General features: G+C 62.1%; 53 protein-coding genes, 1 other RNA gene and 1 pseudogene (2 of these 55 cut by a window edge). 45 read left to right on the top strand and 10 right to left on the bottom strand.

What is annotated here, in order from left to right:
• A protein-coding gene (locus tag ADJ70_RS02930; protein ID WP_050343345.1) for a Crp/Fnr family transcriptional regulator crosses the window boundary here: on the bottom strand, window positions 1-79 show its 5' end (the start). 623 nt of this gene lie to the left of the window's left edge; only the first 79 of its 702 coding nucleotides appear in the window; it begins with the start codon at window positions 77-79; its stop codon lies beyond the left edge, outside the window.
• Between the two features lie 328 nt (window positions 80-407).
• Between ADJ70_RS02930 and hydE the strand changes: the two genes are divergently transcribed.
• The 34 genes from hydE (at window position 408) to ADJ70_RS03100 (ending at window position 37,904) form a co-directional block, all read left to right on the top strand.
• Window positions 408-1,529 (top strand): [FeFe] hydrogenase H-cluster radical SAM maturase HydE, encoded by a 1,122-nt coding sequence (hydE, locus tag ADJ70_RS02935; RefSeq protein ID WP_050343347.1) that lies wholly within the window; start codon window positions 408-410, stop codon window positions 1,527-1,529.
• A 53-nt stretch (window positions 1,530-1,582) separates the two neighbouring features.
• Window positions 1,583-3,049: a [FeFe] hydrogenase H-cluster radical SAM maturase HydG gene (gene hydG, locus ADJ70_RS02940; RefSeq protein WP_050343348.1), complete on the top strand. Its 1,467-nt coding sequence runs from the start codon at window positions 1,583-1,585 to the stop codon at window positions 3,047-3,049.
• Between the two features lie 9 nt (window positions 3,050-3,058).
• Complete coding sequence (gene hydF, locus ADJ70_RS02945; RefSeq protein WP_050343350.1) at window positions 3,059-4,297, top strand: [FeFe] hydrogenase H-cluster maturation GTPase HydF; 1,239 nt, start codon at window positions 3,059-3,061, stop codon at window positions 4,295-4,297.
• A gap of 234 nt (window positions 4,298-4,531) precedes the next feature.
• On the top strand, window positions 4,532-5,095 hold the full coding sequence (gene efp, locus ADJ70_RS02950; protein WP_050343352.1) for an elongation factor P: 564 nt from the start codon (window positions 4,532-4,534) through the stop codon (window positions 5,093-5,095).
• 152 nt (window positions 5,096-5,247) lie between these two features.
• Window positions 5,248-5,610: an Asp23/Gls24 family envelope stress response protein gene (locus ADJ70_RS02955; RefSeq protein WP_050343353.1), complete on the top strand. Its 363-nt coding sequence runs from the start codon at window positions 5,248-5,250 to the stop codon at window positions 5,608-5,610.
• 5 nt (window positions 5,611-5,615) lie between these two features.
• Complete coding sequence (locus tag ADJ70_RS15610) at window positions 5,616-6,584, top strand: transcription antitermination factor NusB (protein ID WP_172674431.1); 969 nt, start codon at window positions 5,616-5,618, stop codon at window positions 6,582-6,584.
• 1 nt (window position 6,585) lies between these two features.
• The gene (locus tag ADJ70_RS15260) at window positions 6,586-6,900 is read left to right on the top strand and encodes an exodeoxyribonuclease VII small subunit (protein WP_050343356.1); all 315 of its coding nucleotides are present in this window, start codon (window positions 6,586-6,588) and stop codon (window positions 6,898-6,900) included.
• Between the two features lies 1 nt (window position 6,901).
• A complete protein-coding gene (locus ADJ70_RS02970; RefSeq protein ID WP_083443767.1) occupies window positions 6,902-7,798 on the top strand; it encodes a TlyA family RNA methyltransferase in 897 nt (298 codons plus the stop codon).
• A gap of 167 nt (window positions 7,799-7,965) precedes the next feature.
• Window positions 7,966-8,817, top strand: a complete 852-nt coding sequence (locus ADJ70_RS02975) for an NAD(+)/NADH kinase (RefSeq protein WP_050343358.1) — start codon at window positions 7,966-7,968, stop codon at window positions 8,815-8,817.
• Complete coding sequence (locus ADJ70_RS02980) at window positions 8,814-10,436, top strand: DNA repair protein RecN (protein ID WP_050343360.1); 1,623 nt, start codon at window positions 8,814-8,816, stop codon at window positions 10,434-10,436. The genes ADJ70_RS02975 and ADJ70_RS02980 overlap by 4 nt, the downstream gene beginning before the upstream one ends.
• A gap of 57 nt (window positions 10,437-10,493) precedes the next feature.
• The gene (locus tag ADJ70_RS02985) at window positions 10,494-12,158 is read left to right on the top strand and encodes a CTP synthase (RefSeq protein WP_050343362.1); all 1,665 of its coding nucleotides are present in this window, start codon (window positions 10,494-10,496) and stop codon (window positions 12,156-12,158) included.
• Window positions 12,124-13,119 (top strand): site-specific tyrosine recombinase, encoded by a 996-nt coding sequence (locus ADJ70_RS02990; protein ID WP_050343363.1) that lies wholly within the window; start codon window positions 12,124-12,126, stop codon window positions 13,117-13,119. The genes ADJ70_RS02985 and ADJ70_RS02990 overlap by 35 nt, the downstream gene beginning before the upstream one ends.
• A gap of 359 nt (window positions 13,120-13,478) precedes the next feature.
• Window positions 13,479-13,910, top strand: a complete 432-nt coding sequence (locus ADJ70_RS02995; RefSeq protein ID WP_050343366.1) for a division/cell wall cluster transcriptional repressor MraZ — start codon at window positions 13,479-13,481, stop codon at window positions 13,908-13,910.
• Window positions 13,911-13,921: 11 nt separating this feature from the next.
• A complete protein-coding gene (rsmH, locus tag ADJ70_RS03000; RefSeq protein WP_083443768.1) occupies window positions 13,922-14,884 on the top strand; it encodes a 16S rRNA (cytosine(1402)-N(4))-methyltransferase RsmH in 963 nt (320 codons plus the stop codon).
• A 135-nt stretch (window positions 14,885-15,019) separates the two neighbouring features.
• Complete coding sequence (locus ADJ70_RS03005; protein WP_050343370.1) at window positions 15,020-15,448, top strand: hypothetical protein; 429 nt, start codon at window positions 15,020-15,022, stop codon at window positions 15,446-15,448.
• Window positions 15,449-15,520: 72 nt separating this feature from the next.
• On the top strand, window positions 15,521-17,263 hold the full coding sequence (locus ADJ70_RS03010) for a penicillin-binding protein 2 (protein ID WP_083443769.1): 1,743 nt from the start codon (window positions 15,521-15,523) through the stop codon (window positions 17,261-17,263).
• Between the two features lie 21 nt (window positions 17,264-17,284).
• A complete protein-coding gene (murF, locus tag ADJ70_RS03015) occupies window positions 17,285-18,733 on the top strand; it encodes a UDP-N-acetylmuramoyl-tripeptide--D-alanyl-D-alanine ligase (protein WP_050343372.1) in 1,449 nt (482 codons plus the stop codon).
• Window positions 18,733-19,764, top strand: coding sequence for a phospho-N-acetylmuramoyl-pentapeptide-transferase (gene mraY, locus ADJ70_RS03020; RefSeq protein WP_050343374.1), 1,032 nt, complete (start codon window positions 18,733-18,735; stop codon window positions 19,762-19,764). The genes murF and mraY overlap by 1 nt, the downstream gene beginning before the upstream one ends.
• Before the next feature lie 10 nt (window positions 19,765-19,774).
• A complete protein-coding gene (gene murD / locus ADJ70_RS03025) occupies window positions 19,775-21,214 on the top strand; it encodes a UDP-N-acetylmuramoyl-L-alanine--D-glutamate ligase (protein ID WP_083443770.1) in 1,440 nt (479 codons plus the stop codon).
• Entirely contained in the window at window positions 21,211-22,734 is a 1,524-nt protein-coding gene (gene ftsW, locus ADJ70_RS03030) for a putative lipid II flippase FtsW (protein ID WP_050343375.1), read from the top strand. The genes murD and ftsW overlap by 4 nt, the downstream gene beginning before the upstream one ends.
• A gap of 5 nt (window positions 22,735-22,739) precedes the next feature.
• Complete coding sequence (murG, locus tag ADJ70_RS03035) at window positions 22,740-23,870, top strand: undecaprenyldiphospho-muramoylpentapeptide beta-N-acetylglucosaminyltransferase (RefSeq protein ID WP_050343377.1); 1,131 nt, start codon at window positions 22,740-22,742, stop codon at window positions 23,868-23,870.
• Window positions 23,871-23,993: 123 nt separating this feature from the next.
• Window positions 23,994-25,412 (top strand): UDP-N-acetylmuramate--L-alanine ligase, encoded by a 1,419-nt coding sequence (murC, locus tag ADJ70_RS03040; protein WP_050344720.1) that lies wholly within the window; start codon window positions 23,994-23,996, stop codon window positions 25,410-25,412.
• Between the two features lies 1 nt (window position 25,413).
• On the top strand, window positions 25,414-26,328 hold the full coding sequence (gene murB / locus ADJ70_RS03045; protein ID WP_050344722.1) for a UDP-N-acetylmuramate dehydrogenase: 915 nt from the start codon (window positions 25,414-25,416) through the stop codon (window positions 26,326-26,328).
• Between the two features lie 195 nt (window positions 26,329-26,523).
• Window positions 26,524-27,429, top strand: a complete 906-nt coding sequence (locus ADJ70_RS03050) for a cell division protein FtsQ/DivIB (RefSeq protein WP_050343378.1) — start codon at window positions 26,524-26,526, stop codon at window positions 27,427-27,429.
• 454 nt (window positions 27,430-27,883) lie between these two features.
• On the top strand, window positions 27,884-29,014 hold the full coding sequence (gene ftsZ, locus ADJ70_RS03055; RefSeq protein ID WP_050344724.1) for a cell division protein FtsZ: 1,131 nt from the start codon (window positions 27,884-27,886) through the stop codon (window positions 29,012-29,014).
• A 76-nt stretch (window positions 29,015-29,090) separates the two neighbouring features.
• Window positions 29,091-29,840 (top strand): polyphenol oxidase family protein, encoded by a 750-nt coding sequence (locus ADJ70_RS03060; RefSeq protein ID WP_253273219.1) that lies wholly within the window; start codon window positions 29,091-29,093, stop codon window positions 29,838-29,840.
• Window positions 29,837-30,568 (top strand): YggS family pyridoxal phosphate-dependent enzyme, encoded by a 732-nt coding sequence (locus tag ADJ70_RS03065; RefSeq protein ID WP_050343382.1) that lies wholly within the window; start codon window positions 29,837-29,839, stop codon window positions 30,566-30,568. Before ADJ70_RS03060 ends, ADJ70_RS03065 begins: the two co-directional genes overlap by 4 nt.
• A gap of 60 nt (window positions 30,569-30,628) precedes the next feature.
• Window positions 30,629-31,402 carry a cell division protein SepF gene (locus tag ADJ70_RS03070; protein WP_050343384.1) on the top strand — a complete coding sequence of 258 codons (774 nt, stop codon included), beginning with the start codon at window positions 30,629-30,631 and terminating at the stop codon, window positions 31,400-31,402.
• Window positions 31,403-31,406: 4 nt separating this feature from the next.
• A complete protein-coding gene (gene proC, locus ADJ70_RS03075) occupies window positions 31,407-32,228 on the top strand; it encodes a pyrroline-5-carboxylate reductase (RefSeq protein ID WP_050343386.1) in 822 nt (273 codons plus the stop codon).
• 6 nt (window positions 32,229-32,234) lie between these two features.
• Window positions 32,235-32,483, top strand: coding sequence for a YggT family protein (locus ADJ70_RS03080; RefSeq protein ID WP_050343387.1), 249 nt, complete (start codon window positions 32,235-32,237; stop codon window positions 32,481-32,483).
• A 65-nt stretch (window positions 32,484-32,548) separates the two neighbouring features.
• Window positions 32,549-33,265: a DivIVA domain-containing protein gene (locus ADJ70_RS03085; protein WP_050343389.1), complete on the top strand. Its 717-nt coding sequence runs from the start codon at window positions 32,549-32,551 to the stop codon at window positions 33,263-33,265.
• Window positions 33,266-34,286: 1,021 nt separating this feature from the next.
• A complete protein-coding gene (locus ADJ70_RS03090) occupies window positions 34,287-35,903 on the top strand; it encodes a transposase (protein ID WP_050340583.1) in 1,617 nt (538 codons plus the stop codon).
• A 174-nt stretch (window positions 35,904-36,077) separates the two neighbouring features.
• Window positions 36,078-36,509: a hypothetical protein gene (locus ADJ70_RS03095; protein WP_050343392.1), complete on the top strand. Its 432-nt coding sequence runs from the start codon at window positions 36,078-36,080 to the stop codon at window positions 36,507-36,509.
• An 807-nt stretch (window positions 36,510-37,316) separates the two neighbouring features.
• Window positions 37,317-37,904: a hypothetical protein gene (locus ADJ70_RS03100; protein WP_157051374.1), complete on the top strand. Its 588-nt coding sequence runs from the start codon at window positions 37,317-37,319 to the stop codon at window positions 37,902-37,904.
• Between the two features lie 15 nt (window positions 37,905-37,919).
• On the opposite strand, the gene ADJ70_RS03105 is transcribed toward ADJ70_RS03100, so the two are convergent.
• Entirely contained in the window at window positions 37,920-38,888 is a 969-nt protein-coding gene (locus ADJ70_RS03105) for a TIGR03915 family putative DNA repair protein (protein WP_083443772.1), read from the bottom strand.
• Window positions 38,824-40,209: a putative DNA modification/repair radical SAM protein gene (locus ADJ70_RS03110; RefSeq protein WP_050343398.1), complete on the bottom strand. Its 1,386-nt coding sequence runs from the start codon at window positions 40,207-40,209 to the stop codon at window positions 38,824-38,826. Before ADJ70_RS03110 ends, ADJ70_RS03105 begins: the two co-directional genes overlap by 65 nt.
• Before the next feature lie 340 nt (window positions 40,210-40,549).
• Here ADJ70_RS03110 and ADJ70_RS03115 point away from each other — a divergent pair, with 340 nt between their 5' ends.
• The gene (locus ADJ70_RS03115; RefSeq protein ID WP_172674432.1) at window positions 40,550-42,094 is read left to right on the top strand and encodes a helix-turn-helix transcriptional regulator; all 1,545 of its coding nucleotides are present in this window, start codon (window positions 40,550-40,552) and stop codon (window positions 42,092-42,094) included.
• A 120-nt stretch (window positions 42,095-42,214) separates the two neighbouring features.
• Here the strand turns inward: ADJ70_RS03115 and rnpB are convergent.
• An RNA gene (gene rnpB / locus ADJ70_RS03120) (RNase P RNA component class A) lies at window positions 42,215-42,585 on the bottom strand.
• Window positions 42,586-42,686: 101 nt separating this feature from the next.
• Here rnpB and ADJ70_RS03125 point away from each other — a divergent pair.
• Window positions 42,687-43,328, top strand: a complete 642-nt coding sequence (locus tag ADJ70_RS03125) for a YigZ family protein (protein ID WP_050343402.1) — start codon at window positions 42,687-42,689, stop codon at window positions 43,326-43,328.
• On the top strand, window positions 43,328-44,179 hold the full coding sequence (locus ADJ70_RS03130; protein WP_050343404.1) for an HAD family hydrolase: 852 nt from the start codon (window positions 43,328-43,330) through the stop codon (window positions 44,177-44,179). Before ADJ70_RS03125 ends, ADJ70_RS03130 begins: the two co-directional genes overlap by 1 nt.
• Before the next feature lie 423 nt (window positions 44,180-44,602).
• Here the strand turns inward: ADJ70_RS03130 and ADJ70_RS03135 are convergent, their stop codons facing one another.
• Entirely contained in the window at window positions 44,603-45,211 is a 609-nt protein-coding gene (locus ADJ70_RS03135) for an HAD family phosphatase (RefSeq protein WP_050343406.1), read from the bottom strand.
• A 95-nt stretch (window positions 45,212-45,306) separates the two neighbouring features.
• On the opposite strand from ADJ70_RS03135, the gene ADJ70_RS03140 reads away from it, so the two are divergent.
• Complete coding sequence (locus ADJ70_RS03140) at window positions 45,307-45,672, top strand: VOC family protein (RefSeq protein WP_050343408.1); 366 nt, start codon at window positions 45,307-45,309, stop codon at window positions 45,670-45,672.
• Between the two features lie 41 nt (window positions 45,673-45,713).
• On the opposite strand, the gene ADJ70_RS03145 is transcribed toward ADJ70_RS03140, so the two are convergent.
• Window positions 45,714-47,213 (bottom strand): aminopeptidase C, encoded by a 1,500-nt coding sequence (locus tag ADJ70_RS03145; RefSeq protein WP_050343410.1) that lies wholly within the window; start codon window positions 47,211-47,213, stop codon window positions 45,714-45,716.
• A 140-nt stretch (window positions 47,214-47,353) separates the two neighbouring features.
• Here ADJ70_RS03145 and ADJ70_RS14465 point away from each other — a divergent pair, with 140 nt between their 5' ends.
• From ADJ70_RS14465 to ADJ70_RS15480, 5 genes are all read left to right on the top strand, one after another.
• Window positions 47,354-47,524, top strand: a complete 171-nt coding sequence (locus ADJ70_RS14465) for a hypothetical protein (protein WP_157051376.1) — start codon at window positions 47,354-47,356, stop codon at window positions 47,522-47,524.
• 62 nt (window positions 47,525-47,586) lie between these two features.
• Entirely contained in the window at window positions 47,587-48,102 is a 516-nt protein-coding gene (locus ADJ70_RS03150; RefSeq protein WP_157051377.1) for a hypothetical protein, read from the top strand.
• Complete coding sequence (locus ADJ70_RS03155) at window positions 48,102-49,178, top strand: ABC transporter permease (RefSeq protein ID WP_050343413.1); 1,077 nt, start codon at window positions 48,102-48,104, stop codon at window positions 49,176-49,178. Before ADJ70_RS03150 ends, ADJ70_RS03155 begins: the two co-directional genes overlap by 1 nt.
• Before the next feature lie 4 nt (window positions 49,179-49,182).
• Window positions 49,183-49,824: an ABC transporter ATP-binding protein gene (locus tag ADJ70_RS03160; protein WP_050343415.1), complete on the top strand. Its 642-nt coding sequence runs from the start codon at window positions 49,183-49,185 to the stop codon at window positions 49,822-49,824.
• Between the two features lie 320 nt (window positions 49,825-50,144).
• Entirely contained in the window at window positions 50,145-50,276 is a 132-nt protein-coding gene (locus ADJ70_RS15480; RefSeq protein WP_256381302.1) for a hypothetical protein, read from the top strand.
• A gap of 253 nt (window positions 50,277-50,529) precedes the next feature.
• Here ADJ70_RS15480 and ADJ70_RS15265 read toward each other — a convergent pair.
• The 3 genes and pseudogenes from ADJ70_RS15265 to ADJ70_RS13975 all read right to left on the bottom strand — a co-directional run.
• Window positions 50,530-50,823: pseudogene (locus ADJ70_RS15265) on the bottom strand (C1 family peptidase); the annotation flags it as partial.
• Window positions 50,824-50,920: 97 nt separating this feature from the next.
• A complete protein-coding gene (locus ADJ70_RS03170; protein WP_050343418.1) occupies window positions 50,921-52,522 on the bottom strand; it encodes a hypothetical protein in 1,602 nt (533 codons plus the stop codon).
• Window positions 52,515-53,396: an ATP-binding cassette domain-containing protein gene (locus ADJ70_RS13975; RefSeq protein WP_050343420.1), complete on the bottom strand. Its 882-nt coding sequence runs from the start codon at window positions 53,394-53,396 to the stop codon at window positions 52,515-52,517. The genes ADJ70_RS03170 and ADJ70_RS13975 overlap by 8 nt, the downstream gene beginning before the upstream one ends.
• A 962-nt stretch (window positions 53,397-54,358) precedes the next feature.
• On the opposite strand from ADJ70_RS13975, the gene ADJ70_RS15615 reads away from it, so the two are divergent.
• The gene (locus tag ADJ70_RS15615; RefSeq protein WP_083443774.1) at window positions 54,359-54,901 is read left to right on the top strand and encodes a tyrosine-type recombinase/integrase; all 543 of its coding nucleotides are present in this window, start codon (window positions 54,359-54,361) and stop codon (window positions 54,899-54,901) included.
• Window positions 54,902-55,058: 157 nt separating this feature from the next.
• On the opposite strand, the gene ADJ70_RS03180 is transcribed toward ADJ70_RS15615, so the two are convergent.
• A complete protein-coding gene (locus tag ADJ70_RS03180; RefSeq protein WP_050343422.1) occupies window positions 55,059-56,408 on the bottom strand; it encodes an aminopeptidase C in 1,350 nt (449 codons plus the stop codon).
• 212 nt (window positions 56,409-56,620) lie between these two features.
• On the opposite strand from ADJ70_RS03180, the gene ADJ70_RS03185 reads away from it, so the two are divergent.
• Window positions 56,621-57,248: the 5' portion of a CCA tRNA nucleotidyltransferase gene (locus ADJ70_RS03185; RefSeq protein WP_050343423.1), read on the top strand. 827 nt of this gene lie beyond the right edge of the window; the window shows 628 of its 1,455 coding nt (coding positions 1-628); the start codon lies at window positions 56,621-56,623; the stop codon falls past the right edge of the window.

A 57,248-nucleotide genomic window follows, 5' to 3' on the forward strand; every position in this document is an offset into this window, starting at 1 on the left:
GAAGCTTGGAAAGCAGGGGGACGTGACGTATGCAGCTCGCGCCTGTGTGCCTACAGTCGAAATCGTCTTGCCGTCTCATCTCGTGCCGACCATCCCGTCATCAGGCCCGGGGACGGGGCGCCCATCTCCCGGTGCTTGCCCACCACGTATATGCTAGATATGTTAGCCGTTTCTGATCATGTTAGCTGTCTCTTATCGAGAATTCACTGGCCAGCATCCTCCTGTCCCAATGAGCATAAGCTGCGGCCGTCGCCCGAGATCCGCCGTGTCGATCCATAGCGTGTGTCAAGGTCCTCTTGGGGGCACAGTTGTTTGTGAGCCCGGCTTACCTGACTCTGCGCTAAGATGGGGCTGCGATCCAACACCGAGCGTTTTGCGCAGGTTGTAGTTGACGCGAAGGAGCATATATGGTAAACGCTGCTGCCCTCAGCCTCGTAGACCAGCTGGCCGAGAGGCACTCCCTGTCGCTGGGAGACTACCAGAGGCTCATCGAGGCATTCTCTCCGGACCTTGCAGCCCACGCTGCCGCACGCGCCGACGTCCAGCGTCGCAGGTATTTTGGTAACGCCGTCTTCGTCCGTGGGCTCATCGAGATATCCAACTACTGTAGGAACGACTGCTACTACTGCGGCATTCGTCGCAGTGACAGTGGGATTCGGCGCTACCGCCTGACGCCCACCCAGATCCTCAGCTGTTGTGACAGGGGGTACGAACTGGGCTTCAGGACCTTCGTCTTGCAGGGAGGGGAGGATGCGTTGTTCGATGACGCGCGGCTCGTCTCGCTTATCTTGCGGGTTAAGCGCTCCCACCCTGACTGTGCCGTCACGCTCTCGCTGGGCGAGCGCTCGTACGAGAGCTACCGAAGGCTCTTTGATGCGGGGGCCGATCGCTATCTTTTGCGCCACGAGACGGCGACGCCTGCCCACTACGCCCGTCTCCATCCGCGCAGTCTCTCGCTTGAGCACCGCCTCAGCTGCCTGCGCAACCTCAAGGATATCGGCTTTGTCGTGGGGGCCGGCTTTATGGTGGGCTCGCCCTACCAGGGCCGTGCCGAGCTCGCCGCAGACCTCAAGCTCATCGAGACGCTTCACCCACAGATGTGTGGCATTGGGCCGTTCGTGCCGCATCACGCGACGCCGTTTCGCGACTTCCCACGAGGCTCGGCAGAGCTGAGCTGCTACCTCCTGTCGCTGTTGCGCCTCATCAAGCCCGACCTCCTGCTGCCCGCGACGACAGCGCTTGCCTCCATCGATCCCAGAGGGTGTGAGAGGGGTATCCTTGCGGGTGCGAATGTCATCATGCCCAATCTCTCGCCCAAGGAGGTGCGTGGTGACTATGCGCTCTATGACCACAAGGCCTCCACGGGCGTCGAGGCAGCGGAGGGGCTGCACGAGCTCTCGAGGCGCATGGAGGCGATCGGTTTTCGCGTGGTCGTTGACAGGGGAGATCCACCCCCACCCCTGTGCCCATCCCGCGTTGGCGCTCGGCATGCCCATGGCGCTCCCGCGCAGGCCAAGCCGGTCACATAGTCACATAGATACCAGTCAGGAGAGGAATACCAGGTAAGGAGAGGAAGCACCACATGACAGAGAAAGCACAGAGCTGCGCGTACGACCCAAGCTCGTCTCGCGCCGATGAGTTCATCAACCACCAGGAGATCTTAGATACGCTTGCCTTCGCGGATGAGCATAAGCATGACCTGAGGCTCATTGACAAGATCCTTGACAAGGCACAGCCCAACCTCAACCCCGCGCGCGACCACTGCAGCGTGCTCTCGCATCGCGATGCGGCCGTGCTCCTTGCCTGTGACATCCCAGAGGTCAATGAGAGGATCAAGGGACTCGCCCGTCAGATCAAGCTTGCCTACTACGGCAACCGCATCGTGCTCTTTGCCCCGCTCTACCTCTCGAACTACTGCGTCAACGGGTGCCTGTATTGCCCCTACCACGCCAAGAACCGTGACATAGCTCGCCGCAAGCTCTCCCAGGACGAGATTCGCGAGCAGGTCATCGCCCTGCAGGACATGGGTCACAAGCGCCTCGCCATCGAATCGGGGGAGGATCCCGTCATGAGCCCCATCGAGTACATACTCGAGAGCATGAAGACGATCTACTCCGTCAAGCACAGAAATGGTGCCATCAGGCGCGTCAACGTGAACATCGCGGCGACCACGGTCGATGAGTACCGCATGCTCAAGGAGGCCGAGATAGGCACCTACATCCTCTTCCAAGAGACCTACCATAAGGAGTCCTATCTCGCGCTCCATCCCACTGGGCCCAAGCACGATTACGATTGGCACACGGAGGCCATGGACCGTGCCATGGAGGGCGGCATAGACGACGTGGGCCTGGGTGTCCTCTTTGGGCTGGAGAAGTACCGCTATGAGTTCGTGGGGCTGCTCATGCACGCCGAGCACCTAGAGGCTGTCTGGGGCGTGGGTCCCCACACCATCAGCGTGCCGCGCGTGAAGCCTGCCATGGACATCGATCCCGCATCATTTGATGACGGGCTCTCGGACGACATGTTCGAGAAGATCATCGCGCTCATACGCATCGCGGTTCCCTACACCGGCATGATCATCTCGACGCGCGAGAGCCAGGCCGTGCGCGAGAAGGCCCTGCAGTACGGTATCAGTCAGATCTCGGGCGGCAGTCGCACGAGTGTGGGCGGCTACGAGGAAGAGGAGCGCCCCCATGACACCGAGCAGTTCGACGTCTCTGACCAGCGAACGCTCGATGAGGTCATTCATTGGCTCATGGAGTGCGGCCACATCCCCTCGTTCTGCACGGCTTGCTATCGAGCCGGGCGTACGGGCGATCGCTTCATGAGCTTCTGCAAGAGCGGTCAGATCCTCAACTACTGCCAGCCTAACGCGCTCATGACGCTCGACGAGTACCTCATGGACTACGCCTCGCCCACGACGCGCTCGCTCGGTCGCAGCCTGATCGCACGTGAGCTCACGCGAATCCCCGACGCCAGGGTGCGACGAGTCACCAGGGAGCACCTGAGTGCCATCGAGAGCTCGAACGCCCGAGACTTCAGGTTCTAGGTGGCGCCTATGAGCCTCAATGACACGCCCTCGTCCGAGCGTACGCGCATAGGCTTCTTTGGCCTGCGCAACGCTGGCAAGTCCAGCTTGGTGAACGCCGTCTGCGCACAGGAGGTCTCTGTGGTGTCGCGCATCAGCGGTACGACGACGGACCCCGTTCGTAAGTCGATGGAACTCTTGCCCTTGGGTCCCGTGGTGATCGTGGACACGCCGGGCATCGATGATGCGGGGGAGCTGGGGAAGCGGCGTGTGGAGCGTGCCCGCGCGGAGCTCGAGAACTGCGACATCGCGGTGCTGGTGGTGGACGCTACGCGCGGCTGGAGTCCCGCCGATCGCGCCCTCGCCGCCCTCGCCGAGACGTGCAAGGTGGTGCGGCTCACCGTCTGGAGCAAGGCAGATCTCCTCGATGGTGAGACGCGTCGGCGCCTGGCGGGCGAGCCTGGGGCGCTTCTCGTGAGCGCGCGTGACGGCAGCGGTGTGAACGCGCTCAAGGAGCGCCTGGCACGCCTTGTCAGGCCTCAGCCGCCGCGTCCGGTTGTGGCAGACCTCGTTGGTACCGGTGAGCTTGTCATCCTGGTGATACCCATCGACGGCTCCGCGCCCAAGGGTCGGCTCATTTTGCCTCAGCAGCTCGTCTTGCGCGAGCTGCTGGAGGCGCACGCAGTGGGCGTGTGCACCCGTCCTGAGGAGCTTTCGGCCACAATGGGGCGCCTGGGAGGGCGTCCTCGCCTCGTGATCTGTGACTCGCAGGTCTTTGCCGAGGTTGCGCGTGCGGTTCCGAGGGACGTCACGCTCACGTCATTCTCTATCCTCATGGCTCGCCATAAGGGCGAGCTTGCGGCCTATGCGCGTGGTGCAAAGCGACTGGCACGACTTGCGGGATCATCCCGGGTTCTTATCAGCGAGGGTTGCACCCATCACCGCCAGTGCCAGGACATCGGTACGGTGAAGCTGCCCCTGTGGATAGAGGGCTACATTGGCGCGCGTCCGCACTTCGAGTTCACGTCGGGCGCAGAGTTTCCCCATGACCCATCCGGCTTCGACCTCGTGGTGCACTGCGGTGCCTGCATGCTTGGTCAAAGGGAGATGGCGCGTCGCATACGTGCCTGCGAGGGGGCAGGCGTGCCCATCATCAACTACGGTCTGGCCATCGCCCAGATGAGGGGCATCCTGACCCGCAGCCTTGAGGCCTTCCCTGGCGTAGGCGCGCTCTTTCAGGCTGAGGGCGAGGGGGGCGACACGTCATAGGCATGTGGCTGGCGACCTTGGCGCGCTCGGGGATGGCGATGGGGTGGTACAGCGGTCCTCTGATGGGCTGCGCCGCGCGAGGCAGCCCGTCTGTGTCGCAGGCCTGATGGATGCCCCCTGTCGTTGCGCCAGAAGAGGGCGACAGCACAGGGGGCGTTGGGCTATACTTTCTCCCCATGGCATACGCGCGTCGCTCGCACCGTGGCGTGAACAGATCGAGAAGGAGAGCTTCTTGTGGCAACTATCAGCACCGCAGACTTCAGGAACGGCATGGGTCTCAAGATCAACGGCAAGTACTACACCATCGTCGAGTTTCAGCATGTGAAGCCAGGCAAGGGAGGTGCCTTCGTCCGTTACAAGATCAAGGACCTGCAGAGTGGCCGTACCATTGACCAAACCTGCAACGCTGGCAGCAAGTTCGAGAACGTACAGCTCATTACCCGAGAGATGCAGTATCTCTACAACGACGGTACGTCCTACTATTTCATGGATAACGAGACCTTTGACCAGATTCCCGTCTCTGAGGGCTTTATCGGGGAAAACGCCCAGTGGCTCAAGGAGAATGACAACTGCCAGCTGCTCTACGCCGACACCGAGCTCCTTGGCGTGAACCCGCCCATGTTCATAGAGGCTGAGATCACGAGCACCGATCCTGGCTTCAAGGGTGACACCGTCCAGGGAGGCACGAAGCCCGCGACCATCGAGACCGGCGCCACCATCCAGGTTCCCATGTATCTCAATCAGGGGGAGAAGGTCAAGGTCGATACCCGTACGGGCAAGTTCGTCTCGCGAGTCTAGCGGACTCTTGCGGCGAGAGCCCAAGACCCTGTATGGAGTGAAGGGCGTATATCCGGTCGTGCCCGCTCTGCGCACCCTCCTGCGGTTATACTGGTGTGGGGCAGCATACCGTCTCGGGCTTCTCGTGTGCCCGTCGTGTCGAAAGGATCCACATGAGCGCAACTGAACTCTTCATATCTGGGATTGGTATCTCGAGGGGCGTTCTCTCGACCATCGTCGCCCATGCCGTCGAGAAGGTCGAGGGTGTCGTTCGCGTGGGCGGCAACGACATCGCGTCAAGCCTCGTGTCGGCGTTCACGAGCAGGAGCGTGACGCCTGATGCCGCCGTCGAGTCAAGTGTCGAGGATGGTGAGCTGCGCATCGTCGTGCACCTCGCGGTGTTCTACGGGTACCCTTTCACCAAGCTCGCGGCGGACGTGCGCAATGCCGTTGTTGTTGCCATTCATGAGCAGGTGGGCGTCGAAGTGTCAGCGGTGGACGTGTGCATCGATAGCCTTATGTTTCCCAAGGAGTAGCGCCTGTGTCGAGAACTTCCTTTCGTGGCCGGACGCTGGCGCGGAGCCAGGCCGTGCAGATGCTGTATCAGGCAGAGTTCACGGGCAGGAGCGTGCGAGAGGTACTTTCGGGCGAGTATGTGATCTCGGGCGTGTTTCCGGGCGAATACGCGATAAGCGGGGTGATCGCCGGGAGGGAGAACTCTGCCGAAGACCCCGACGACGGGAGGATCTGGGTCTGGGAGCAGTGGCCGCAAAGCAGCTCTTGTAGAGGATCCAAGGGTGACGCAGGTGACTATGTGCGTGTGAGGCTGCGGCGCGGCAAGGACAAGGGAACGCTCATCGTGCGTCCGAAGAGCTTCAGGATCTTGGTCTGGGACAGCCTGCGTGATGGCTACGTCATGGCGCTCTTTCGAAAGGGAGAACCCTTGATCCTCGACGTGGGGCCACGGGAGTGCGGCATCAGCGATGATCACTCGGGCAGGTACTTGATTGACAATGCCGCAGGTCTCGTAGATGGCTATGCCAAGGAGCTGGCCCTTGGAACCGGCGAGATCGTCGGTTGCCTTGACCATATCCTGAACGCCTCATCCCCCAACTGGGGCGTCTCTCGCATGCCCTCGCTCGATCGCAACCTGCTCAGGCTTGCGCTCTTCGAGATGCTCGAGGTGGATACCGTGGACATCTCAGTGGCCATCGACGAGTGCGTGGAATTGGCGAAGTCGTATGGTACAGACGAGTCATCGCGCTTCGTGAACGGTCTGCTCGGCACGATCGCCTCGCAGATCAAGGCGGGCATCGACGTCCTCGGCCTCGCGCGGGAGGAACTTGATCGAAAGGCGGCGGAGGCTGTCGAGGGCGACGAGGGCGCTGGACCGAGAGGGGACGAGCCCGCAGGGGACGCCAGCGACGATGCGATCTCGCTTGTCGGCGCACCTCTGAGCGTCCTTGCGTCGGCCTCGCCTGACAGCTTAGGTAGTCAGGGAGGCAGCTAGGGTGACAAAGCGGCAGGGCTCCTCCTGCGGGAGCTTCGAGCAGATAACCGATAGGCTCGATGAGATCATCGGCATCGTCAAGGACAAGAACACCTCCCTCGAGCGCTCGCTCGACCTCTTCGACGAGGCCATCGTCCTTGGCTCTCAGGCCGTCGACATGGTCGACATGACCAACTTCACCGCCGAGGAGAAGGCAAAGCTTCGTGACGGAAGCTCACGACCAAAGCGGTCGAAAAAGTCTGCTGGTGGCGCCAGAGACGTACAGGCTCCAGAAACCTCTGGCACCGTGGATGGCGAAGTCTCCCGGGAGAGCTGACATGCCCAAGGGAAGGCGCCTCGACGAGGAGCTGGTTGCCCGCGGCTTCTTTGCGACGAGGGAAGAGGCCCTGCGCTCCATCATGGCGGGTGAGGTCTCGACCGCAGGAAGGCGGCTCGAGTCTGCGGGTGAGCGTGTGGCCGCAGATACCGTGATCCACCTCAGGGGTAGGTCGGCCTACGTGAGCCGTGGCGGCCTCAAGCTCGAGCGTGGCCTCGAGGCCCTTGGTGTGGGCCCTACGGGTAAGGCCTGCCTTGACGTGGGCTGCTCCACGGGAGGCTTCACGGACTGCCTCCTTAGGCATGGCGCTGCCTCGGTCCTGGCGGTTGACGTGGGCTATGCGCAGTTTGACTGGTCACTGCGGCAGGACCCGCGCGTTGAGCTCCTGGAGCGTACCAACATTGTCGACGTACCCTCGCCCAAGCGCGCAGGCACCATTGACCTTGCCGTCTGCGACGTCTCCTTTACCTCGATACGGACGATCCTGCCTGCGGTCATGGAACTGCTTATGGAGGAGGGCTTACTTCTTGCCCTTGTGAAGCCTCAGTTCGAGGCTGGCCGCTCTGAGGTCGGAAAGGGTGGCATCGTAAGTGATCCTGTCGTTCAGCTGCGCGCCCTCAAGAAGGTTGCCGGGGCCTTTTGCGAGGCTGGCCTCGTCCCCGTGGCCGCCTGCCCAAGCCCTATCTGCGGCCATAAGGGCAATCGCGAATTTCTTCTTTTGGGTGCAAGGACGTCGTCGCAGGGGGCGCATGTCCCTCAATGTGGTCGTCCCCACCAGGAGGCGAGCGCTCCTGTGGCGCTTGACCTCAAGGCGCTCGTATATGACGATGCCTGCGTCCGTGTGGTGGACGTGCACGCGTGCCCCGCAGAGTCTGGGGTAGGAGAAAAGGGGGGCTAACTGGGCGGGTAGTCGTATAGGCTCGTACCTCGCACCTTGTGGGGACACGAGGGCGCCACGCTCCCACAAGACGAGGCTCTCGTGGCATGCGCGCCACCTCGCCTGGTGATACACTGCATCTGTCCGGTCCAGCCGCCGCACGAGCGGCCACGCAAGAAGGCGGTGCCATGAAGGTCCTGCTCGTTCCCAACTACTCGCGCCCCGATGCCGTCGATGACGCAAGCCGTCTGGCGGACTGGCTCAATGGTAGGGGCGTCGAGCTGCAGTGGGCTCCCGACATGAAGCTTCATCCGAACGAAGGCGTCGACACAGATGGAGTCGACCTCGTTGTCTCGCTGGGTGGTGATGGGACGCTCCTCAGGGCCGCGCGCATCGTCGAATACTCCGAGATTCCCATGCTTGGCCTCTCCTATGGGCATTTGGGCTTTCTCACCTGCGGTGGCCCGGATGACCTCTTCGAGATCGTGCAGGCCGCGCTTGTGGGCCAGATGCATGCCTCGCATCGGGCGACCCTTGACATAGAGGTCTGCTTCTCCAAACCGGACGGCTCCGAGCTGGTCGAGCGACGCTTCGCCCTCAATGACCTGGCACTCACCCGTGGTGTGAAGGGTGACATGATAGCCTTTGACGTCGCGGTGTCGGGCCATCACATCGATCGGCTGCGCGGTGACGGCTTTGTGGTCTCGACGGCAACGGGCTCGACCGGTTACGCCCTGGCTGCGGGTGGCCCCATCGTGACACCTGAGTTCGATGGCATGATCTGCGTCCCCGTGGCCCCGCACTCCATCAGGGCGAGGGCGTTCCTCACGTCCCCGACAGATGTCGTGGAGATCACGATGAGTCACGAGCGCCGCTCCGAGCGTCTGTTCTTTTCTGATGGCCAGCCGATGGGAGTGGGGCTTGTCGGCGAGCGGGCCCGGATCAGGCGGGGGCCAGGCGACATCATCCTACTCGACCGCAGCGTCAAGAGCTTCTACCGAAGCGTCTCACGCGTCTTCTATGGGGACAGCCGCACATGATCGACGAACTTTCCGTACATGACGTCGCCCTCATCCATGAGGCGACGCTTGAGCCCGCAGATGGCCTCACGGTGCTCACGGGTGAGACCGGTGCCGGTAAGACGGCGCTCCTCTCGGCCATTAAGCTCCTCATGGGGGAGAGGGCAGACGCAGGTGCCGTGCGTGAGGGCTCGGAGGGGCTCCTCGTCGAGGGACGGGTGTATCTCAAGGGAGGGGACCCGGATGGGACCGTCGTGAGTCGCAGCGTGGGAGCCGACGGTCGCGGCCGCGTGCGCATCGACGGTCGCGTCGCATCGGTGAGGGAGCTGGCCGAAGGGGTGGGCGCCTCCATCGATCTCTGTGGTCAGCACGAGCACCAGAGGCTCATGAGGAAAGAGACCCACGTCGAGCTCCTCGATGCCTGGGCGCAGGCTGAGGTCAGCTTGGCCCGTGACGCCTACGAGAAAGCCTTCGCGGAGGCGCGCCGTGCCGAGGCCGAGCTCAGGCAGAGGCGCGAGATGAGCGAGGCGGCAGACTCACAGGTTGACGAGGCAGCGTTTATCCTCTCACGCATCGACGAGGTCGCACCCCAGGAGGGCGAGTACGAGGAGCTTGAGGATGCCCTGCCCACGGCGGAGCACGCCGAGACGCTCCTGCGCACGGCCTCGGGCGTTCATGAGGCGCTGAGCGGGGACGATGGTGTGATCGACACGATCTCGGGGCTTGTCCGGGAGTTGCGCGAGGCCGCCGTCCTCGACCGGCGTCTGGAGAGACGAGCTGACGCGCTCGAGAGTTCGCTCATCGACATCGAGGACACGGCAGGCGAGCTCAGGCGCTATCAGGACGGCATAGACCTCGACGAGGGGTCGCTCGCACGGATGCAGGAGCGCATGAGCCAGCTGCAGGGACTCCTGCATAGTTACGGACCACGCATGCAAGAGGTCTTCGAGAGGCGTCAGAGGGCCGCAGAACTCGTTGATTCCGCGCGCAACGGTACGGAGCACGTGCGTGCCGCCGCAGAGGCGCTTGCGGCTGCCGAGAGTAGGCTTGAGGCGGCTGCAGACAGGCTCGACCGCGCGCGCGGAGAGGCTGCCCCTCGCCTTGCCGGAGCCATCAATGAGCAGATGCGCTTCCTCGAGATGGGCACGGCAGAGGTTGAGGTCAGTATTGTCCGGCGACCCCGCAGCGAGTGGACGCAGGAGGGTCCCAGCACGGTTGAGCTCATGTACCGTCCCGCTGCGGGGCTCTCGGCCAGGCCGCTTCGCAAGATCGCCTCGGGGGGCGAGGTCAGTCGTGTGATGCTTGCCTGTAAGGTGGTCCTGGGCAAGGCGGATGGTATCGAGACACTCGTTTTCGACGAGGTCGATGCTGGTGTGGGCGGATCGACGGCGCTTGCCTTGGCGCAGGTGCTCGCGCGGCTCGCCGCCACGCATCAGGTCATCGTCGTCACCCACCTGGCTCAGGTCGCCGTTGCGGGCGGATGCCACTACCTCGTCTTGAAGAGTGGGGGAAAGCTGCCCGAGACTACGCTCAGACGCATTGACGGCGAGGCTCGTGTGCGCGAGGTCGCCCGCATGCTCTCTGGAGATGAGAGCGATGTGTCGATTGCCCATGCCAGGCAGATGCTCGCCGATGCGTAAGGCTATCATAGAGACCCGTAGAAGTGACGGTTTGGCTCTTACGGGAGGGCAAGGCTCATGACCAAGCATATCTTCGTTACCGGTGGGGTCGTCTCCTCTCTGGGCAAAGGCATTACGGCGGCCTCACTGGGGCGCCTTCTCAAGTCTCGCGGCTACAAGGTCATGATGCAGAAGGCCGACCCGTACCTTAACGTCGATCCCGGCACCATGAGCCCCTTTCAGCATGGCGAGGTGTTCGTGACCGAGGACGGCAAGGAGACCGATCTCGACCTTGGTCACTACGAGCGCTTCATCGACGAGAATCTCACGCGTGAGTCCAACTTTACGACGGGCCTCATCTATCAGTCACTGATCAGCCGGGAGCGTGCCGGTGACTTTTTGGGTGGCACGGTCCAGGTCATCCCGCATGTCACCAACGAGATCAAGAGTCGCTTTTTGCGCATCGAGGAGCAGACTCAGGCCGATGTCGTGATCACTGAGCTCGGCGGTACCATAGGCGATATCGAGGGCCAGTCCTTCGTGGAGGCCATTCGGCAGTTTCGCAAGGATAAGGGATCCGGCAATACCCTCGTGATACATGTGAGTCTCGTGCCCTACATCGCCGCCGCCCATGAGGTCAAGACCAAGCCGACGCAGCACTCCGTGAAGGAGCTGCGCTCCATGGGCATCTACCCAGACCTCATCGTCTGCCGCTCTGACCACGAGGTGGAGGCGGAGATACGCGCCAAGATAGCCCATTTCTGCGACGTGGACGAGGACTGCGTCTTCGAGAACTCGGACTGTCCCTCTATCTACGATGTGCCCGCACACCTTGCTGACCAGGGCTTCGACACAAAGGTGCTCTCAAAGCTTGGTCTTGAGCGGCGCGAGAGCGACCTCGCCGACTGGACTGACTTCACGGACTGCATGCACGTGGCGAATGCCCGAGACGATACCGTCCGGATCAAGGTTGTCGGCAAGTACGTCAAGCTGCCCGACGCCTACCTCTCCGTCATCGAGGCGCTACGCCACTCCGGCGTCCACTATGGGCGCCACGTCAGCATCGAGCTCGTCGATGGGGAGGAGCTCGACGCGTCCACCATCGATGAGGTTCTCGCAGGTGCCGATGGCATCCTCGTGCCTGGAGGCTTCGGCCAGCGCGGTGTCGAGGGCAAGATCCTCTCGGCTGAGCGCGCGCGCACCAGAAGGATCCCCTTTCTGGGCGTGTGTCTGGGACTCCAGATTGCCGTCTCGGAGTTTGCCCGTCATGTCTGCGGCCTCACGGGTGCCAACTCCACCGAGTTTGACCCCGAGTGCGCCTATCCGGTCATCGACCTCATGCCTGACCAAGAGGACGTCACCGACAAGGGAGGTACCATGCGCCTGGGTGCCTACCCGTGCAAGGTCGTGGGCCCGCTCGCCCGGGAGGCCTATGGCGAGGAGCTCATCTACGAGCGCCATCGTCATCGCTATGAGGTCAATAATGCCTTTCGCACGCAGCTGACCGGGGAGGACGGGGGGCTTATCATCGGTGGCCTCTCGCCGGACGACCGCCTCGTCGAGATGATCGAGCTTCCCGAGGGCGAGCATCCATGGTTCGTCGCGAGCCAGGCCCACCCTGAGTTCAAGAGTCGTCCCACCAAGCCCGCCCCGCTCTTTCGCGAGTTCGTGCGTGCCGCGATCGCGCATCACGAGGGCTTGGGGCGCCATGAGATCATGCCGGTTGATCCGGCTGCCCGCTGAGGTGAGGCTGCGCCGTGCGCTCGAGGAGTACCTGAGCTTCCTCTCCGTCGAGAGAGGAAGCTCCAAAAACACCGTAGACGCCTATGCGCGCGACCTCAGGCACTATCTTGGGTTCCTTGAGGGGAGGGCCATCAGCGAGCCCGATGGCGTGAGCCGTCCTGACATCGAGGCGTACCTTGCCTCGCTCGGGGAGTCAGGACATGCCCCCTCCTCCATCCGGCGAGTCGTCTCGGCCATCAGGGGTTTTCACCGCTTCATGCTGCTTGAGCGGCTCTGTGACTCCCACCCCGCAGCAAACCTCGTCCTGCCCAAGAGATCCGAGCGCCTACCTGACGTCATCTCGCGTAAGGAAGCCTTTGAGCTTCTCGACGCACCCTTTGCCCAGGGCAAGGAACCTCGTCCGCAAGCGCGCAAAGACGGGGTTCTTGACTACAGGGGCGTTGCCTGCTTTTACAGAGACAAGGCGATACTTGAGCTGCTCTATGGCTGTGGGCTGCGAGTCTCGGAGCTTTGCGGGCTTGACCTGCGTGATGTGTGTTTGGATGAGGAGATGCTGCGTGTCGTCGGCAAGGGTTCGAAGGAGCGTCTCGTCCCGATTCTGGGTACGGCGAAAGACGCCCTTACCAATTACCTCGATGCGTGGCGTGCCACCCTCGCCGCGCGGGGTAGCCACGGGCCTGCCGTCTTCCTTAGTGTGCGGGGCAGCCGCATCACGCGCCAGGCGGTCCATGCACTCGTCGAACGCTACGGAAGGTACGTCGGCATCAAAGGGCTGCATCCCCACAGCCTGAGACACAGCTTCGCGACCCATCTTTTGGAGGGTGGTGCCGACCTGCGTCTCGTACAGGAACTCCTAGGCCATGCGAGCGTCGTGACCACTCAGCTCTATACCCATGTGGACCGTACTCACATTCGCATGGTCTACCTCGAGGCGCACCCACGCGCACATCCGGGCAGGTAATCACGTACTGTCACACTTTGTTTGGGACGGTCTCCCACCGTTGGGGAGGTAGTGCACTCCTGCGGCCGACATGCTGCGTAGTCAACAAAATACCTATGTCTACCAGCGCATTCATGGCTACTACATATCTAGCACTACTAGATAGTCTCAAATGCATCCTCGATGTTTGTGTTGAAAAACACAGGTTCCCACAAGATGTGGTATCCATAAGGACCCTTTTTTCGTCCGCATGTGCCCCGTGTTACCGTTTGTGTCGCAAAGTGTAGAGGGATGTTGCGAAGTGTCTTCTTTGACCTTATAGTGGGAGTCACGTTTTCAAGAGGGATGGTCTTCCTGCCAAAGAAGAGAGGAGGGAGGGGATGTACCTGACAGGCACCTATGGTCGTAGCCTAGATGCCAAGTCTCGTATCACCCTCCCCGCGACCTTCCGCAAGCAGTTTGACGTCCAGGTTTGCCTGGTTCCTGTTGGGAACGCGCTCTACGGTTTCACTCCCGAGAGTCACCAAGCGTGGATTGCGAGCTTCTTCCCCAACGGGTTTAACCCCCGCAATCGGAAGGACGACAAGCTACGTCGGGCACTCGCCTCGAGGACTGTCACGGTCGACATCGACTCGGCCGGCCGTGTCGCCCTCGGCAAGATCAGGGCCGAGGATATCGCGAGGTGTGGGATCGAGCGTGAGGTGGCAATCGTCGGTAATATCGACCACTTTGAGATCTGGGACTCATCGAGCTTGAGTGAGCAGATGGACGAGCTTGACCAGGATCTCGACGAGTTGATGTTCTCCGAGTAGGGTAGGGCGTCTTGACAGAAGAATATCGGCACGTACCAGTGATGATCGACGAGGTCATCAGGGAGCTTGATCCCAAGCCGGGCGAGGTCGTCTGTGACTGCACCGTAGGTGGGGCAGGTCATTCGATCGAGCTTGCTAAGCGGGTCTCGCCTGATGGCCTATCCATAGGCATAGATCAGGATGACATGGCCCTCAATGCCGCGACCGCTCGCTTCAGGCGAGAGGCCCCCGAGGCACAGGTCAAGCTTCTCAAGGGCAATTTCGCTTCGCTCGACTCGCTCCTCGTCGACGCGGAGGTGCCAGGTGTCGACTGCGTTTTGTTCGACCTTGGCGTCTCCTCACCACAACTCGACATCCCCCAAAGGGGCTTCTCATACCATGAGGACGCCCCGCTGGATATGCGCATGGACCCGGGGATACATACCACAACCGCAGCAGAGGTTATTAACACCAAAAATGAAGCCGACCTCACCCGGATCCTGCGCATATACAGTGACGAGAGCTTTGCCCCGCGCATCGCGCGGGCAATCGTCCGAGAGAGGGAGCGCTGTCCCATCGAGACGACCCTCCAGCTTGCACAAATCGTCAAGGATGCCGTTCCTGCAGCAGCTCGTCGTCAGGGCCATCCCGCCCGCAAGACCTTCCAGGCCCTGCGAATCGAGGTGAACCACGAGTTTGACGCCCTCGAGAGGGGACTTCGCGCGGCGATCCGCTGGGCGAACACTGGCGGCAGGATCTGCGTCATCTCCTATCACTCGCGTGAGGACAGGATCGTGAAGCATGTCTTTGTGGAGATGAGCCAAGCTTGCATCTGTCCGCCGGAACTTCCGGTGTGCGTCTGTGGTTACGTTCCGATACTTAAGGTCAGGACAAAGAAGCCTCTCGTCGCGTCTGATGAGGAGGTCGCGGCCAACCCACGGTCGCGGAGCGCCCGCATGCGCGTGGCCGTCAAGCAAGACGTCACGAACGTGTAGGGTGGTACATGATGCTCCCGGGCTTCGGCCCGCCGCATACCAACGCAGCACCAACGCAACGCAAACGTAGTCTAAACGCAGTACCAACACACCACCACGTACCCCGCAGGGTGCGGCAGCACGAAGGAGCATACGATGGCATACATGGGGTCGGCCGCATATCGCCTCGATCAGCTTGAGACGCAACATCGGCAGGAGGCGCGCGGCTCATTCCGTGTGGTCGAAGGCGGAGGCCTTGATTCACACGTACGAGAAGGGGTCTCGGGGCAGTTTCTCTCGAGGCTCAAGATCTTCGTGGTGTGCGTCATGGCCTTCGTCGCCATCGGTGGGGTTCGCGTGGGTATTTCGGCGGCGACCGTCTCGAGCATGCGCGGCAATATCGCGCTCGAGACCGCCATCTCGAGTGCCCAGAGCCTCAACGCTGACCTTCAGGTTACCAAGTCACAGCTCTCGGCATCGTCGCGCATCAATGACATCGTCACCCAGAACTACGGCATGGTCGACTCAACGAATGCGGAGATCCAGGGGTCTGCAGAGAATGCGCAGTCAGGCTATGGGAGGTAGTGGCTGCGCCGCTTGGCGTAGACTCATCTTGTGAGACGCGAAGACACATACTCAGGCCCCAGCGGGGCGCGGATGCGAGGGGTCCTTTTCGGAGGGGCTCCTCGTTGGCATAGGGATGAGCGTAGCTCTGCGACCCTCGACTCGGCGCGCCTCAATTCCGGCCTGCACTCCCTTGCCATCGTTATCGTCGCCATCACTGCCCTCGTCTGTGCCCGCCTGCTTTGGCTGCAAGTCTTCGATGTCGCGAACCTCAAGGGCAAGGCGGCCTTGAAGCGCCTCAACGTCATCACCATCGAGGCAAAGCGTGGCACCATCTATGACCGTAACGGCAACGTGCTCGCCATGAGCATCGACTGCACGACGATCTACTGCAACCCCCACGAGATCTCGGACAAGGGAACAGCCGCTCGGATTCTCTCCGCTGATCTTGGCGGGGAGGCTTCCTCGTACCTCACGGCGCTTTCGCAGGACACGACCTTCTCCTACGTCAAGATGAAGGTGAACACGGACAAGGCCGACAAGGTCAAGGGTGACCTCGCGAAGAGCGGCATCAAGGGCATCTACTACCTGAGTGACAGTAAGCGCGAGTATCCCTACGGTGACGTCGGTGGTCAGGTGCTTGGCGTCGTCGGCTCTGATGGCGATGGCCTCTCGGGTCTCGAGCACTACTATAACGACGTGCTTGCGGGATCAAACGGCTCGATGACGTTCGAGACGGGCAGCGACGGCACGCCGATTGCGGGCGGCATCAGTGAGACGACCGCCACGAAGAATGGCACCGACATTGTCATATCGCTCGATGTGGACATCCAGAAGGTGGCTGAGGACGCCATCAGGCAAGGTATCGTGAGCTATAAGGCTGAGTCGGGCTCTGTCGTGGTCACCAACCCCAAGACGGGGGAGATCCTCGCGCTGTGCTCGACACCGCTCTTTCGGATCACCGACCTCTCGACCGTCGAGGAGGGGGCGCTGAGCCTCAAGGCCGTCTCGTCATCCTATGAGCCGGGATCGATCTTCAAGCTGCTCACGATGTCCGTGGGCATCGAGGCCGGCCTCATCAGGCCTGACTCGACCTACAGCGTGCCTGCGAAGGTTCGCGTTGGCGGGGACCTCGTGGGTGACGACGACGGCCGAGACTACACGATGAACATGAGCATCAGGGAGATGCTGCGTCGCTCCTCAAACGCTGGGACTGCGCTCGTCACGCAGGACGTCATCGGCGCGAAGAATTTCGCGCAGGGCATAGACCGGTTCGGCATCGGGCAGGTGACGGGCATCGACTACCCGGGCGAGGTGCCAGGCATCGTGAAGACGCACAGCCAGTACGACGGTGCGAGTCTTGGTTCTATGGCCTTCGGTCAGTCTCTCGCCTTCCCGATGATACAGATGGTGAAGGCCGTGGGCGCCATCGCCAACAAGGGCGTGCTCGAGACCCCGCACTTCCTCATCAGCAAGGGTGGCCAGAACGTCAGCTGGGACAGCCCCGGCAGGGCCATCTCGGAGGATACCGCCGAAGAGGTCACGGACATGATGCGCACCGTCGTCCAGGAGGGGACTGCCGTCAAGGCCCAGGTCAAGGGCTATGACATCGCAGGGAAGACCGGCACGGGCGAGCAGGCTGACGAATCGGGCGGCTATGCGAGCAACAAGTACGTCTCGTCGCTCATCGGATTTGCGCCCGCCGGTGACGCGGAGCTCCTCGTCTATGTCGGCCTCAATGGAACGCCATACCTTGCGTCGGGCTCTGCGGCGCCACTCTTCTCGACTATCATGGGACCGTCCCTCATCAACATGAGGGTCAAGCCGAGCGCGTAGGTCTGCAAAGGAGAACGCCAGATGCTCGAAACCACCGTTCAGGATGTCGTGGACGCCACAGGGGCAGCGTTGCTCTGCGGTCGTATGGACGCCGCCGTGCGTGGGGTCTCTATCGACTCGCGTGAGGTGGCTGCAGGTGGGCTCTTTGTCTGCTTCGTCGGCGAGCGCGTCGACGGTAATGACTACGCGCTTGGGGCGCTCGAGGCGGGCGCGGCGGCCATCGCGCTCACGCGCGAGCCGGCCGAGGAGCTTGTGGAGCGAGCGAAGGTGGCGGGCCGTGCCCTGTTCCGCGTCAAGGATGATGATCCCGAACAGTTCATGCTGCGTCTTGCCGGCGCCTGGCGCGCGAAGAACGCGGCGTGGACCGTCGTCGGCGTCACAGGCTCTGTGGGCAAGACGACGACCAAGGACATGCTGGCTGCGGCCCTGGCAGAACGCTATCGGGTCCATGCGACCAAGGGCAACCTCAACAACCTCATAGGCCTGCCCCTCACGCTGCTTACGGCCTCTCCTACAGACGAGGTGCTCGTCTGCGAGATGGGCATGAACCATCCAGGTGAGCTTGCGCGCCTCTCGGCCTGTGCGAGGCCAACCGTCGCCCTCATCACCAACGTGGGCACGAGCCATGTCGGCATGCTCGGCTCAAGGGAGAACATCGCGCGGGCCAAGGCAGAGATACTCTCGGCCATGAGGCCGACGTCGGAAGACCAGGGAGGCGTCCACTCCTTTCTTGCCATGACCTCTGACAACGACTTCGCTCGCCTCATTGAGGATGAATTCGCAAGACCGGCGGGTATTGAGGTCATCTATGTGGGTGGCTCGACGTCTGCGCAGCTGCATGCCGAGGACATCCATCTTGATGGGGAGGGCTTCGCGCGGCTCACCCTGTCATTTACCGACGGGCTGCGCCTCGACGCCAAGCTGGGCGTGCCTGGACTTCACGTCGTCCCTGATGTTCTTCTCGTCATGGCCGTTGCCGAGCGCCTCGGCGTCGATCGCCATGCCGCCGTCATGGCGATCGAGAGAATGCCTCAGACCCATATGCGCCTCGAGGTCGTGAAGAGGCAGGGTCGCCCTCGCGTCATAGACGATTCCTATAACGCCAGCCCCGATTCCATGGCATCCGCCCTTGATGTGCTCTCTTCCATGAGCTGCGTCGGCAGGCGCGTTGCGATCCTCGGAGAGATGGGCGAGCTGGGGGACGAGGCCCGCCGACTTCATGGCTACGTGGGTGCCTATGCCGCCGCGAAACGACCCGACCTCTTAGTGGTCGTGGGAAACGAGTGGGCGAGCGAGATGGCGGAGGCGGCCCTCACGATGGGTCTCTCCGAGGATAGGATCGAGCGCGCCCTTGATGTGGACGAGGCAAGTCGCGTCATCGTCCCCGCCCTTACCGAAGATGACCTCGTGCTTGTCAAGGCCTCCCGTGCCGTAGGTCTCGATGCCCTCGTCAGGGAGGTGCTCGGCTGATGTTTGGCAACCCAAGCTACCCCACGTACCAGGTCTTCATCGCGGCAGCCCTCGCCGCGCTCCTTACGGGACTCTTGATGCCCGCCTTCATCAGGCTGATGCGCTACGAGGGCCTGGGGCAGCAGATCCGTGCGGACGGCCCCCAGCGCCACCTGCAGAAGCAGGGCACGCCCACCATGGGTGGGGTCATCATACTTTTAGGTGTCGTCATCACCTGCGCGCTGCAGGCGCGCTGGACGGCAGAACTCATCCTCGCGATGCTCGCGATGCTCGCGACGGGGTCTCTCGGCCTCCTCGATGACATCGAGTCGGTTGCCCACAAGCGCTCGTTGGGCCTCACGCCCCCCCAGAAGATGGCGGGTCTCATTGCGATCTCGGTCGCATTCTGCCTGGCGGCGGTCAACGTCTGCGACATCGCCCCGTGGGTCGACTTCCCCGGGGGATTCTCTCTCAATCTGGGCGTGCTCACCTCTGTCATCGAGGTGGGCGGGACACGGATTCACATCCCCTGGATCTACCTCATCTTCGTGTTCCTGCTCATGGCGGGCCTGTCCAATGCCGTTAACCTCACGGATGGACTTGACGGTCTTGCGGGGGGCTGCACGCTTGTTGTAATGCTTGCTATGGGCATGGTCGCCTTCAGTATCGGTTCCAAGGACCTTGCCGTCTTTGCTGCGGCCATCGCGGGTGCGTGTGTGGGCTTCCTCTGGCACAACTGCTACCCCGCGTCGATCTTCATGGGGGACACCGGCTCGCTCGCCTTGGGCGGGGCGTTCGCAGCCTTGGCTGTGCTCACCAAATCGGAGCTCGTCTCGCTGATCATGGGCGGTCTCTTCATCTGCGAGGCACTCTCGGTCATCATTCAGGTCGTGAGCTTCAAGGCGACGGGTAGGCGCGTCTTTCTGATGGCGCCCATCCACCATCACTTCGAGAGGCTGGGCTGGAGCGAGACGAAGGTCGTGATCCGCTTTTGGATCATCTCGGCTGCCTTCGCCTCCCTGGGTTTTGCGCTCTACTTTCAGCTTGGGTAGGAGGCTCATCGTGACTGATGCGACGATTGCAAGACGCCAGCTTGGAGACACGCTCGTCCTCGGCGTCGGCAGGACGGGCAGGGACGTGGCCCTCTACCTGCAGGGGCTGCGTGCCAAAGACAGGGTGTCGTCCGTCACGGTCTACGGCGGCGTCGCGTCCTTTGAGGGCCAGGTCACCCGTGAGCTTGAGGCAGCGGGCATTCGTGTCATCTTAGGTACAGATGAGATCGAGGACGAGGAGCGCTACGACCTTGCCGTCGTCTCGCCGGGCATTCCTGAGGACTCGCCCTTCTTCCAGTCCGCACGGGCGCATGCGGTCGAGACAGTGAGTGAGCCTGAGCTTGCGTGGCGCGAGAGCCCTGAGCGCTGGGTGGCCATCACCGGGACCAACGGCAAGACGACCACGACCACCCTTGCCTGTCAGCTCCTTAAGAGGGAATGTGGTGCCGCTGTCGCCGCAGGCAACATAGGCACGCCCACGATCAGGGCAGTCTCTGAGCGGGACGCCGGCGGCTGGATTGTGGCCGAGCTCTCGAGCTTTCAGCTCGAGACGACCCAGAGGCTTCACCCGCGCGTCGCCTGTCTGCTCAACATAGCGCCCGACCATCTGGAGTGGCACAAGACCATGGGAGCCTACGCTGCCGCAAAGGAGAAGCTGTTCCAGAACCTTGGCGTGGGCGACCTGGCAATCGTGTCTGACAGAGACAGATGGTGTGTGCCCATCCGTGAGCGCCTCCTGGCGAGAGGGCTTCGCACCCTGACGCTTGACGTGGCCGCTGACTGCGGTGGTGCCTGCGCGGCGTTCGTGCGGGACGATCGCCTCGTCGTGCGCCTTGATGGGATCGAGCACATCCTTTTGCCAGCAGGAGAGATGGGCGTGAAGGGTGCCCACAACATCGAGGATGCGCTGGCTGCCTCCTCGATCGCGCTCGAGCTTGGCGTGAGCGAACCCGTCGTGAACGACACCCTTCGCGACTTCAGGCCCCTTGAGCACCGCATCGAGCCCTGTGGTGAGGTGGCGGGCGTCAGCTTTGTGAATGACTCCAAGGCGACCAACCCCGACTCGGTCTCTAAGGCGCTCAGCTCCTTTCCCATGGGTCACGTCATCGTCCTTCTGGGTGGCTATGACAAGGGCCTCGACCTCGCACCGCTCGCCCGTGACGTGGCCGCTCGCTGTAAGGTCGCCGTGTGCTTTGGTGACGCTGGAAAGAGGATGGCCCAGGAGGTGGAGGGCGCAGCCACAGCCGAGCGGTCCGCTCGCGTCGTTCGCCGCGAGCACCTCCGTGATGCCTTCGCCGCGGCAGTCGAGCTCGCTGCTCCCAAGGACATCGTGCTCCTCTCGCCCGCCTGCTCCTCCTTCGACGAGTTCAAGGACATGGGGGAGCGCGGCAGGCTCTTCAAGTCGCTCGTGGCAAGGCTCTCGCCAACGGACGTGGGGGGCACACGATGATGGCGCACGTGAAGTCGAGCCGCAGCCTCCTCAGCCAACGCCTCCGGGAGAGGGGGGAGCGCGATAAGACGCGAGACGATCATATGATCTGGGGCGTTCCCGTTCGCCTCATAAAGCCGCGGCTCATCCTTCTCGCAGCGATCTTCGCGCTCGTCTCCTTTGGCTTTCTGATGGTCTACTCGAGCTCCTCGGTCACGGCGCTCACCTCGAACGGGGATGCACTGTACTACCTCAAGCGTCAGCTCGCCTTCTCTGTCGTCGGTGTCATCTTCGCCGTCGTCATCGTGAGGCTGGGCTATAGGACCATCATCGATAGGTGTCTGAAGCCAGCCTGGGTGGTTACGCTCGTGCTGCTGCTCGTCATATGGCTACCTATCGCGAGCAGGGACACCAATGGCGCATACAGATGGATCGCCTTGGGGCCCTTCACGCTCCAGCCCTCCGAGTTCGCGAAGATCACGGTCATCCTTACAGGCGCGAACCTCATGGAGCGCTACTTTCGCTCGGATGAGCTCGACTGGCAGGAGTTCAAGAGGCTGTTCGCACTCGGGGTCCTCGCTCCGCTTGCCCTGATACTGCTTCAGCCGGACAAGGGCACTGTCATGGTGCTCGCGCTGACACTGCTCATCATGGCCTACTTCGCAGGCTGTCCGGCAAAGGTCGTGATCTCCCTGCTCGTCTTGGGGCTTGTCGCATTCTTTGTCCTCTCCTTTGCCCAACCCTACTCGAGGGCCCGCCTGCTCGCCATGCTCGACCCCTGGAAATACCAGGAGAAGGAGAGCTACCAACTCGTGCAGGGCTTCTATGCCTTCAGCTCGGGCGGCGTCTTTGGCCTTGGCATCGGTATGAGTCGTCAGAAGTACAGCTACCTGCCCATGGCGCACAACGATTTCATCTTCGCTGTCATAGGGGAGGAGTGCGGCCTTATCGGCACCATCGGCGTGATCGTGGGCTTCCTCGTGGTGCTCTGGGCAGGGTTCAAAATCGCCAGGTACGCTCCCGACGCCGCAGGCCAGCTCGTCGCCCTCGGCTGTTCCTCCATGCTCGCCATCCAAATGCTCCTCAATGTCTGTGGCGTCATTGGGATATTTCCTCTCTCGGGCAAGCCCATACCGTTCATCTCCTACGGAGGCTCCTCGATCATGTCGAGCATTATGCTGGTCGGCCTGATCTTTTCGGTATCATGCGAGTCGGGACTTTCCCTGACGGAGCTTGACGGGGCGCGTCAGAACCTGCGGGTGCGCGACGACGATGAGCTCTCGACTTCTGAGTCTGGCCAGGTGGGGGAGGTGACGGTGCGCTCGGCACGGTTGGCGAGACCTCACTCGACGTTGAGGCTCGTCGGCGGTGGGCGTGCGGACCACAAGGCCCCATCCCCAGATCCTCCTGGGCGCGTAAGGGTGGACTCCTCGGGCAGGAGGCGCATCGACCTGGGCCCGAGCGCCTCTGAGCGACTGCGGTCTAGGCATTCAAGGTCAAAGGCGCGTAGAGCGAGGGATGATCGAAGAGGAAGGAGCTGATCGCCGTGCCCGACACGATGCACGTCGCCATCGCGGCTGGGGGGACAGCCGGCCACATCAACCCAGCCCTTGCCCTTGCCGAGGAGCTGAGAAGGCGTGGGCACGAGCTTACGTTCTTCGGTCAACCCACTCGTCTTGAGGCGACGCTCGTGCCGCAGGCGGGCTTTTCCTTTGTGCCCATCGAGGTGACCGGCTTCGATCGCTCCCGACCTTGGACGCTTGCCACAGCGCTTTGGCGCATGCACAGGGCGCAGAGGAGGATCAATGACTACTTCGACGCCCACGGCACCCCCAATGTGGCGGTTGGCTTTGGCGCCTACGTCGAGATGCCACTGCTCAGATGCTGCCACGCCAAGGGGGTCGCCTGCATACTTCACGAGCAGAACTCGGTGCCCGGACTTGCGAACAGGTTGCTGGCGCGCAAGGTCGACTGCGTGTGCGTCTCGCTGCCGATTGCCATCGACGCCTTCAAGAGTCGCGTCAGCGCGCAGACCCAGATCGTCGTGACGGGCAACCCGGTTCGACAGAGCGTCATTGGCGCGAGTCGCGAGGCTGGTCGCGCCAACAATGACATTCCCGATGACGCCATGCTGCTGCTCGTCTTTGGTGGTTCGCTCGGGGCCCGGCACCTGAATGACGGCCTTGTCGCGCTTAAGGACGAGCTCCTCTCTCATACGGGGCTGTACGTGCTTCACTCAACGGGCAAGAAGGACTTTGATCGCGTGGTGGCTGAGTTGCGCTTGAGCGAAGAGGAGCGATGCCGCTGGAGGGTAGTGCCCTACATCGACGCCATGGGAGAGGCGCTTGCCGCCGCCGACCTTGTGCTCTCTCGTGCCGGCGCATCCTCGATCGCCGAGATCGCCGCACTTGCCGTGCCCGCCCTTCTCGTCCCGTACCCCTTCGCGACAGCCGACCACCAGACGGTCAACGCGCGCTATCTCGTAGATGCCGGCGCGGCCGTCCTGCTTCCGGACGACCAGATAGATACGCCTGCGTTCCTTGAGAGCCTTCGTAGCCTCATCGATGATGGTGAGAGGCGAACATCCATGCGTCAGGCGGCGAAGAGCCTCGCCCAGGATCGCGCAGCCATGGCGCTTGCGGATCAAGTCGAGGGCGCCGAGGCGCTTGGTACCTAGACGGGCGCCTTTGCGCTAGAGTGGTAGGGGGCATGTCGGACGTTGGGTAAACATGCGCACGCACAACAACGTACACGCAGGTGACCAGGTCGGTCGCCGTCAGGGCGAGAGGATCTCATGACCATGACAGACGACAACGCAAGCAGCTTCACGAGCGCCCACTTCATTGGTATAGGGGGTGCGGGCATGAGTGGGATCGCACACGTGCTCCACGAACGTGGGTGCAGGGTAACGGGTTCCGACCTCAAGGCCTCGAGCTACGTTCGTGACCTTGTGGACGCGGGCGTCGAGGTCCATATCGGCCACAGAGCCTCGACCATAGACGAGACGGTACCCGACCTTGTCGTGACCTCGTCGGCCGTTCCGGAGGACAATCCTGAGGTCGTGCGTGCTCGGGAGCTCAACATTCCCGTCTGGCCCCGTGCCAAGATGCTGTGGGCGCTCTCGAGGGGGTCTTTGACCATTGCCGTGGCGGGCACGCACGGCAAGACCACTACCTCGTCCATGATCGCGACCATGCTCGACCATCTCGGATGCGACCCCTCCTTCCTCATAGGTGGGATTGTCGAGGAGTATGGTACCAATGGCAGAAACGGAACGGGGGAGTACTTCGTCTGCGAGGCCGACGAGTCGGACGGCTCCTTTCTCTACCTCGATCCCGATGTGGTCGTCGTGACCAACATCGAGGCCGACCATCTCGATCACTACGGCTCGCTCGAGAACATCGAGAGGACCTTCTGCCAGTTCATGGACCTTGTCGGAGAGGATGGCTGCATCATCGTCAACGGTGACGTCCCCCACTACATCGAGCTTGCCCGCTCGACCGGACGCCGCTTCGTATCGTATGGATTTAGCGAGTCCTGCGACTACGTCTGCACGGCCAAGAGCGACCCCCATAGCCTGAGGAGCCGGCTTTGGGTCAAGACACCGCACTCAACTGCGGTCGAGGTGACCATCAAGGCGAACCCCGGCAGGCACAACATGGCCAATGCCACCGCCGCCATCGCGGCGGCAGACGTGTGTGGTCTTGACGTCGTGAAGGCCGCCGAGGCGCTCTCGCTCTTCCAGGGTGCCCACCGTCGCTTCACGCATGTGGGCGACATAGACGGCATCACGGTCGTTGATGACTATGGCCATCATCCGACCGAGATCAAGGCGACGCTCGCCGCAGCCAAAGGGCTTGGTTTTGCTCGCGTCGTCTGCGTGTTCCAGCCCCATCGCTACAGCAGGACTCAGGCGCTCGCCTCAACGTTTGCTCGCGCCTTCGGTGACGCCGACGTGCTCGTCGTGACCGAGGTCTTTCCCGCAGGGGAGACGCCGATCCCCGGGGTTTCCGGAAAGGTCGTTGCCAACAACGTCATCGACGCGGGCGGCGTGGGCGAGGTCCGCTTTGCTCCCACGCCCAAGAAGGTCGTCTCGACGCTCCTTGGCATCTGCCGGGAGGGCGACCTCCTGATAACCTTGGGTGCCGGCGACGTGACGGCTATAGGACCCGCCTTCATTGAGGCCGTCCGCGAGCGCGATGAGGGTGGGGACGCCTAAGGTGAGTCTCTTCAACGCATACATGTCACTTTCGGGCGCCTATGACGCCGAGGTGATCAGGGAGGAAAAGCTCTCGCACAGGACGACGTATCGCATCGGTGGCCCTGCTGACCTCTTCGTCTGTGTCCACAGCTACCCCGCACTCAAGAGGACGCTTGAGGTGCTCGCTCGTGAGGACATCGAGTGGGTCATCTTGGGCAAGGGCTCGAACGTGCTCGTCTCGGATGCGGGCTATCGTGGCTGTGTCATAGAGCTGGGCAGGGAGTTCTCTAGACTCGCCTTTTTCGAGGACGGCCGGGTGACGGTGGGGGCAGGTGTGCTCCTCCCCAAGCTCGTGAGGGAGACGCTTTCCCACTCGCTTTCGGGCATCGAGTTCTGCATGGGGATTCCCGGGACTGTCGGCGGGGCCATCTCCATGGACGCGGGTTCCCGCCACCACTGGATCGGACATTACGTGCAGAGTGTGGTCATCGCGAACGCCGCCGGGAGCCTGAGGCGTCTTTCGGCAGACGAGATTGAGTGGGGCTACCGCTGGTGCTCGATAGATCCCGCCGCGATCATCCTTGAGGTTGACCTTCTCCTCAAGCCAGGGAGCAAGGATGCGATAGCTGCCGAGATGAATCGACGTACGTCCCAGCGCAGAAGGGCGCAACCGCTCGGCTTGCCGTCCTGTGGCTCTGTCTTCAGAAATCCCCCCGATGGCTCTGCAGCCAAGATGATCGAGCGCTGCGGCCTCAAGGGCCGCAGCGTCGGGGGCGCGCAGATCAGCAAGATGCACGCAAACTTCATTGTCAATGCTGGCGGTGCCACGGCCGCAGACGTCGTGGCACTCATGCGCGAGGTCCATGAAGCCGTTCAAGAACGTTTTGGGGTAGACCTGAGCTGCGAGGTAAAGTTCCTGGGGTTTGGGGCCTAGGGGAGGATGGCGGTGCGGGAGAGGGGTGCGAGGCGAGCGACGGCGCGCAACAGAGTATCCCCAGCGCAAGCGGAGATGCGCCACGATGGTAGTCGGCGCGGTGCGGGAGGGACTCAGAACCCGAGGGATCGCCTGCGCCCCTCTACGCGAGACGGCAAGCCAGCCGCTTCGACCTTGAGGGCGGGAGGTGTCGCCATGGAGGCACGCCGCTCCCCTTCGCGTCCGATGGCACCGGATCATCGTAAGACCCAAGCCGAGGTCTTTGAGCGTCAGCGTCCCATCAGGCGTGCCATAGTCGCAGGCATCATCGTCGCAACCTTGGCGCTTCTCGGACTTCTCACCCTGCTCGTGCTCTCCTACACGCCCCTCTTCACCATCACAGGCATCGACGCTGAGGCCACCGACCACATGAGTGCGGATGACATCGTCAAGCTCGCTCTCGTCCCCGATGGGGCGACGTTGCTCAACCTCGACGAGGGCGACATCACGAGCAACCTCAAGAGGAACCCATGGGTAGGCTCGGTGAGCTATGTGCGGGAGTTTCCCGATCACCTCAGGATCACGGTGCATGAGACGAGCGTTCAAGCCATAGTCGTGATGGGAACCGGTAACATCGCCTGGACGTTGGGGGAGGGCGGCGTGTGGATAGAGCCCTATCCCATCACGGTGGGAGATAAGCAGTCTATAAATGATGTGGCGCTGGCAAAGGCCCAGGAGCTTGGAGTCCTTCTCCTCACGGATGCGCCTCCATCGGTGAGTCCTATCGCCGGACATGCCGCGACGGATGACGTCATAGGGGCCGTCCAGTCTTATCAGGAAAACTTTTCCTCTGAGCTCAGGTCGCAGATCGTCAGCTACTCCATCACGAGTCTCGACTCCATCTCCTGCACGCTCTCGAGCGGCGTGCAGGTCTCGCTTGGCGCCGCGACCGACATTGACGCCAAGCAGACGGCCATCTTGGGTATGCTCGCCCAGCATCAAGACAAGCTCACCTACATCAACGTGCGAACGCCGCTTAATCCCAGCTATCGCGCCATAGACAGCGATGATGTGAAGGCGGGCACCGGTGCCGTGGGTGCGGGCGAGGGTGTTGGATCCTGACCTGCCAAGCTCACACCCTTTTGTCTTGTCTCATGATGACTTGAGGGACATGGACGCATTGAGGTCCCGGTGCTGTCTGAGAGGGGATTCACGCGGCAATGAGGGCAAACTCTCAAGTAGAGCTGGAGACGATGCTTCTCAGTCAACAAGCAATGTACCAGCCCGTTTCATATAATGTACATATGTGTTGACGTCCGGGTGGTCTTATGCGACTATAACGCACTTTGTGTGAGCCATAGGGGTCTACCTGAGGTTTAAGGTTTTCACGACGGGCTTTCATGGAGTGGCAACAGGGACGCAAGCAGTAACCGGAGTAGAGTGAAGCATGAAATCGAAGCAAAAAGCGAGTCACTTCAAGACGAGCGTCATCGCGAGTTCTACCCCAAAGGCCGAGGAGCTGCTCGTGCCCGAGGAGATTGACGCGCCAAAGGCTGTCGCCAGGCAAGGAGGAACAATGATCGACTCAGACATCCCTAGCAACTACATGGCCGTAATCAAGGTCGTGGGCGTAGGCGGCGGTGGCTCGAACGCTGTCAACCGCATGATCGAGGAGGGCATTCGCGGTGTCGAGTTCGTTGCCATCAATACCGACGCCCAGGCGCTCGCGATATCGGACGCGGACATCAAGGTTCACATTGGCCAGGACATCACGCGTGGTCTTGGCGCCGGTGCCAACCCCGAGGTCGGGGCCGAGGCTGCCGAGGACTCCCATGACGAGATCAAGCAGGCTCTCGCAGGTGCCGATATGGTCTTCATCACTGCGGGTGAGGGAGGCGGTACCGGCACGGGAGCTGCCCCTGTCGTTGCGGACATCGCCAAGAACGATGTGGGAGCTCTGACCGTCGGCGTCGTGACCAAACCCTTCTCCTTCGAGGGGCGCCCCCGCACTAACCGTGCCAGCGATGGCATTCAGACCCTTTCGGACAGCGTCGACGCGCTCATCGTGATTCCCAATGACCGCTTGCTCGACCTTTCCGAGAAGAAGACCTCCTTTATCGAGGCCTTCCGTATGGCCGATGACGTGCTTTGCAAGGGCACCCAGGGCATCACGGACCTCATCACCGTGCCTGGTCTCATCAACCTTGACTTTGCCGACGTCTGCACCATCATGCGCGGCGCAGGCACCGCGATGATGGGCGTCGGTACCGCCTCCGGCGACAGCCGTGCGACCGACGCGGCCGAGGAGGCGATCGCCTCGCGCCTGCTCGAGAGCTCCATAGACGGTGCGACGCGCGTCTTGCTCTCCATAGCGGGCAACAAGGACCTCGGCATCCAGGAGATCAACGACGCCGCCGACGTGGTTGCCAAGAACGTTGATCCAGAGGCAAACATCATCTTCGGCACCGTCGTGGACGAGAGCCTCGGCGACCAGGTGCGCGTCACCGTCATCGCCACTGGCTTCAATGATGCGAACGTCCAGCAGTCCATCCCGTCCCTCACGCTTGACAGGAGCCGCTCCTCGCGCTCTTCGCAGTCCGTGCCTAAGTCTCGCAGCACCGGCTCCTCAGACGGCTCGCGCTCGTCGAGCTCCAGCAACGACAAGGAGTTCGATATCCCCGAGTTCCTCAAGCGCAGTCGCATCTAGCATGGGCGCGCCTCGTCTCAATCGCCTGAGCGCGCATGGTGTGACTTTCCTTGGCGACGCAGGACGTCCGAGTGGAGTGGCATTCGCGTTTACGGAGCGTACGGGTGGCGTTTCGGGTGGGCCATGGTCCTCGCTCAACCTTGGGGCCTTTTGCGGAGATGATCCGGGTCACGTGAGGGAGAACCGTCGCCGCGCCCTGCACGCCCTCGGGGCGGCTGGTCTTCTTGGGAGGCTTATCTCGCCCAGGCAGGTGCATGGCGACCATGTCGTCGTCGTGAGCTCAGCCACCGACGCTGCGGTCTCCTTGGCGCAGGCAGAGGCCGAGGCAGGCGCCGATGCCATCGTGTGCTGCGCTCGGGGCGTGCCGGTTTTGCTCTGCTTTGCGGACTGTGTTCCTGTCGTGCTTGTCTCGCAGGGGGGCTTCGCTGTCGTGCACTCGGGCTGGCGCGGCACGCTGGCGGAGGTCTCCGCCACAGCGGCGCGGGTCCTTGCCGAGGTGAGTGGGTCAGGATTCGAGGGGATCTGTGCCTACCTCGGGCCTCACATAGGCGCAGAGGACTATGAGGTATCCGAGGAGCTGCTCGGACGCTTCGTGGAGAAGTTCGGCGACGTCGTCTGCGCAGGCGAACGCAGGCTTAACCTTGGGGCGGCCATCGCGGTCTCGCTCGAGAGGGCGGGCCTGGCGAGGCAAAACGTCCTTGGCTGCACAGCCTCGACGGTGAGGTTTCCGAAGAGATTCTTCTCGTATCGCGCGCAGGGCGGTACGTGTGGGCGCCATGGTGCCCTTGCGGTGCGTGGGCCGTGGGAGGAGGATGAGGCGGCATGAGAGGCAACGAGCAGACTGAGCTTGATAGCTTCCTTGTCGAGAGGCGAAAGGCCATCTGTGAGCGCATGGCAGCAGCCGCGAGGAGGGCAGGCCGTAGCCCCGATGAGGTGACCATGCTCGCGGTCTCGAAGACGGTGGGACCGAAGGAGGTCGTGCTGGCCTGGAAGGCGGGCTACCGGGCCTTTGGTGAGAACAGGCCCCAGGAGCTCAAGCGCAAGCTTGAGGGCATCGAGGCGTACCCAGAGCTGCGAGGCGCGCGCTTCGATATGATAGGCAATCTCCAGACCAACAAGATCAACCAGGTCATCGGCAAGGTCTCGCTCATCCACTCGGTGTCGTCCGTGCATCTCGCGCAGTCCATATCTAAGCGTGCCGCAGCGCGTGGCTTGCGCTGCGACGTGCTCCTTGAGGTCAACGTGAGCGGCGAAAAGTCCAAGGCCGGCTTCTCGCCAGAGGAGCTTCGGGGGGCTATGGATCAGCTCATGGGGCTTGATGGCATTGCCGTGAGGGGACTCATGACAATGGCGCCGGCCCATGACGCCGACGGTGCCCGCAGGACGTTTTGCGGCCTGCGCGAGCTGGCGGAGGCACTGAGGGCCGATACGGGCCTTGGGCTCGAGGTCCTCTCCTCGGGCATGAGCGACGACTTCCACATCGCGATAGAGGAGGGCTCTACCTTGGTCAGGTTGGGCAGGATAGTCTTCGATCCAGGGTACGAGCTGCGATAGCGCCAGGCGCACAGCGTGTGGCCGTCTGCCGAGCGTGGTCGGCCGGAAAGGCAGGATGAGATGGGTTTTCTCGATAACTTACGCAACAGGCTCCGTCCCCAGGAGGATGACTACGACGACTACTACGACGACTACGATGATAGGCAGGACAGCCGGTCTTCCCGTCGCCGTGACGAGCGCGAGACCTCGGGCGTCCTTGGCAACACGCGTCGTCCCGAGGCGGAGAGCGTCTCGGTGTACACACGCTCCGGCAGGCCAGTGGCGCAGCAGCAGGGCGAGAATCCCAACGCACGGGCCTACACGGCGCGAACCCGGGACTACGAAGACGACTACCGTGCGCCCGCCCCGACGGTTCGTAACAATCGTGGATATGCAACGCGTGAGCGAGAGTACGCGACGCGCGAGCGCGACGAGCGCGGGTACGGATACCAAGACTACTCGCAGGACGAGACGTCCTCCATCGCGACGCGCGGCGAGTCGGTTCTCGGCAACACTACGGGAGGCCATACGCCGGGAGACATCGGCCTCAAGCCGATTCCGCGCCAGAGCAGCTCGGGAAAGCTTCCTCCGTACGTTATCAAGCCCGCCTCCTATGATGACGTCCAGATGGTCGTCAGGCGTGTTCGCACCGGCCAGCCCGTTGTCCTCGCGTTCAGGAACACCAACATCGAGACCGCCAAGCGCGTGCTCGACTTCTGCTTTGGACTCTCTTGTGGGGTCAATGGGACAGTAGATGAGCTGGGAGATCGCGTATTCGTTGTACTTCCAGAGGGCATCGAGCTCTCGCAACAGGACATCGACAAGCTCGTTCAGGACGGGACGATAGAAAGGTAGTTGCATGCCGGCTCTGCGTGACAAGACAATCGCCATTGTGGGCGGCGGCACCATGGGCTCTGCCATAGCCTTGGGACTTGTACGTACGGGTTCACTCGAGCCACAGCGTGTGCTCGTCGCCGATCCCTGTCAAGACAGGCGCGACCATCTCGCCTCTGAGGGCATCCAGGTGTTTGACGCTGCCTCCTCGATGGGGGCAACGTCTCCCGATGTCGTTATCATCGCGGTCAAGCCGCAGGTTCTTCCCGACGTCGTGAAAAAAGCCAGCGATCTTCTGGGGGGGAGGCTCGTGATCTCGATCGCGGCAGGCGTCAAGCTCCAGGCACTCGAGTCCCTCATGCCCACATCGCGCATTATCCGTGCGATGCCTAACCTACCGATATGGGCCGTCTCTGGTGCCACGGCAGTCTGCGCCGGCTCTGCGGTGACTCGCGAGGACGTTGGGCTTGCGTCTGCCCTGTTCGGTTGTCTCGGCTGCACGCTTGTCATGCGGGAGGACCAGCTTGACGCCGAGGGCGCGGTCGTCTCCTGTGGGCCTGCCTACATTGCGCTCTTTGCGGATCTGCTTGTGAGGGCCGGCGTCGAGCACGGGCTTCCTGCCGCCGGTTGCCGCGAGATGGTCCTCTCCACGATGAGGGGGGTGGCAGGGCAGCTTCTGGAGTCGGGTGAGCATCCGAGGGCCTACATGGAGCGAGTGACGTCTCCGGGGGGGACGACTGCGGCCGGCCTCAGGGCGATGGAGCCGTCGTTGATGCTTGCCGTCGAGGAGGGCATCGACGCGGCTCTTGCGAGAACGGCCGAGCTCGGACAGGCGAAGGGGGAGTGAGCGCCTATGGGATGGATACTATTGAAGCTGATAGACGCCTATGTGACCGTCATCATCATCTGGGCCATCTTAAGTTGGGTCCCCTATCGACCGGGAGGACCCACGGAGAGCGTCCGTAAGGGACTGGGGGCGGTCGTGGAACCCTACATCGGGATCTTCAGGCGCTTTTTGCCTCCGATGGGAGGCATCGACTGCTCGCCAGTCCTCGCGATTATCGTGCTGGAGTTCATCGGTCGCGCACTTGCGAGGTTTTAGGTTACACTATGCTCAGTGGTATCCCCTGCTGACGTAGCACAGAGACAAACTTGAAAGGAACCAACATGGCTATCACCCCAGCAGACATCGAATCAATGACATTCTCTGCGGCTAAGAAGAATGGCTACAACACCGAGGAGGTTGACGCCTTTCTTGATCAGCTTTCAGGCGAGGTTGATGCCATGCTTCAGAAGATTGCTGACCTCAAGAGTCGCCTCAACAGCTCCGAGCAGCAGCTGGCGGCCTCTCAGGCACAGGTCGCGCAGCTTATGGAGCAAAACGAAGGCGCCGGAGCGTTCGGGTTCCCAGCCACTCCGATAGCGGCTGAGCCCCAAGACGCCGGCATCATCGCCTCCGAGCGCCAGATCTCGCAAGTGCTCATCATCGCGCAGCAAAGTGCCGACAAGCTCATCGCGGACGCCCAGGTCAATGCCGATACCATCCGCAGCGAGGCTGACCAGAAGGCCCGGGAGGTCATCCGTCAGGCGCTTGCCGAGAAGCAGGCCGAGATGGACGAGATCGACCGCCTCAAGCAGTCTCGCGAGGACTTCCGCGGCGAGTACAAGAAGCTCCTGCAGCACTTCATGGACGATGCGGACTCCGTCTTCCCCGAGCAGACACTGAATGCTCCAAACGGCTCCTCGTCATCTGTCAACCCGGTGATCACACCCACGCCTTCGCTGCCGAGGAACTCCACGGGCCAGCCGTCATCTGGCATCGTTGATCAGGAGGCCACAACCTATTCTCCCATGACAGACACCAACTTCAACGACTTGGACTAGCTGGCAGCAGACGGGCAGTAAGGACCGACGAGCGTTCCTATTCGCTTGCGTCGCGCAGGGGCTGTACCAGCATTGTGCCCGGTACGGCTCCTGCACTATGGACATGTGGAGCAGATCAGCCTGACCGGCCAGAGGACCGTCCAGCCTGCAAAAAAGGGGACCATCCAGCCTGCAAAAAGGCCACCCAGTTGCATCCACCCAGTTGCAAAGAGATTCCCCCTCGCGGAGGGGTCGCTCTCGGTAAGGCTTGGGACCCGCCTCACTTAGGGCGCATCCTGATGCTGACGTGGCACTTACGAGTTTGGGGCCGTCTCGGCCGGCACTGCCACTCGACCCTGAGCGTACCGGTTGCACTGCCACTCGGCCCTGAGCGTACCGGCCCCGTACGTTCACCATCGAGTGGCAGTGTGAAGTGCACTGCCACTCGACCCTGAGCGTACCGGTTGCCGTGAGTTGCACTGCCACTCGGCCCTGAGCGTACCGCATCGGCACGCTCGATACCGAGTGGCAGTGTGAAGTGCACTGCCACTCGACCTTGAACGTACCGGTTGCCGTGAGTTGCACTGCCACTCGGCCCTGAGCGTACCGCATCGGCACGCTCGATACCGAGTGGCAGTGTCGACGCGCTGCCAGATACCTCTCGAGCTTTTTTCGCAACGATCGTGGGCGAGATCCCGATGGGTTATCGATGTGTTTCGCGTGTCCCTCATATGATGAGGTTGACAGGACCCGGCGCTCGCTAGTTCTGTTGCTAGCTCCTTGGGTAAAGGTGTGGAGGAGTTGCTGCTCCGTGGGGGGCTTCCCTCCTTGGTCTTTTGAGTAGTCTTCCTTCAACTTCTGCTATATTTGTGTGCGAGGCGTAGACGAATGATCCCTAGTTCTTTCTGATTGTAGAACTACCGCCTGATCAAACCAAAGAAAATCGAGAAAATCGCAGGTCGAGGCCCCAAGGGGCCTCTCTTGTGCTATATTATATGTAGTGCTACTTACTACTTCCTGTGTGGCACGGGAGGCGACCGGGATGCCGTTCATAAAGGTGCAGAAGCTGGTCAGGGACGAGTCCGGCGCAATCAGGAGCGGGTCCGCCGCCGTGGTCGACACGTCGTACGTGCGCGGCGCCAAGTACCACTCGGCGCAGGCGGTGCGCGAGAGGCTGGGCAAGGTCGTCTGGCTCGCGGACGACAGGCGCTCGGGCGTGTTCGCGTCACCGACGCGCGGCCTGGTGGAGTACGACGCGGACGCCGACGGATTCGCGCCGGTGGCCAAGGGCGACGAGCGGCTGGCGAACACGGGCGCGTTCCCCGAGCCGCCGCGGCACCTGGAGCTCGGCCCCGAGCACCTGCTGCTGTCGTTCCTGGGCGCCGATGGGGTCGCGGGGTGCCTCAGGGAGGCGCTCCCCGACGACCGGTCCTACCAGCGCGCCCTCGCCCACGTCACGCACGGCGTGGTGCGGGACGGGAGCCGCGAGACCTGCGACAACATGGTGGCCAGGTCCTTCGCGGCTCTGGCGCTGCCGGGCGTGCCGCCCGCGTCGCTGAGATCGGACACGGCGTTCTTCTCGGCGATGGGCGCCGACGGGGCGAAGGTCGCGTTCTTCAGGGCGTTCGCCAGGCTCATGAGGAGGACGAAGCCCGGCTTCGGCCGCGCATGCTACGTGGACTCCACCCCGCTCCCGAACGACGCGGTCGACAACCCGCTCAACGCCCTCTGCAGCCACGGGCTGAGGGGCGCGGCGGTCCAGATGCGCCTCGCGCTCGTGCTCGACGAGACGACGGGGCTGCCCGTCTGGTACGAGGTCGTGCCCGGCAACGTACTTGACCTCTCGACCATAAAGACCGTGATGGGCGACGTCCTCGCCACGCTCGGCATCGAGGTCGTAACCGCGGTCCTCGACGCGGGCTACGCGTCGCGCGAGCTGCTCGAGGCCTTCTCCGAGGGCGAGAGGGACGTGCTGGTCAGGATGCCGGCGAGGAGGGGGTACCCGTACCGCGAGCTCTGGCGGGGCGTCCGCTCTCTGATCGGCAAGGGCAAGTACGCGATCACGCGCTCCGGCCACCTCTACTTCGCCAGGAGGCGCGACGTCGAGGTGCAGGGCGTGAGGCTGCACTGCTACGTCTACGTGGACCAGACCAACGCCACGCCGCGCTTCGCCAGGTGGCTGGACAAGAACCAGGAGAGGTTCGACGGGATGTCGCTCGCCGAGAAGGACTGGGAGACCGTGCGGCAGGGCTACTTCGTGCTGATGTCCACCAAGGTCGCGACGCCCCGCGAGATCCTGGACGAGTACTTCTGCCGCACCGAGATCGAGGGCGTCTTCAAGACCAGCAAGGACTACCTGGGCCTGCTGCCGCTGCGCAAGTGGAGCGACCTCACCGTGCGCGGCAAGATCCTCGCCGACATCATCGGCACCATCGTGGTGCTCAGGATGCGCAAGGCGCTCGCCGGGGCCGACGTCTCCCTCACCGAGGTATGGGGCAAGGCCAGGTCGCTGTCCTGCTACACCAACGCCGACGGCAGGGTCGTGGTCGAGACGCCGTCGAGGCAGGTCCGCGAGTACTACAAGGCGCTCGGGGTGAAGGTGCCCTCGTCAATCGACGTCAGGGAATTCGACCGTGACGTCCTCGGCCTGGAGCTGTAGTTCTACAATTAGCGTCATCTAGGGATGAGGGGAGCAGTTGTGGATAACTATTCCAACTATGGGGGTTCCAACTATTCCAACTCTGGGGGTCCTAACCTTGGCTATGGGGAGCCCAGCGGTGCCCAGCGCGGCTTGAAGGTCCTTGCGATCCTACATACGATCGGAGGTGTTCTCATGCTGGGCCTCTTGCTCATGTGGTCTGTCAAGGCACAAGCTAATGCTGAGAGCAAGATCAGTCAGGCGTCTCTCTTAATCCAGAAGTTGGGTGAGCAAGGCATCGTTTTGTCTGAGTCAGAGAGTGCCTCTCTGATGCTTACTATTATCATCATGGCTATAGCTGTTCTGCTTAGCGTTGCCGTGTTACTGACGGGTGTCTTTGGTATTCGTGCGGCAAACGATCCTGAAAAGGTGACACCGTATCTGGTGACATCGGGCATCTTGCTTGCCTATAGGATATTTGATATACTAGCAACTATTCTGAATCAAACCTTCACACTCACGTTCTGGACCCTGATCGGTGTGGGTATTCCTGCGCTTGCGGTTTGGCTTGGCGTGTCCATCAAGCAGCAGCGGGATCAGGCGCGCATGCCTGGGGTGCAGCGGTGACCTGTAGGGATAGCCTTTGAGGATGTGTGCGGCCCTTACGCCTCGACTGACCCCAAGAGAGCGGTAGGACAGCGCCTTAGCTGACTCAGTCTTCTTGGCAGCACTCGTTGCTGCCGTCAGGGGGCAGGGAGAGAGCAATCATGTCGTGGGTCCAGGAACATGGGCGGGCATTGCGAGGAGGATCCGTAGGCAATGGCCTTGGCCCCTCGCCTTGGAGCCGGGCAGCGCTAGCTGGCAGCGGACGGGCATTCCTAAGTGCCCATGTGGCACAGAGGTCGTACCAACACTGTGCCTGGTGCAGCCCCCTGCGCTAATGCGATGCGGGACAAATCCGCTTGACCAGCCGAGAAAGCTCCCTGCCTGCAGAAGCGACCTCCCTGCCTGCAAAGAGATTCCCCCTCGCGGAAGGGTCGTTCCCGGCAAGGTCAGAGGCGCGTCCCGATGCCGATGCTGCGCCCCTAGGCCCAAAGGTCGTCCCGAGCGTACCGCTCGCACTGCCACTCGCTCCCGAGCGTGCAGCCCCGTACGTTCAAGACCGAGTGGCAGTGTCGGCGTACCGCTAGCAGTTTCAATCGCCTCTCGCACCGGCCGTGGGCGAGATCTCCGCAGTCTATCGATTGCTCCGCGTGCCCCTCATGCGATTGGGACGCTAGAATCAGCGTCTGTCAGTCCGGCGGCCGGTGCTCTGGGCCAAAGCGTGGGAGAGTCGCCGTCTCTCGGGGACCTCCATCCTTGATCTTTTGAGTAGTCTTCCTTCAACTTCTGCTATATTTGTGTGCGAGGCGTAGACGAATGAGGGGAGCAGTTGTGGATAACTATTCCAATTATGGGGGATCTAACTATTCCAACTATGGGGGTTCCAACTATTCCAACTATGGGGGCTCTAACCTTGGCTATGGGGAGCGCAGCGGTGCCCAGCGCGGTTTGAAGGTCCTTGCGATTCTACATGTGGTCGGAGGCGTTCTCATGCTCTTGGCTCTCTTATTCATATGGTCTCTTTATGTACGTGAGGAAGCTGGGGCCGGGGGTAGCTTGACAACTTACTTAGTCCAGGAGTTAGGGGCGCGAGGCATCGCTATATCTGAGTCAGAGCTTACCTCTCTATTATTTGTTATTGCCGTCAAGGCTGTTCTGATTAGTGTTGCCGTGTTGCTGACGGGTGTCTTTGGTATTCGTGCGGCAAACGATCCTGAGAAGGTGACACCGTATCTGGTGACATCGGGCATCTTGCTTGCCTATACGATATTTGATGTTCTAGAGAGCATTTTTGCTCAGACCTTCAAACTCACGTTCGGGACCCTGATCGGTGTGGGTATTCCTGCGCTTGCGGTTTGGCTTGGCGTGTCCATCAAGCAGCAGAGGGACCAGGCGCGCATGCCCGGGGCCCAGTGGTAGTCTGAGGGATGGCATCTAGGCTTCTCGATGGTGCTCGGGCCCACGACTGGTGAGCTCGGGCACCAGCTCTGTGAGGTTCTTCCAAAGGCGCTTGGGCATCCAGCTCGTGCGCAGGTCATAGCCGCGTTGGGACGCATCTCTGCCGGGGAGTGCCATCGCCCTGTAGAAGCCACGCCATAGATTGCGGATGAGTGGCTCCTCGTTGGCGAGGTCGTGCTGTCGCATAAGGAGGGTCCGCGTGAGTGTGTCGTCGAGGTGAAGGAGGCTGGTCGTGGCTTCTCCCGTGTGATGGAATGCCGCCACGTGGTGGATGGGGTCCACGATACAGAAGCGCTCAGCCTGCATGCGTCGTGCAAAGTGCTGTGCCGTAAGGGGGAGGGTGTTGGCCCGAGGCTCGAACGTGGAGGCCCAACTCCCGTCCGAGAGTCGTGAGAAGCGCACAAACTGCCGGGTCTTTTCACACTCGCTCAGTGTGCGGCGAGCCAAGCTGTTCAGTCGAGCGCAGCGAGGATCGGCGACTCTCCCGTACAGCTGACGTCTCACGGAAAAGCCCAGACGCAAGTACTCGTGTGCTACCTGTGGCAGGGCCGGGTCGTCGCATGCCGCAGCCAGCGCGAGCCGTGTGGCGCAGGCCTCGCCGCAGGCTCGAGCGAAGGCTGCATGGACGCGTGCGGCAAGTTGTACGACGCCTCGGTCGTCAGTAGGGGGCATGACAACGCACGTCTCGCCGAGCTGCAGCTGAACCTGTCCTTGGGGTGCGAGCCTCAGGCGGGTGGGATGTGCGTGGGCGAGGTAGCCCACACCCACCGCTGCGAGCACACCCTCGAGCGTGGTCTCTGCCGCGAGCACGGCTTGGCCACCTTGGGTGAGCGCGGCAATGAGCTCGTCCACGACCTGCAGCACGGAGGGCGTCAGCTCTTCAGAAGAGTGAGAGCTGCCCTTCCGCCTCACGACGACGTTGATTGTATCGTGTTGTTGTGACATCGCTCACCATCCTCTGACGTATGAGCCCCTCGTCGAGGGGACAGTCCTTGTCACGTATCCCCGAGCAGGTGAGGAAGTGCCTCGCCCGCTTGAGCGTGACGTTGAGGCGTTTGAGATCGCTAAAGCTGAGGCGCGTGTGCCCGCGTGCGGCGATGATGCGCCTCGCCCCCACGGGTCCAACGCCAGGAACGCGCAGCAGAAGCTCGAGCGGGGCGTCCATGACCTCAACGGGAAAGCGGTCCATGTGCTTGAGCGCCCAGGCGAGCTTTGGGTCGAGGTCAAGATCGAGCCAAGGCTCCTCTGGCGTCGCGAGCTCGTCTGGCGAAAAAGCGTAGTAGCGCATGAGCCAGTCAGCCTGGTAGAGGCGATGCTCCCGCCTGAGGGGTACGGGAGTGTCTCGCTCGGGCAGGCGCTCGTCCTCCATGATGGGCATATAGGCCGAGAAGAACACGCGACGGATGTCATAGCGCCGGTACAGCGACTGGGAAAGCTGCAGGATGTGATTGTCGCTCTCTGGTGTGGCACCAACGATGAGCTGCGTTGACTGGCCAGCAGGAACAAAGCTGCGCCTGGTGGCAGGCACTCGGCTTTTGGGCCTGCCCAAGAGGAGGGCGTTGCCGTTCGAGCGAAGGGATAGTCCCTCCTGTGCGGCGGTGCGTCTCTGGCGCAAGGTGAGCGTACGCCGCTGCTCAGGTGCCGTGCAGGCAGGCAGAGACCGCTCCTCCTGCGCGCGCGTGCACGCGATCTGCCCCATGGGCGCAAGCACGGATCGTGCGCTCTTGTTAGGGCAGAGGCGACTGAGCGAGGCAGAGCTTGGGAGCTCCAGGTTAGAACTCAAACGATCCGCGAGCCTGCCCAGGCGGTCGAGGAGCTCGGGTGAGGTTCCGGGAATGACCTTTGCGTGCACGTAGCCATTGAAGCGAAGCTCCTCACGCAGTATCCGCAGGCATTCGATCATGCGCTCCGTCGTGGCATCGGGCGTTCCCATGACGCCCGATGAGAGGAAGAGCCCCTCGACGTAGTTGCGCCTGTAGAAGTCCACCGTGAGCTCCGCCAGCTCGCGTGGGGAGAAGGTCGCCCGTCTGCAGCACGCCGACGCACGGCTCACGCAGTAGGCGCAGTCGTAGCTACAGGCATTTGACATGAGCACCTTGAGTAGGGTGATGCAGCGTCCGTCGGGGGTGAAGCTGTGACAGCAGCCTGCAGCGGTAGTGCAACCGAGCGCACCCTTGCGTGGTCTGCGTCCGACACCGGAGGAAGTGCAGGCCGCATCGTACTTGGCCGCATCGGCCAGAAGCTCGAGCTTGTCCAAGGTATCCATGCTCCTCCTCGTGTTTCTGGACACACTGGTAAAAAACCTATGTTCTAATATGTTAGCAAACGATAGTAACAAGTACAAATGTTTCTTTTATGATGAGTTGAGTGCAGGCTAAGCGTGCATCGTGCCCTGCCACACATCCATCTGCGTTGTAGCTGCCAGTTGCATACCGTCCAACGACAGACGCCTTAGGGGAGGAGCATACACTTGATACATCGGATCGACTTGATACATCGGATCGCAGGCAGGGTGAGAAAGAAGCCCTGCGTGCAAGAGTCTGAGGGAGAGGGCGCGCATGAGACAGCTGCGATTGATGTTGGACCTTGCAAGAACGGGAGCTTGCATGAGGGCAAGAGCTGCAGTACCCCAGCTGGGTTGCTCCATAGGAGCGGCCACCCTCATCTTTATTCCCATGCTTGTGTCTGCGGATCCCACCCTTACAGCTGTGCTCTCCCATACCGCGTCTTCCGCTGTCGCATGCGCGCTGGTCGCCGTTGCGGGCGCAACGTATCTTGCGCAGCGAGATGTCGCGCCGCCCGCAGCCCTCGCGCCGGCTTTGCTGGTCTCGTTCGTCGCGTCCTCCCTCGTCTATGCGCTCAGGCTGGACGTGACCACATCGATCGCAGGCGATGCCTTGGGGTGGGTGTCGCGCCTGGTCGCATGGATGAGCCTCGCAGCACTCGGGCCGCTCTGGGTGTTTCCTGCAGGCGGCGGTGCCGAGGGCCTCAGGGCCTCCCGGCTGGCCTTCATGGAGATGGTGGGCCTGCTCGTCCTCTTCACGCTTGGGGTGGCCGCACATGTGTGCATGGCTGGGGTCGTGGCTGAGGGTATGCTTGATCAAAGTGGCCGTCTTGGCTTTGCGGTAGCCGCCTTTGCGTTGGTGATGTCCTGGCGGTGTCTCTCGAGGCTGCTCTCACACATACGCCTTGCCCCTGGTGTCCCTCAAGATGGCGCGCAGGGCGATGCCGAGGCGTGGGGCCAGGCCCGTGCAATCGAGAGGCTTGACGGGGCCGAGAGGCTGACGGGACGTGAGAGGTCGGTCCTTGGCCTGCTCTCAGAGGGCAAAGCTCAGGTACAGGTCGCAGTCCAGCTCGGCATTAGCCCCTCCACAGTCTCCACCTATCGTGCTCGGGCACTCAGGAAGCTTGGACTTCCTGCCGACTGCGATCTGCGCCACCTCGGGACAAAGGACGCGGCGCCCGTCGTGCATCCTGCCGTCCGTGTGTCCCGGGTGGCTCCTCTCGGGGGCTTTCTGCTTCCTTTGGCGTGCGTCCTTTTGGGGGTGCTCCTGGAGGGCCTGAGTCTCTCCCAGGGTTGGGACGCAGGCCATGTGGGGGTGCGCCTCGCCCTGTCGTGGGTAGTCATGCTTTGGCTGGCGGTTCGTCTTTGGGTACCTAAGGAGCTGAGCCTCGACACGATGATGGGAACAAGGGCTCTCGCTGTGGCGTCGGCCTGTTGCTTGGGGCTGCTGCTTGGTCCGACGGCAGCGACCGAGCAGGGCGTCTCTCTCTTCGGCTTCCTGCAATTCAACCTCAGCACAAGCAACTTCCTCTTACTGCTCCTCTGCTGCGCCGTCCTACTTGCTGTGGCACATTCGCTCTTGTCTAGGGGACCTTCCTGTGATATACCCATGGGTCCCCAGGGAGAGGAGGCCTGCCTGCACTACCTCATCGGCCGAGGGCTCAACGAGCTGCAGGCGAAGGTCACCTTGGAGCTTGCCCGGGGCCAGAGCCGAAGGGACATAGGCCAGAGGCTTCACGTGGCCTTGGGTACGGTGAGCTCATACAGTTTTGGTGCGTATCGCCGCCTCGGCGTCCACTCAAGAGCCGAGCTTGCCAGGCTCTTGTCCAGAGACGTCGGTTACAAGGGGGATGGGCGCATCGCGTAGGTGGAACGTAGAGTCCTATCATCCGCCGTCGAGCTGTGCAGTCCGCAGTCGGGTCCTCCGCCTCGTTCGGCCTTTCACCTCGTTCGCAGTCGGGCCCTCTGCCCCGTCCTTGGGGCGCATGAGCGAAGTGGGCCGATAAGCCGGGTTCTGTCGTGGACGGCCATTTATCTACGGGCACCGTTACCGGTGCTCTCTAGCACGCAACCCGAGCGCAGTGCGGGCCACACCATGGCGCTCCTATTTGCGCTTGCTCCGAAAGGGGCTTGCCAAGCCGCCTGGTCGCCCAGGCGCTGGTGGTCTCTTACACCACCGTTTCAGCTTTTCTCTCACCCGCCTGAGCGGGCAGCGGGAGTCTTCTTTTCTGCGGCGCTTTCCGTCGGGTCACCCCGCCTGGCCGTTAGCCAGCTTCCTGCCCTGTGGAGCCCGGACTTTCCTCATGGCCCGCCCTCCGGTCTACAGATGACGGGCCCCGCAGTCGTCTGGCCCACTTCGCGCGACCGATTGTAGCACAGGTGTAAGAGTTGACCTAATCTAGCCGTTTTTTGCATGTACCATAGGGGGAGAAGGCGGAAACGTTTGGCGGGAGGTGGGCGTGGGTCAAGCTGAGTTTCTTACCCTTAGGAAGGGTGCTGAGGTCACGGGCGAGGTCGTGGATCGCCGCAGTCGCTTCATCGCCCAGATCGCCCCTGTGTCGAGCGAGGCCGAGGCGGGTTCTTTCATCGAGAGGGTTCGCTCCCGTCATCGCGATGCCCGCCATAACGTGCCCGCGTGGCTTCTCTCCGACGGGCGCGAGCGCTGCTCGGACGATGGCGAGCCACAACGCAGCGCTGGCATGCCGACGCTCGAGGTTCTGCGGGGTGCGGGGCTCGCCAATGTTTGCTGTGTGGTCACGCGCTACTTTGGCGGCACGCTCTTGGGGACGGGTGGGCTCGTGCGCGCCTATGCCGCAGCGACACAGGCGGCGGTGGCGGCGGCGCGGGACGCTGGCGACATCGTGCGCATGGCGCTCGTGCGTCGCGTGACCTGCGTCATCCCCTACGGGGCCTACGAGCGGGTCAAAAGGATGGTGATGGACATGCAGGGAAGAGTCAAGGACAGTATCTTTGCGAAGGATGTGCAGATGAACTGCGTCTTTCCAAGTGGGAGCGAGGGAGCCTTCGTCGAGGCCCTACGTGAGCTTTCTGGTGGGGAGGAGCTCTGCATCGTGGGTGAGCCCATGTTTGGGGAGCTTTGATGATCGGCCTTTTCGCAAGTGACCTCGACGGTACGCTCCTCGGTGCGACCCATCGCGTGGGCAGGCAGGTCCTCTCTGCGGTCAGGGTCGCCTGCGACTCCGACAGGCATTTTGCCGTGGCGACGGGACGAACCCTTCGCTCAACCGATGACCTCGGTTTCTCGAAGCTGCCCATCGAGGCAATATGTGCCAACGGTGCCATCGTCTTAGGGCGTGACAGCGAGGTCATGTACCATGTGCCCCTCGATGCGGACTTCGTGGGGGAGCTTTTGGAGAGCTTTCCCCAGGTCTCCTTCGAGTGCATATCGCTTGACCATACCTATCTACGCATCTCGAAGGAGCAGTGGGAGGAGGGCTGGCGGCGCAGGATGGGCCTGCTTGCGCGTGTCGCGATGCGTGGCATGAGGATGCGGGAGGGGGAGTGCGTCTTCGACCAGACGGACGCACGCATTCTCAGCCACGAGATCGTGAAGGTGAACTGCCGCGTCAGTGACGACCCAGCGCTCACACAAGGTGTCCTCGACTTCGTGGCGGCCCATGCCGACAGGGCCATCAACGCGCCGTTCAGCGTTCGCCTGTTCGAGATAACCGACCCCCGAGCGACCAAGGGCGATGCCGTCGCGTGGCTGGCCAGGCAGCTTGGACTTTCCGAGGGTGAGGTCGCCGTCTATGGGGATGGCGGCAACGACCTCACGATGCTCTCGCGCTTCGAGCACTCGTACGCGCCCTCGGGGGCGATTGCCGATGCCAAGCGGGCTGCGGCGAAGGTCATCGGATCGAACCTTCTCTATGCCGTGCCGCGCCACATTCGCTCGACTGTAAGGCGAGAGAGGCGCGCCAGCAGGGCATAGCCAAGGGGATGCGGTTGGCCACGCGCTGGGTGAACAGCCCTGCTGGGCAGCCCGATGCTAGCCCGCCGCATAGCCCGATGCTAGCCCGCCGCATAGCCCGATGCCAGCCCGCCGCATAACCCGATGCTAGCCCGACGCACAGCCCGCTGCCAGCCCGACGCACAGCCTCGCCGCGCAATAGTGTACACAGATCGCCAAAAACCGCTACTTGACACGAAATATCCCAATTTGTGTACACTATTGAACGAGCGGGGAAATCATTAGTGTACACAAATTGAGAAAATCCATCGTTTGCGCGTGTTTGAGGCCATTTGTGTACACTCTTTGCCCGCACTCACGTGGCGCCACTTACTTGCCCGCACACAGGCGCCACCCGCCCGCGCACACAGAGAGTTACCCGAGAGCGGATGCGCACGCGCCCTCCTATAGCACGGTGCCTCGGCGCCTAAGCTCGGCCTCCAAGCCCTTGGCGTCATCGAAGAGGTAGGCCGCAAGCCCTGCCGCACGGGCGCCAATCACGTTGTCCTCATTGTCGTCCACAAAGAGACAGCTCGAAGGCTCCAGCCCGTAGCGATCACAGAGTAGCAGGTAGATGCTCGGGTCAGGTTTCATGAGCCTCTCGAAGGCGGAGACCACCCAACCGTCCATGAGAGACCAACAGGGGATGCGCGTGCATGCTCGCTCAAAGCGCAGCCCTGCATTTGAGAGCAGGTAGATGCCACGGCCCGCCTCGTGCAGACGTCTCGCGAGCTCGTTGGTTTCGGGAATGGGGGGCTGGTTGAGGTCCCATTCGGCGAGAGCGCTATGGAGCGCCGCGTGCAGGCGCTCGGGCAGTCTCGTTTGGGCGATCCTCTCCATCGTGTCTTCGTCGATCACGCCGGCATCGAGCAGGGCCCAGGACGGGTTGGCAAAGAGCGCCTCGTTGAGCAGTCGCGCGTCATCCTCGTCCTTCGTGAAGATGCGCGAGAAGAGCATCCCGTCAAAGCGCAGCAGCACGTTTCCCATGTCAAAGATAACGTTCTCGATGCCCATCGGACCTCCTCGACCTGCCCCTTGTCTGTATGCCCCTGCGCGTGGGGCACATGCTGTTACAATGATATATCGACCACGTCGACCAAGGGGGTCTCATGAAGACAAGATTCGTCCATCGCTGCACGCACGTGCTCGATAAGGAGAAGACCATCGACTTCTACAGGGAGGCGTTGGGACTGCGCGTAGACAGGGAGCACGGTCCCGATGACGGCTCATGGACCAACACCTTTCTGGTGGATGACAACTCGGGCTTCGAGCTTGAGCTCACGTGGAATCGCGGGCGCACCGAGCCCTATGACAACGGCGGCCTGGATACCCACATCGCCTTCGTCGTGGATGACTTCGAGGCTGCTCACGCCCTCCATAAGAGGATGGGCTGCATCCAGTATGAGAACGAGGAGATGGGACTCTACTTCATCCTCGATCCTGACGGCCAGCGCATCGAGATCCTGCCCGAGTAGCCTGCCTGCCCTGCCTGTCGAACCTGTCTGGGTAGCCCTGCTCAGTCACGCCTGCCGGCGCCGAGTGCCCTGCCCATGCTGCTCCAGGGCTCGACCTCGATGTCCTGACTCTCGTCGTCCCAGCTGTCCAGTAGCTCCGTGGGCACGTACTCACGCCGGACGTCGATCTCGCCGCCATAGAGGTGGAACCAGTCGGCGCTCATGATGAGGTAGCCGTCCTTGCCGGCATCCTTGCCCCAGCTGTTCTCGACGCGCCAGGCCTTGGGACTTCCGTTCCCATCGAGCTCGACGCCCTGGAAGGTCATGGCGTGCGTGAGCGAGGTCTCGTGCAGGTCCAGCATGTCAGTGCGACTCATGGAAAGGTCGATGCCAAAGAGGCCGTCCACATCCACGGCATCGGTCGAGAGCACGTACTTGAAGTCCTCTATGTGGCGGGGGAAGTTCTGCATGACATCGCAGGCCATAGCCAGGGGTCTGCCGTCCTTGAGGCTGGCTATGGCAGCCTGGTCGAGCAGCTCGGGCTCGACGTTCAAGAAGCGCGTCCTCATGCCGGCGATGAAGGAGTCCGTCCTGAGCAGCCTATAGACCCTGCCGTAGGGGAAGCGCTCGCTGGGAATGGAGACGAGGCTGACGTAGGCCGTAGGGTCTGTCGGCACGTAGCGCTCGACGAACTCGAGCGGCGTGAGGCCAAGGTCGCGCAAAATCTGCGAGGGTTTCTCGTCCTTGTCCTTCGTGCCTGTGGCGGCATCGCTCCCCGTGCCCTCGCCTTGTCCTTGTCCCTTCACCTGTGGTGCGGGCTCGATGGGAAAGAGCTTCTTAGGGTCTGCCTTGCAATCCTTGCCAACCTTGAGCTCGAGGTCGAAGCGGGCGGGTGGCTCACCCAGGCAGACGCAGAGGATCTGGTGAACGTCGGCCAGAAGCTCCTGCTTCCTGGCACGCAGGTCGTCCGTGCCCACGCCGCCTTGTGCCTCACTGCGCAGGATTCCTGCGGCCCTGCGCAGCGCACGGTTCAGCTGGCCATCCATCTGTGCGGAGTTCTTGGAGCAGGCGGTCTCGCCCATTGCGTCCTTGGGGACAAGCCCCCACTTTCTGACGATGTTCATGGCAAAGGGATAGTAGCCCCCATCGTCCAGACCGTTCTCAAGTAGGTCCTCGACTTCCCGGGAGTCGGTGGGCAAGTCGGTGGTGTCGATGATGCGCTCGAGCGTGGCGTTGGCCTTCTCGAGCTTGTCGTAGAACATGCCAAAGGACTGGGAAAACTCGAACGTGTCCACATCGAGGAAGCGCATGGTCTCCTGACGCAGCACGTTGAAGGCAGAGAACATCCAGCAGCGACCGCTCTGGCGCTGATTTGTGATCTCGCCCGTCTTGGCGATGGCGATGCTGTAGGTATCGGTGTAACTGCGCATGCGAGAGATGTCGCGCGCGGCTGCCATGACATCCATGGAGGTCACGGAGTTGCGTGCGATGCGATTGGCGCGCTCGCCTGAAAAGGCGCAGCTGCGCTTGCGTGTCCAGGTCGTATCAAGCTCTGCGGTCATGCGGATCCTCTCGGTGGGTGGAACGTTGCTGGTTTTGAATCGTGGCGTCTCATTCTAAGGCGCGCTTGTCGAGCCTTGCAGCAAATCTGGATGAGTTTAGGGTTATTGTAAGAGGGTCGGCGAGACTCTGGGGGAATTCCATGGGTAGCTTTCTGCGTCGGGTATTGGGAGGCATCGGCTGGGGGAGGTTCTGTGGACGCATGATCCTGCAGCTTGCCTGCTACGTGCTGTATTTTGCCCAGCCGTTTCTCTTGCGCGAGCTTGTCGGCAGGGATGTCGGCCCGCTGTGGGGTGTGCTGTTTGTGAGATGAAGCTGCAAGCTGACAGGTCATAAGAGATTTAAGGGCGCCATTGGAACATGCCAAGGAGGAGGATGATGAACGATAAGAAAAGAATTTGGTTTCCTTGGATTTCCTGCAGTACTCTGCGGGCATTTGAGGAGATGCTGGAGAAGGAAGCTGCAAATGGTTGGTTTCCCGTGATTGGTATATGGAACTTCCTCTTTTTGACTTTTATAAGAGGCGAGGGAGGGAGGTTCTCCTATTTTATAGATTTCCAGATAGGATACAGAAAGGGACAAGAGGGGCTACAGGGTTGGAAATTAATCGGGAACTTCTCAAATTTGTTCTTCTGGAGGTGTCGGACAGGAAACGGTGAGCATATCAGCTCCACCAAGAAGGCGGAGGCTTCTAGAAGCTTTCGTAGAACTCTAATCCTCATGACAGTCTGGGCCGGTGCTATTGCCATCGCAGCGCTAACAGGGTATTTTATCCGGGCCTCTCACCCTGTCATTTACTGGTTGATTGCCTTGGCTGCTTTGATTGTTGCTGTAGTTGTCGGTAGAAAGGCGGCCTACATAGAAAGTGAGTACAAAGGAGATGCAGTATAGTGGGGGCATTCATATATTTCCGAAAAAATAAGAAGAAGGCAGTACTAATCAGTCTCGTCATTGCCCTAGCTGCTTTCTGCATCTATTTCATTACAACTCTGGTAGGCTCTGTATACGCAACCGCCTTTGACGCCGGTGTAGTTCCTTTCAGTAAGTTTTCTGTAGCAGTGTATAAGGGAAAGGCAGAGGACGGTGGGATATCTCAAATTGAGAATCTAGCAGATATAGATAAATATTATCAGGTTGGGGTTTCCAGCATGCAAATCAGCACTGTAATGGGAACCACCTCCTCCTATGTTATCCTGACTGACCAAACAGGCGAACTAAAGGAAATCCTGGATAGGTGCGGAATAACGAGCGATGTGGAAGTCAATGACCTTAGGGAGAATGATCTGATTCTCCATCAGGATTTATTAACGAATAAGAAGAAAAAGATAGGGGACAAGTTAGAAGAGCTAAGGATCACAGGTGTCTATAAGGGAGATGTTAAAGAAGCCTTTGGTCTAGTGTCGGAAGAAGACTTCTTTACCATTGGTGGTCCCCAAAGCTATTTAATTTTTCCTAAAGAAGGCCGGATGACAGATCTCAATCAGGAATTGAGTGATTTTGACCAAGGAGAATGGACAATTCAGTCTTACGACTCTGCACTCAGCAATCTGGATAAGGACTTCTCTACTATTAACTTAATTCTTACTATTGTTGTCATTATGGTCTCTATCTGCATTGCAATAGCTTTGGCGGCGTTGGTTTACACCATGTATTCCCACCGCTATGAGGAGTTTGCTATTCTCAATGCTATGGGGTACAGAAAAGGACAGATTTCGAAGATGATATTTGTAGAGATTATCATGATTTCGACCATAGCTACGGCAACAGGCTATGCACTCTCGTTGATAGCTCTGACACTGGTGAACCACTTTGTCTATTCCGGAATGGGACAGACTATGCAAATATTTTCTATCCGCAACAGCCTGTATACGCTTATCCTGCCTTTATTGGTAACTGTATGTGCGTTGGTATCCATTCTACAAAAGCTGAATGGCACAGATCTAATTTCGATCATAGAGAGGAGATGAGCTGATGGTACTTTCAGCGGTAAATTTGAGCCTTGCGTATAAGGATGGGGAGTCGTCACGTACAGTTCTGGATAATATTTCTATTAATCTGGATGATTCTAAGGCCAACATTATTATTGGTCCGTCCGGCTCTGGCAAGAGTTCGCTCATTTATCTCCTATCTACTCTACGGAAACCAACTTCCGGGAAGATTTTGTTGAACGGAAGGGATTTGACAACTACAAGGGATACCGCAAAGGTTCGCTATGATCATTTCGGCTTTGTATTTCAGCAGCACTTCCTAGTGCCATATCTCACTGTTAGAGAAAATGTATGTCTGGCAAGGAAGGATAAGAACCTGAAAGAAGAGGCAAGTAGAATACTGACAGCGCTCGATATAGAGAAAATCTCGGATAAATGCTCTTATGAGATTTCTGGAGGCGAGAGACAGAGAGTTGCTATTGCCAGAGCCCTGGTCAAGAATCCAGATGTAATCTTTGCAGATGAACCGACTGCTTCCCTGGATAAAGAAAATGCCCATAATGTCTTTTCGCTGCTTAAGGAAAAAACCAAGGATAGAATATTGGTTTTATCTACCCATGATACCTCTCTTCTGGAGGGTGATGAGAGGGTGATCAGAATCGAAAATTGCAAGCTGATTGGGTGAGACGCTGTTATTTTCTACAAATAATCTGATAATTCAATACCTTTAGGACTTTTGCATACTTCTCGACACTACCTACTGAGTAGCGACTTCACCGCATTCGTCTGTGTTTGACAACCTGACTTTGGCAGCTGATTTAACATGAACCAGCCGGCCACCTGCGACTACCGTTTCTCCCCCGCGTCCTTTTCCCGTTGCGTCTTCTGGCCCCACGCAACGTCCTTGCCCTTCCCGAACAGGGACTTGATGTCGGAGCGGCGCATCCACCTCCTCGGGGCCTCCTCGCCGACCAGCGCGAACAGCTCGTCGGTGAGGTCTGTGCGGTGGTCGAACAGCCATCAGCCGTCGCCCGCGTCCGAACACTCCAGGGCACGCAGGTCGGCCAGGATGGCGTCGGCGCCATGGCGGTGCCCGAGGGCGTGCTCGATCAGCCTCTCGATGAGGAGGGCTGTTAGCGTCGGAAGAGTTTAGCCACATCCAGTCAGGCGACAATCGCCAATCCCGGTAAGCCGATTCTGGCCAATGCGCCGGCAGCCGGTTGCCTAACTTATGTAGTGGCTACACTCCCTTGGGCTGCATCCCCCTGACCTTCGTCGCCTGCGGCACCGCCTCGACCGAGTAGGTGTCGAGCCCGCGGCCGCGGTAGCTCGGGCCGCGCATCATGAAGACCGATGCCTTGTCGAATACCCTGTCGAGCGCACAGGGCAGGGCCTCGTCCCCCGCGCGCTCCTCGTCCGTGAGGTACGCCCTGTCAACGACCACCTGATACACGTACTCGTCGAACCAGGCGTCGCTGAGCGTGTCGAAGCCGTCCCGCCCGTGGTCCTTGCCCCAGGAGTTCTCGACCTTCCAGAGCGCGGGGCGCCCGGCGCCGTCCAGGCGCACGCCCTCCAGCACCATGGCGTGGGTCATGAGCGACTCGCCAAAGTCCAGGCGCTCCGCCTTGTCGAGCGCGCCCTCCACGGGAAAGCCCAGGAGGCCGTCCACGTCGAGCGAGGCCGTCCACGTCGAGCGAGGCCGTCCACGTCGAGCGCCGCCGTGTCCATGGGAGGGGCAGATGCCACCTGTGACCATGAATTACGTTGGGGAGCGTACCCGCCTAATGAGGCACGTACTTGTATCCGCCTTGGCGAGCCATGTCCAAGGCCACTCTGATGGCGATCAGGCCAAGGATGAGGCAGGACCACAGGGCGTACCCCCTGGCCGAGAGACCCGCCCCCTGCTGGAACACGTGACGCATGGGATGCATGTCTGCCAGTCCGAGGGAGGCGAGCAGCCCGATCCCCGCCGAGGCCTGGAGCGCCGCCCACGTCGCGAAGAGCGCCAGCCTCGGGGCCAGCCGGCCTTGCCCCCACGAACCTTCGGACGCCATCGCCAGGGCCGGAAACAGCATCGTGGGAACCAGTCCGTCAAGGAACAGGTCGCATGGTGACCCCACCCCCATGAGCGCCCACCATCCGCTTGCGGCAAGGAGCACGAGCGCGCAGAATGCCTCGGTAGCCAGACACCTGAGTAACCTTACCTGAGGGTACTTGGGGGAGAGCGCGACAAAGGCGCCGGCGCGATCTGGCAGCTCCGCATCGCCCGTCCCGACGAGCGCGAGGCCGAGAGCGAGCGGGAGGACGGAGCAGGTCATGACGGACGCACCCCGCGAGGGGCTGTTCGAGAGGAAGACGAGGGGCGAGAGGACCAAGGCCAGGGCAAGCGTCGCTCGCAGCGGCCGCGCGAGGCCGATCGTCCTGATCAGCGCCGTCGCGCGCCCCTGGGACAGGATGGGGGCGCGTGCCCTCGACCCCGGACCGCCGCTGACCCCGCCCACCCGGCAGACCCCCAGGGCGACGTAGCACGCGACGAGCGAGATGACGCTCGCGCAGAGGAGGAACGGGAGGTTGAGAGAGGCCGCAGCCCTCACGGCTGCGTCGTGGCCCGCCATCGACTCCCACACGGCGCGAGGTATCCCCAAGGAGGGATCATAGGGGCTCCTGATCTCGAAGGGGGGCTCGAAGAGGGCGAGGTTGAGCGACTCGCCCGTCACGGTTACCGTTGCGAGCGACTCGGGGACCCGTCCTGTGCCTGTGACCCCCCCGAGGAGCCCGATGGACCACAGTATGCTCAGGACCCACCAGACGCCGTACGCGGCGACCGGGGCCGACCCCGAACGGAGGATGGGGGCCAGGGAGGCGCCGACGCAGGCGGCAAAAAGCGTGGTGGGGACGTAGACGAGGACAAGGGCACCCATCAGCTCTGGAAGGCCGACCGGGGCCGCGAGGTAGAAGCACGGGACGCACACGAGTCCTATGGCCCAGAGGTACGCGCAGGACGCCAGCGCCGAGAAGACGGCGGGAAGCCCAGGTGGGTAGCCGGATGCGAGGAGCATCTCTGCCCGTCCCCCCGACGTGCCCTTCCGCGCGGATCCCGCCGCCAGGCTGCAGCCGACCAGCCCGGCGATGGCCGCGACCCCCTGCATCGAGCGACCGGCGAACCTGCTCGCGGCGCCCGCCCCCGAGACGGTCGATGGGTTCACCAGCGCGTCGAGGGGTCCGCCCAAGGCGAATCCGAGCGCCACGATGGCGACGGCAGACAGCGCGAGACGCGGGACCCGGGCCGAGGCCCCGGCGACGGCCGCCTTGGCCTGTAAGATGAGAAGCCTCACGCGGCGACTTGGGGCGCGACTCATGCGGACGGGGGATCTGCTACCCATTGGACGAGAGCCTTCTCATGAGCTCCGCGTAGGCGTCCTCGACGGTGGGCTCGCGTCGCTCGCCGCCTTGGTCCCCGGGATCGGCGACGACGCGCACGCCCAAGAGTCCGCCCGGGAGACTGGCGCAGGACAGGACGGGGTGCCCCCTGCGGATGGACCGGAGCTCATCGGCCCGGATGGTCATGTACCTGACGCGATCCCCCAGGGCGGACGTGAAGTCGCTGGGACTGTCGTCCGCGACCAGGGAACCCTCCCTCAGGATGACGAGCCTCGCGCAGCCCATCTCGACGTCTTGGGTCACGTGGGTTGCCATCACGACGACCGCCTGACGGGAGACCTCCTCGATGAGCAGGCGGAACCTGATCCTCTCCTCGAGATCGAGGCCGGACGTCGGCTCGTCGAGCAGGATCAGTCTTGGGTGTCCGATGAGCGTCGCGGCGATCGCGACCCGCTGGACCGTGCCGCCCGACAGCTCGGAGAGCCTGCCTTCCGAGAGCACCTCGGTGAGGTTGAGCGCATCCGCCAGGCCCTCGATCTGGGCATAAGCCTCCCTGCGCGTGACGCCACGCAGCACGCTCATGAGGTTGAGGAAATCGAGGGGCGTGAGCGACGGGTGCAGCTCGAAGGATTGGGGCATGAAGGCGACCATGCCCCTGTACGCCCTGAGGTTCGTGCGGGGGTTTAGCCCCTCGAGCTCGATTGCGCCCTCCGACGGTCGCAGCGTCGTGGCCAGGATGCGGAGCAGGGTGCTCTTCCCCGAGCCGTTCGGCCCCAGCAGGCCCGTCATGCCGTCACCCAGCTCGAGGCTCAGCTTGTGGAGCACCTCCTGCCCGCGGAAGCTCTTCGTGACCTCCCGAATGCTAAGATGCGGCATTGTTGCTCCCCTCTCGAAGGCGGCGGGACTGCGGTGGGAATCTTGGACCAAGATTCGCTCGATCGCGGAGCCAGCTGCATGGTAAGGGGGTATGGCCCAAGCCCCGGACACGACACGTGGTGCGGACCGGGCGCCACCCCTATGATAGCCCAATCTCCGGCCGACTCCCCTGACATGCCCGGCCAATGAGTCGAGCCCCGCCCCTGCCGTCGTCCCGGGCCCCACGCTCGCGCCGATCGCCGGCCTCCTTCGAGGCGCACCCCGGCCCCGACCCCCTCGTCCTCGTCGTAGTCCTCGGGGTACCCTGCCGTCTGGCCTACGTCCGTGCCGCCGACCCCAAATACGTTTCACTCCCTCAGTTCGGGTCATATCGTCTAGGGCACCTACCACCACATCCACACGTCCGATCAGCCGCGCGACGTCACCACCAGGCACGACGTCACCGGCGTCTCGGCGATCCCGGAGGTGGCCATGGGCAGGCCCGGCCCGAGATACGGCGAGCCACTCTTCGGTCGGACCCACGTCTCCCGGTCTGCCTGGCCAGGCGGGCCAGAAGGAGCGAGCATACCCGCAAGTCCCGCGAGCGAGGGCTCGGCGCTCTTAACGATTGCGTCACGGGTGAGCTCGGGATCGAGCCGACGCCGCTCACGTTCGCGATATGCAGGTACGACCCCCCCTGCCCGACTGGTCTCAGCGCATGCGGGCGGATGGCCTCGCGAACGGGACCGTGAACTCGCGGCTCGCGATGGCGAGAGCCCATCTGCGCCACGCCGTTGACGCCGACCCGTCGCTGACATCGGCGTGGCTGGTCTCGCGCAAGGTTCCGACGCCGCCCGCGCCGAAGGGGCGGCGTCCCGTCACAGTGGCCGGCGACCTGCCCGCTTTCCTTGACGCCCCCAAGCGCACGCGCCTCGGCAACCGCGACCGTCCCATCCCCATCCCGCCGTTAACACGACACGGCGATGAGGGCGGCCGAGCCCGTTGGCGCCACTCTGGGCGACCTGGTGGTGCCGAGCGGGGCGCCGGCACCCGTGCCGGCTCGAGGCAAGGGGCGCAGGGAGCGGTGCATCGGCCCGTCCGACAGGGCGGACGGGCGCCTGCGTGTTTACCTGGACGCCTGTCATGGGGAAGAGCGCGACCCGTCGACGTCGCTGTCCTGCACCGTGGTCCACGGCGTGATGTACGCGATGTCAGAACGCAACGTCGAGCGCATCGTGACGAAGTACGGCGACGTCGCCCGGGAGGAGCATTCGGGCATCCAGCACACCTATCCCCACATGGTCCGCAGAACCCGTGCGACAACGCCCTGCCGTGACGGCGTGCCCATAGAGCGGGTGCCGACCCTGCCAGGCCGTGTCGTCACAAGATATGGAGCCAGAGTGAAGCGCAGCGGATCTGGACGGCCGCGACGAAGGACGAGAGCCGCCTGGGCTTCTACGGACTGGTTCGCGAGTTTCTCCCCGCGACGACGGTCATCTGCAGCGTGCACAGGAGAGACGAGCTGAGGCACTTCGACGAGGTCGTCTCGCTGGACGACGTCTCGCTTGGTGGGCCCCCGCCGGCCTGAGGCGCGCAGGTGGGCTCCCCGGCCCCCGCGCGAGCCGCCGCTCGAGCAGGGCCGCCCAGGGGCAGGGGGCCGGGGAGGGCGTGGGCTGGCTCGCGTCAGCGCGCCAGCGAGCCCATCGGGTCCCAGGGCTCGAGGACGACGGGCTCGGCCCCGTAGGCCGCGCGCTCCTCGTCCGTGAGGTACGCCCTGTCAACGACCACCTGATACACGTACTCGTCGAACCAGGCGTCGCTGAGCGTGTCGAAGCCGTCCCGCCCGTGGTCCTTGCCCCAGGAGTTCTCGACCTTCCAGAGCGCGGGGCGCCCGGCGCCGTCCAGGCGCACGCCCTCCAGCACCATGGCGTGGGTCATGAGCGACTCGCCAAAGTCCAGGCGCTCCGCCTTGTCGAGCGCGCCCTCCACGGGAAAGCCCAGGAGGCCGTCCACGTCGAGCGCCGCCGTGTCCATGATGCCCTCGTCTCGAAGGTAGCTCTGGGCCACGTCGCAGCCAAACCACACGGGAAGCCCGTCCTTGAGCTGGGACACGGCAAGCTCCTTGAGCCGTGCGGGCGTGAGGTTAAGGTAGCGGACGCCACCGTCCTCGACGACGTTTCCGAGGCGACTCACCGTGAAGCTCCTGCCAAAGGGCTTGTCGGACGTGGGCGCGCTGATCAGCGACACGTAGTCGTCGAGCTCCATGCCCACGGCCTTGTCGAAGAACTCCCGGGGCGTGAAGTGGCCAGAGAGCGCGACCTTGTCGTCCTTGTCGCGAAGCCTCACGTCGAAGCTCTTTGGCGGCTCGCCCAGGCAGGTGGTGAGCAGCGTATAGACGTCTCTCATCATCTCCTTTTTCATGGAGAGGAGGTCGTCCTCGTCAGCGCCCGCAGCCGCCGTCTCGCGCAGGCGCTTGGCCGCCGCACGCAGGTAGCGCGTGAGGTAGGAGTCCATCTCGCGGGTGTTCTTGGAGCAGGCCGTCTCGGGCATCGACTCCTTGGGGACGACGCCATACTTCTTGACGAGGCTCTTGAACATGTCCCACTGGCCGCCGTCGCCAATGGGATCGGAAAGCAGGTGCGCCACCAGACGACCGGAGAGGGGCTCGTCGAGGGTGTCAAGGATGTTCTCGAAGAACCAATTGCTCTTCTCGAGCTTGTCGAAGAAGAGGGGGTAGGTCTGCGAGAGCTCGAAGGTCTTGAGCTTATAGCGCTTGATCGTGCGAAAGCGCATGGTGTTCAGGCTTGCGAACATCCAGCAGCGGCCGGAGCGTTCCTGGTTGGTGCGCTCCCCCTGCGTGACCTCGATGTCAAACTGCAGCGTGTTTTGCGCGACGCCCTCGGGGACGCGGGCGGCCTTGCGCAGGCCCACCGAGCTCACGGCGTTCTTCGCGATGACGTTCGCCCGCTCAGAGGAAAACGCCTCCCTCGAGGTCGCGAGGTCCTCGGCGGTGATGCTTCTCTTATCGTCCATGAAAGTCCTTTCACAGCTATAGGCTCACTATCCAACCTGTCGAGCATAGCACGATGGTGCGGTTGTGGGTGTGGGTGTCCAGCCGCTCGAGGCGTCACGTCCTGTCCTCAGATCCCAGCGCATCTTGCCTTGCTGTGCACCGCATCCCGCTATACTGGCTTTAGGTGCCGTCCCGGCCCCGACGTGCCCGCCTTTCTCTGCAAAGGATGTCGATGAGCTCCCAGCCGTATGATCTTTCCCGTGACCTTTCCAGCCTCGTTCCCGTCCACGCGCTGCGCGTGCTCGAGGCGCTCGAGCGCGCGGGCGCCGAGGCCTGGATCGTCGGGGGCTGGGTGAGAGACGCCCTGCGCGGCTGCCCTGCCCACGATGTGGACATCACGACCTCTGCGCGCTGGCAGGAGGTAGAGCGCATCCTGCACGCCTGCGACATCGAGGTGCACGAGACGGGCACCGCCCACGGGACGCTGACCGCCGCCATCGAAGGCAAGCCCATAGAGGTTACGACCTATCGGATCGAGGGTACCTACAGCGACCATCGCCATCCCGACGAGGTGCGCTTCGTTCGCGACGTGAGGGAGGACCTCGCCCGTCGTGACTTCACCATCAATGCCATGGCCTTTCATCCCGCGCGCGGCCTGCTTGACCCCTTTGGCGGCCGCGATGACCTTGTGCGGGGGGTGATCCGGGCGGTGGGCGACCCAGGCGGGCGCTTTGGGGAGGACGCGCTGAGGGTGCTCAGGGCCCTGCGCTTCGCCGCGCGCCTTGGCTTTGCGATCGAGGGGAGGACCCAAAAGGCGCTTCGCACGCACGCCTCAGGGCTTCGCAGCATCGCGAGCGAGC

The sequence above is a fragment of the Olsenella sp. oral taxon 807 genome (assembly GCF_001189515.2).
GTDB lineage: Bacteria > Actinomycetota > Coriobacteriia > Coriobacteriales > Atopobiaceae > Olsenella_F.

What these genes read in the sequence shown, in the direction of transcription:
- hydE (WP_050343347.1), top strand. Translation starts at nt 408, where the DNA reads ATGGTAAACGCTGCTGCCCTCAGCCTCGTAGACCAGCTGGCCGAGAGG.
- hydG (WP_050343348.1), top strand. Translation starts at nt 1,583, where the DNA reads ATGACAGAGAAAGCACAGAGCTGCGCGTACGACCCAAGCTCGTCTCGC.
- hydF (WP_050343350.1), top strand. Translation starts at nt 3,059, where the DNA reads ATGAGCCTCAATGACACGCCCTCGTCCGAGCGTACGCGCATAGGCTTC.
- ADJ70_RS02955 (WP_050343353.1), top strand. Translation starts at nt 5,248, where the DNA reads ATGAGCGCAACTGAACTCTTCATATCTGGGATTGGTATCTCGAGGGGC.
- ADJ70_RS02970 (WP_083443767.1), top strand. Translation starts at nt 6,902, where the DNA reads ATGCCCAAGGGAAGGCGCCTCGACGAGGAGCTGGTTGCCCGCGGCTTC.
- ADJ70_RS02975 (WP_050343358.1), top strand. Translation starts at nt 7,966, where the DNA reads ATGAAGGTCCTGCTCGTTCCCAACTACTCGCGCCCCGATGCCGTCGAT.
- ADJ70_RS02980 (WP_050343360.1), top strand. Translation starts at nt 8,814, where the DNA reads ATGATCGACGAACTTTCCGTACATGACGTCGCCCTCATCCATGAGGCG.
- ADJ70_RS02985 (WP_050343362.1), top strand. Translation starts at nt 10,494, where the DNA reads ATGACCAAGCATATCTTCGTTACCGGTGGGGTCGTCTCCTCTCTGGGC.
- ADJ70_RS02990 (WP_050343363.1), top strand. Translation starts at nt 12,124, where the DNA reads ATGAGATCATGCCGGTTGATCCGGCTGCCCGCTGAGGTGAGGCTGCGC.
- ADJ70_RS02995 (WP_050343366.1), top strand. Translation starts at nt 13,479, where the DNA reads ATGTACCTGACAGGCACCTATGGTCGTAGCCTAGATGCCAAGTCTCGT.
- ADJ70_RS03005 (WP_050343370.1), top strand. Translation starts at nt 15,020, where the DNA reads ATGGCATACATGGGGTCGGCCGCATATCGCCTCGATCAGCTTGAGACG.
- ADJ70_RS03010 (WP_083443769.1), top strand. Translation starts at nt 15,521, where the DNA reads ATGCGAGGGGTCCTTTTCGGAGGGGCTCCTCGTTGGCATAGGGATGAG.
- murF (WP_050343372.1), top strand. Translation starts at nt 17,285, where the DNA reads ATGCTCGAAACCACCGTTCAGGATGTCGTGGACGCCACAGGGGCAGCG.
- mraY (WP_050343374.1), top strand. Translation starts at nt 18,733, where the DNA reads ATGTTTGGCAACCCAAGCTACCCCACGTACCAGGTCTTCATCGCGGCA.
- ftsW (WP_050343375.1), top strand. Translation starts at nt 21,211, where the DNA reads ATGATGGCGCACGTGAAGTCGAGCCGCAGCCTCCTCAGCCAACGCCTC.
- murC (WP_050344720.1), top strand. Translation starts at nt 23,994, where the DNA reads ATGACAGACGACAACGCAAGCAGCTTCACGAGCGCCCACTTCATTGGT.
- ADJ70_RS03050 (WP_050343378.1), top strand. Translation starts at nt 26,524, where the DNA reads ATGGAGGCACGCCGCTCCCCTTCGCGTCCGATGGCACCGGATCATCGT.
- ftsZ (WP_050344724.1), top strand. Translation starts at nt 27,884, where the DNA reads ATGATCGACTCAGACATCCCTAGCAACTACATGGCCGTAATCAAGGTC.
- ADJ70_RS03065 (WP_050343382.1), top strand. Translation starts at nt 29,837, where the DNA reads ATGAGAGGCAACGAGCAGACTGAGCTTGATAGCTTCCTTGTCGAGAGG.
- ADJ70_RS03070 (WP_050343384.1), top strand. Translation starts at nt 30,629, where the DNA reads ATGGGTTTTCTCGATAACTTACGCAACAGGCTCCGTCCCCAGGAGGAT.
- proC (WP_050343386.1), top strand. Translation starts at nt 31,407, where the DNA reads ATGCCGGCTCTGCGTGACAAGACAATCGCCATTGTGGGCGGCGGCACC.
- ADJ70_RS03080 (WP_050343387.1), top strand. Translation starts at nt 32,235, where the DNA reads ATGGGATGGATACTATTGAAGCTGATAGACGCCTATGTGACCGTCATC.
- ADJ70_RS03085 (WP_050343389.1), top strand. Translation starts at nt 32,549, where the DNA reads ATGGCTATCACCCCAGCAGACATCGAATCAATGACATTCTCTGCGGCT.
- ADJ70_RS03090 (WP_050340583.1), top strand. Translation starts at nt 34,287, where the DNA reads ATGCCGTTCATAAAGGTGCAGAAGCTGGTCAGGGACGAGTCCGGCGCA.
- ADJ70_RS03095 (WP_050343392.1), top strand. Translation starts at nt 36,078, where the DNA reads ATGCTGGGCCTCTTGCTCATGTGGTCTGTCAAGGCACAAGCTAATGCT.
- ADJ70_RS03105 (WP_083443772.1), bottom strand. Translation starts at nt 38,888, where the DNA reads ATGTCACAACAACACGATACAATCAACGTCGTCGTGAGGCGGAAGGGC.
- ADJ70_RS03110 (WP_050343398.1), bottom strand. Translation starts at nt 40,209, where the DNA reads ATGGATACCTTGGACAAGCTCGAGCTTCTGGCCGATGCGGCCAAGTAC.
- ADJ70_RS03115 (WP_172674432.1), top strand. Translation starts at nt 40,550, where the DNA reads ATGAGGGCAAGAGCTGCAGTACCCCAGCTGGGTTGCTCCATAGGAGCG.
- ADJ70_RS03130 (WP_050343404.1), top strand. Translation starts at nt 43,328, where the DNA reads ATGATCGGCCTTTTCGCAAGTGACCTCGACGGTACGCTCCTCGGTGCG.
- ADJ70_RS03135 (WP_050343406.1), bottom strand. Translation starts at nt 45,211, where the DNA reads ATGGGCATCGAGAACGTTATCTTTGACATGGGAAACGTGCTGCTGCGC.
- ADJ70_RS03140 (WP_050343408.1), top strand. Translation starts at nt 45,307, where the DNA reads ATGAAGACAAGATTCGTCCATCGCTGCACGCACGTGCTCGATAAGGAG.
- ADJ70_RS03145 (WP_050343410.1), bottom strand. Translation starts at nt 47,213, where the DNA reads ATGACCGCAGAGCTTGATACGACCTGGACACGCAAGCGCAGCTGCGCC.
- ADJ70_RS14465 (WP_157051376.1), top strand. Translation starts at nt 47,354, where the DNA reads ATGGGTAGCTTTCTGCGTCGGGTATTGGGAGGCATCGGCTGGGGGAGG.
- ADJ70_RS03150 (WP_157051377.1), top strand. Translation starts at nt 47,587, where the DNA reads ATGATGAACGATAAGAAAAGAATTTGGTTTCCTTGGATTTCCTGCAGT.
- ADJ70_RS03160 (WP_050343415.1), top strand. Translation starts at nt 49,183, where the DNA reads ATGGTACTTTCAGCGGTAAATTTGAGCCTTGCGTATAAGGATGGGGAG.
- ADJ70_RS03170 (WP_050343418.1), bottom strand. Translation starts at nt 52,522, where the DNA reads ATGGGTAGCAGATCCCCCGTCCGCATGAGTCGCGCCCCAAGTCGCCGC.
- ADJ70_RS13975 (WP_050343420.1), bottom strand. Translation starts at nt 53,396, where the DNA reads ATGCCGCATCTTAGCATTCGGGAGGTCACGAAGAGCTTCCGCGGGCAG.
- ADJ70_RS15615 (WP_083443774.1), top strand. Translation starts at nt 54,359, where the DNA reads ATGAGGGCGGCCGAGCCCGTTGGCGCCACTCTGGGCGACCTGGTGGTG.
- ADJ70_RS03180 (WP_050343422.1), bottom strand. Translation starts at nt 56,408, where the DNA reads ATGGACGATAAGAGAAGCATCACCGCCGAGGACCTCGCGACCTCGAGG.